Consider the following 56,689-nt stretch of genomic DNA (forward strand, 5'->3'; position numbering starts at 1 on the left):
GTTCGCGAGTCCGAGGAGCCGGGATCCTTTGGCGGGGGATTCCCGCCGGGCCAAAGCCACCTGGGCTGCGACGCCGCGTCCGCGTTCGTCGGCCGGGACACCGGCCGCGGCGTCGGCGCTGCGCTGGACGGCGTCGAACGCGACGGCGATCCTGGCCTGCGCGGCCGCTGCCGCGGACTTCAAGTCCTCCAGGGCACGCAGCTGGTCGATAAGTTCGGCGCGGTCAACTGGTGCCGTGCCGTTCGGGAGGTCTGGCCGGAATGAGGTCACGGCATCGATCAAGTCCCGCACCCAGGCACCCGACACCGGACCCGCGCTGCCCGCTGGCGCGCCGGTTCCGATCAGCTGCGTTCCCCGAATACCGGCCATAAGAAAAGCATTCCAGAGGGGTACGACAGTAATGGGCTCAAAAAGGCCCTCCCGCGCCCAAAAACAGGAAAATTAGTAAAACTTTTTCGCCACCGCTGATGGACCACAGCCTTGCCGGTCTTCAAGGGGCCCGCAGTCCCGCATGGTTACCCTGAAGGGGTGACTCGTACACGTCGGCTGAGCGTCGTCCTGATCTTGAACCTGGTGCTGGTGGCCGGGTTGGTAGTCGTGGGGATCTCGGCGAATTCGTTGGGCGTGCTCGCGGAGGGCGCGGACTACCTGGCAGATGCTGCCGCTATCGGGGTGTCCTTGTTGGCCGTCCGGGTGTCGAAGCTGCCGCCGACCCCCACGCGTCCACACGGGTACCCAATGGCCACCACGTGGGCCGCAGGGGTAAATGCCGGCTGGTTGCTCGTCTTGAGCATCGCGATTCTGGCGGGCGCCGCCGGACGGCTCATCACCGGCACCAGCGAGGTTCACGGACTGCCGGTGCTCATCGTCAGCGGGATTGCCGCCGTCGTGATGTTCGTCGGCGCCCTTATCCTCGACGGTGACGACGGCGACGACGACGGCGGCGACAAAGCCGGCGCCGACCTGAACATGCGTGCCGTCCTTCTTGATACCGCCGGCGACGCCGCGGCTGCGGCCGGGGTGGCACTGGCCGGTGCCGTCATCTACGTGACGCAGGGCCTTTATTGGCTTGATCCTGTTGTCGCGGCGATCATTGCCCTTGTGGTGGGATATCACGCGGTCCGTTTGCTGATCGAAATCTTCGGGGCACTGAGGGCGCATCGACGCAGTGGCTCGCGGCCATGAGCGCCCCGGCGATGCGCGGGACCGAACGGGTGTTGCGGATAGTCCTCGCGATTGCGATCGTCGGCGGACCCTTGGGCTACCTCGTTGGCGGGCTGCTAGCCCCGGCCATCCACACTTCCGGAGCCTCAACTATTGACGCGAATGCGGCGGCTGATCCGGTCACGAACGCCGTGCACGTGGCAGCGTTCGTGATCGCCTCGTTCCTGCTCCCCGTTGGAGCCGCCGGCCTCGCCTACCTCTGTTACCGTCGCATGCCGTGGCTCGCCACGATCGGTGGTCTGCTGGGCGCGGTGGGCTGGCTGCCCTTCTCTGCCTTGGCCGCCTTGGATGATCTCGCGAGCACCATGGCTCAGCGTCGGGACCGCGGTTCTTATGCGGCGTTGCTGGATCAGTTCACCAATGACACGGTCATGAACACGTATCTGGTGGTCTACGTTGTTTGCCACTTGGTTGCCTACGTGCTGTTCGGAATCGGGTTGTACCGGGCCGGGGCCATCCCGCTTTGGGCGGCTTGCGCGATGATCGCCAGCAGCCCCCTGACGGTCGTCGCGTTCGCTTTCCACGACGGCGGCCGCACCGCCGTCGGCGTTGTTGCGCTGGCCTTGTTGCTGATCGGCGGCCTGCCGGCAGCTCAGGCCATGGTCACAGCCCGACGCCGGACCCTCCCGTGACAGGGCCGCGTGCTCAACCTGCGGCCGGTACCTCAGTCCGCCGGCTGAGCCTCGGCCGAGGACTCTTGACTTCGTGCCTTGTGGAGCCGGTATTCGCGGGCGGTGATCCAGACGATGAAAATATCGAAGGCGGTCAGGAGGACAAGGCCCCAGGAGAAGGCCACGGCGATCCGGTAGCCCTGGTAAAGGATAAAGACCAGCAGGAACGCGATCATCCACGGGTAGGCCCAGAGCTTGTCCTTCAGGACGGCCCAGACCAGGACGATTTTTACCAGGCCATGGAGCAGCAGGTAGATCGCGCCGAACACTGATGCCGATACCGAGAGGTTCGAGCTCATGTGCACCAAGCTGTTCGCCACGAAGTCGTGGGGATCCTGGGCGAGTTCATGCTGGGTGAGGAACCTGACCAGATCACCGATTTGTTTGGGCGTCACCAGCAAAAGAAGGACGCCGCCGATCAGTTCCAGAACACCGTCCAGGCCCTTCAGGACGAGGCTCACTCGAAATGTCCGGTCGAGCAGGGTTGTTTGAGCCGATTGCGTTGTCATGACACTTCCCTTCGGTACCTCAAGATACATTCTTTCCTATGTCCCTCTCCTCTGAGCCCGCACGAGGTTTCGCCATTGAAACACAAGGCCTGAGCAAGCGCTTTGGCAGCCAAACCGCCGTCGAGGGCCTCACCATGCGTGTGCCGGCGGGAGCCATTGCGGGTTTCATCGGTCCCAACGGGGCAGGCAAGACGACTACCATCCGCCTGCTCCTCGGGCTGGTGCGGCCGGACGCAGGCAGCGCCACGGTTTTGGGCCACTCACTCGCGGAACCCGAGCGCTACCTGCCGCGCGTCGGAGCGCTGGTCGAAGCGCCGGCGTTCTATCCGGGCCTTTCAGGGCAGACCAACTTGGAGGTGCTTGCCCGCCTTGGAGGCCATCCCGGATCCCTCGTGGCCGAACTGCTGGAGGTGGTGGGACTCTCCGATCGGGCGCGAGACCGGGTCGGGACGTATTCGCTGGGTATGAAGCAGCGCCTTGGAGTGGCGATGGCCCTGCTGCCCGATCCGGAGCTGCTCATTCTCGACGAGCCAGCCAATGGCCTTGATCCCCTCGGCATCATCGAAATGCGCGAGATGCTGCGCCGCTTGGCCGGCCAAGGGAAGACCATCCTGCTCAGCAGTCACTTGCTTGGCGAATTGGAACAGCTCGCTGACTGGCTGATTATGCTCAATCAAGGGAAGGTCCTGTTCTGCGGGCCGGCGCGGGAGCTGTTGGCTCAACGCGTCGAAGTAGTTGTCGAATCCCAGGACGCGATCCAGCTGGATGTGGTGGCCCGGATTGCGGGCGACGCCGGTCATGCGGTCACGAGGGAGGACGGAGTCTTGCGCATCGCTTGTCCTGCCGGTTTTGCCGAGACCTTGAACCGGATGGCCGGGGAAACCGGCGCGCCGGACCTGACCCTCCGGATACGGGAAGCCAGCCTCGAGCAGCTGTTCCTGGCTTTGATAAAGGGAGACCACCCATGATTTCCGTGATCCGTGCGTTCCGCAGCGAAGTGCCCAAGTTCCGCCGTTGGAGTGTTTTGGCGGTCGCGGGAGCCATGCTGGTGGTGAGCACCTTTATCGCTTATCTGACGTTCCACCAGATCGCATCCGGAGCCACGGGGCGCGAGATGGCAGGCCTGATTACCGCGTTCCCCACACCCCAGGGATTGGTCTCGATCATTGGCCAGGCCCGATCCTTGATCATTGCCATCGCGCTGGTGATGGTGACAGCCAATCTCGCCGCGGAATGGTCCCAAGGGACGCTGCGCAACTTGTTGGTCTGTGAGCCGCGGCGGCTGCGGTGGTTGGCGGGCAAGATGCTGGCACTAGTGCTTTTCGTGCTGCTCTCGATGCTGCTCACCCTGCTCATCAGCGGCACATTCATCCTCGTGGTTGCCCAAGGCCAAGGGATTCAGACGGCTGCCTGGACCTCTCCGGAGGGTCTGCGGGTCTTCCTGGCGTTCTTGGGCAATGAGGTGCTGTGCCTCGTCGGGGTGAGTGCCCTGGGCATGCTCATCGCCATACTCACCCGTTCGGTCGCGGCCGGCGTCGGAATCGCCTTGGCCTACATCCTGGTGGTCGAAGGCATCATCGCGGTGGTATTGCCGCAGGTCACCCAGTGGTTCCCGGGCCGGGTGTTCAACACCATTGTGGGGACCGCTGTGCCCCTGGTTGGCCCGGAACCGCCCCAGGGCTACCCGGCGGCCCTGGGCGCAGCACTCTTGTGGATTGCCGTCTTCGTTGTGGTGAGCGCCGTCGTCTTCCCACGCCAGGACGTCAAAGCGTGACGGATCGAGCGCGAGGCGAGGCTTCCGGCGTCGTCGGCAACGAGCGCCTCACCGCACTGACAGGTGCGGTGGTGCTGGTGCTGTCGGTGGCGGAGATCGCTACCGTTCCGACCCTGGGCAGCCTGATGGTGGCCCACTTCTTCGTTGGCGTGCTCCTGGCGGGCCCGGTGGTGGCCAAGACGGCCAGCACCGGCTGGCGGTTCATTCGCTACTACTCGCGGGATCCCGCCTACCGCCGCAAGGGGCCGCCCCGGCCGCTTCTGCGAGTGATCGCTCCGCTGCTCGTCGCGTCGACGACTGGCGCCCCACCCCTCTGCAGAAGCGCGGGAAACCCGAGCGGTTGCGATGCCGGATACGCCTGGCGGCCAACATTACGGCGCTTGCGCTGGCTGGGATCCCTGCCGTGCTGCTTCTGCCGACAGCCCCATCATGGGAAGGGTGGCGCGGTCAGGCCGTGACCGGGCCCGGGGTCCTCGCCGTCGTAGTGGGCATTGTGACCGCGGTTGCGGTGTTGCTCAAGCGCCGCTGAACTCAGATATCGCTGAGCCCGACCCCTGAGTCATCGAGGCAAGGCGAGCGTTTTCCGGCCGGGGCGCCGATGGATCTGCGGCAGACGCAGGGGTGTCCCGGGACTGCCGGCATCGATAGCCAGATGAACCGTTGCATTTTGTTGTAGTTGCCGAAGTGCAAAACCGCACCGTCCAGCTTCGGCGCGAGATTATGGCTCACACTCAGGGCTATTTCGGTTTCGAAACCCGGAGCGGGCCCTTCCGCAAGGAGGCAACGAAGGTATTTTTTGGGCTCAGTACGGGAGAAGTAGAGGCCTTGTTTGCGGCAGCCAGCAGAACCCTGGTAGCAGTGCAGGGTTCCACCGAACACGTCGATCATGTGCACTGCTTCCGCCGTCACCGTGAAGCTGCCGTGGCCCGGGATCTGAACCCCGACGCCGGTGAGGCTCGCCATTGCGGGTGGGCGGCTCACACCTCGTCCAAGACGTCGGCGTGGTGGTGGCGCGGGGTTCCGTCGAGGGAGTGCTCGGCCTGGAAGATCGCGTCGGTGACGAGCTGGCGGACGTGCTCGTTCGCGAGGCGGTAGTACACGCGGGTTCCGGCTTGCCTCGTGGTGACCACGCGGCCGAGGCGTAATTTGGCCAGATGCTGGGATACGGCCGCCTGGGATTTGTGGACCAGCTCGGCCAGCTGGTTGACGGGCATCTCACCGTCGCGCAGCGCAAGAATGATGCGGACCCGGGTGGCGTCGGCGAGCATCGCAAAGACCTCGACGGCTAACTCGACGTACTGGCTGTCCGGCTCCCGGCCGCACACGGCGTTATCTGCATCCATGCTTATATTGTTTCATACGGATAAAATGAGGTATACATATTGAGCAAGGTGCCGTTCGTTAGCTGAGGCTCCTTCGCGGAAACATGCCAGCGACCCCCAACGTCGAGAGACGCCCCGGGTCAGGACAGGCCGCCCCGGCATTAAGGGGTGGCCCCGATTGGCTCCTGGACACAGTCCGGGTTCACGCCGCGAAGTGCCAAAGGTCTTACGAGGAGGGGCATGTGCAGGCTCCAATGCCTGCCCTCCCCGCGGCGCGTCCAACGGCAGCAGGAGGTGACGGTTCCATCATGAACGATGGTCATAAACCCAGTCTCCCGTCCCGTTTTCCGGACTTCGTTTCAGCTTCCTGAAACCCTGCGCTGACTCATTCCCCCACGCCGGAGCCTGACCCAGCCGGAGCCTGATCCACACGGCACGCAACGTGCCCCCTTTACTTAGCAACGCCCACCCACGCCCGCCGCGCCCTTTGGTCCGGTGAGGCTTATCCACGACTTTTTTGTGCCCGGTTCCGGGCAGAAAGCCGGTGCATCATGACCGAAACCAAGACGCTGCCAGCTCCCTCCGCAGCCCTCGACACAGCCCATGTCGGTGACATCAAGGGTGCCTTCGGTACTATCCGCGTCAATGACGAAAGGCCGCGTTCGGGCGTCAAATCGCGCCTGAAGACCCTGCTGGCGATCATCGGGCCCGGGCTGATCGTCATGGTCGGCGACAATGATGCCGGCGCTTTCGGGACCTACACCGAGGCCGGTCAGAACTACGGAACGTCGCTGCTTTGGACTTTGCTCCTTCTGGTCCCGGTGCTGTACGTGAATCAGGAAATGGTGCTGCGCCTGGGGGTGGTCTCCGGTGTGGGGCATGCCCGTTTGATCCTGGAGCGGTTCGGCAAATTCTGGGGCGCGTTCAGCGTCATCGACCTGTTCATCCTCAACGCCCTGACGATCGTCACCGAATTCATCGGCATCAGCCTGGGCCTGGACTACCTGGGCATCCCGAAGATCCCTGGAATCCTCTTGGCCACCGCGGTGATCGTGGGCGCGGCAAGCACCGGCTCCTTCAAGCGCTTCGAGCGTGTGTGCCTGACCCTGGTGGCCGGGTCCCTGCTGCTGGTGCCGATCATCTTCATGGTCCATCCCGACGTCGGACAAGTCGCACACGACTTCGTGGTGCCCGGCATGCCCAAAGGCGCGGACCTGTCCACGGTGACGTTGCTGATCATCGGGATCGTCGGAACCACGGTGGCGCCGTGGCAGTTGTTCTTCCAGCAGTCGTACATCATCGATAAGCGCATCACCCCTCGCTTCCTGAAGTACGAGAAGGCTGATCTCTGGCTGGGAATCGTCATTGTCATCGTGGGGGCAGCCGCGATCATTTCCTTCACGGCGGCGACGTTTGCCGGTACCCCACAGTTCGGCAACTTCACGGACGCCGGCGGGGTCGCCGTCGGCCTGGAACAGCACATCGGAAAGGTCGCAGGTGTCCTGTTCGCGCTGGCACTGATCGATGCCTCGATCATCGGTGCCGCCGCCGTCGGGCTTTCGACGTCGTATGCCCTCGGTGACGTCCTGGGGCTCAAGCACTCCCTGCACCGCAAAGTGTCGGACGCCAAAGGCTTCTACGCAGTGTTCGCGGGAGTCCTGCTCCTCTCGGCCATTGTGGTCCTGATCCCGGGCAGCCCTTTGGGTTTGCTCACGGTCGGGGTCCAGGTGCTGGCGGGGGTCCTGCTTCCCTCGGCCACGGTATTCCTGTTGCTTCTGTGCAATGACAAGCAAGTGCTGGGGCCCTGGGTGAACGGACGGTTCATGAACTTCTTCACCTCGGCCGTGATTGCGGTCCTGGTGATCCTTTCCTTGGTCCTGACCGCCGGGGTGTTGTTTCCGGACATGGGTTCGGACGCCATCCTGGGCATCCTCGTCGGCGGTGCCGCCGTTTCCGCCGTCGCGGGGGCCGTTTTCCTGGTCTACCGCGGCATCCACCCCGCAGCGCCGAGCGCGGACGCGGTCGACCGCTCACAGCGGCAGACGTGGCGCATGCCCCCGATTGCCCTGCTCACTGCCCCCAAACTCTCCACCGGGCACCGGATCGGCCTGACGGTTCTGCGCACGTATCTGCTGATCGCGATGGTCCTGGTGATTGTGCGGGTGGTTCAGCTCGCGCTTGGCGCCTGACGGTTTCCCGCGTCATCGGGGCCATAACCGGGATGGCCGATTACAATCTGCTTACCCGCTGGTCGCGCCGCGGACCGAGCCACCACGCCAAAACGGCGGGGACAGGAGAATTTCATGAGTGATGGACACCAGGCAAGCTCGCCGGGCCCTCGCCACATGCGCCGCAAGTCCCGGCGTAAATCCATCATCCTGATCTCGGCCACGGCGGTTGTCGCCGCCGTGGCCCTGGCAGCCGCCAGCGCTGTCACCTATGTGGGCGCGACGGCGGTTGCGGTCAACAACAACGTCCATCGCTCGGATGTCTTGAAGGACATGAAAACCCAGCCTGCGGCGGTGCCGAAACTGACCCAGGACACGAACATCCTGGTCATGGGCCTCGATACAAGGGTTGACGAGAAGGGCAAGCCCCTTCCTCCGGAGATGTACGACGCCCTGCACGCGGGCGATGAGAATATCGGTGGTTACAACTCCAACGTCCTGATGCTCATCCATATCCCCGCGGACGGTTCCAAAGCCACGGGCATTTCCATTCCCCGGGATGACTACGTCCAGGTGGACGGCATCCCGGGGAGCGGCCCGTTCAAGGCCAAGATCAAAGAGGCGTACGGCTACGGTTTCGCGGCGGAGAAGACTTCGTTGATCAACGCGGGAAAGCCCGACGACGACACCACCTACCAGGCGGCGCGCGACGCCGGGCGCAAGGCTGAAATCGCCACCGTCACCTCGTTCCTGGGCAGCGTTCACATCGACCACTTCCTCGAAGTCACCATGGCGGCGTTCTACCAGACGGCCCAGGCCATCGCGCCCATCACCGTGTGCGTCAACAAGGCCACCCAGGACACGTTCTCCGGGGCCGACTTCAAAGCGGGCATGCAGCAGATCAATGCCAAGCAGGCCATGGCCTTCGTGCGGCAGCGCCGGGACACGTCAGACCCGACGTACTTGTTCTCGGACCTGGACCGTGAGCGCCGCCAGCAGGCCTTCATTGCCTCGGTCTCCCACCAGCTCAAGGACGCCGGGACCTTCACCGATATCGGGAAGATGCAGGGTGTCCTGGATGCCGTGAGCAAGAACATCGTGGTCGATTCCGAGCTGAACCTCATTGAACTCGCCCAGCAGGCCACGTCCCTGACCGGCGGCAACATCTCCTTCTCCACCCTGCCGATCACAGGCTTCGGCACGTCCCCTGATGGCGCCTCCATCAACACCGTGGACATCAACCAGGTGCAGGCCACCGTCAAGGATCTCCTCACCCCGGTCCCGCCGGCTCCCGCACCAACCCCGACGGCGACCCCGACGACGGCGGCTGCCTCGACGGCGGCGACCGCACCGCCCGCGGCACCCGCCCCAGGGGCTGCAGCGCCAGCCGCTCCGCCCGCACCCCCAAGCAACGTCTACGCGGATTCCACCGGGGCGCTCCAAGGCGGTGCCATTCCCTGCGTCAAGTAGCGCAGCAACTAGGTAGCTCTCTCCGATAGGCTCGGCGAATGAGTGAAAATACCCCGAAGCTCGCAGGCTATCTGGACAAGCAGCAGCCCGGACTCTATCAGGCCCTCTCCGACTACGCGGGTCAGGTCTCTGCCGAGGCGGACAGGACCGGGATCCCGCGCCGCACACTCGAGTTGTTGAACTACCGGGCTTCGCAGATCAACGGCTGCGCCTTCTGCCTGGACCTGCATCACCGCCGCGCCATCGGCTACGGCGAGACCGAGCAGCGGCTTTCCCTGGTGTCGGTGCATGGCGAGGTGGGGCTCTTCGACGAGGCCGAACAGGTGGCGCTTGAGCTTGCCGAACAGATCACGCGCATGACCACTGCCCGTCCCACTCCCGAGCTGTTCGCACGCGCGCGGAAGGTCTACACCGAAGAACAGATCAGCGTGCTCTGCATGGCGTGCATCGGCATCAACGCGTTCAACCGCTTGTCTATCCTGAGCGAGCACCCTGTGCGCAAGGCCCGTCCGTCGTCCTGAAGGGCGCGGAGTCGCAGGATTCCTCTCAGCCTGGTGGAGGCTTGGTGCTCGAATTCTTCCGCCTAATGTGCCACCACAGGTACAGACCCCAGCATCCGATCCGCAGGACGTCATTGACTAGCTAAGCGGTGTTTTCCGAAAAGGCCCGCGCTTGGCAACGACCCTGGCTTCCCAACGTGCGAGGTCCTCTGGACCATCGTCGATTAATTCAACCCCGAGGACAATGAACGTGGTTTTAGGATTTTTGCCGCGAAATTCCTCGAGGGAGACAGGGATGAAGCTGCCGTCTGGTAGTTCCATGTCAAATGTATATCCGCCATGATGTTGGAGTGCGAACTCTAGGCTGATTATTCCCTTGTTACTCGGATCAGGAGACTCCCCTGAAGGATAATCCCCTACATATTCAAGAATTAATTTGTTCTTCACGTCAAACTCCCCTAATTTTGAATAGTTTCGGCGATGTCCTGGCGGAGCCAGCAAAGTACACATGTCCCGAGGCAAACGGTGCAATACGCTTTGTACTATTGGTTCCTCGGCTCCAGTACAAGAAGGCTGGGGGCGATCTGCTTCCATTGGCCGCCCTTGCTCGTGGCCGCAACGGCGTCGGCGCTCTTCAGCGTATTTCCGGCCGCGCCGTGGGGAGATATCAACCAAGCCTGTTCGCTACGGTCATCGTTGCCCACTCGAAGCCCATAGCCCTCGAAGCCCTTGACGTTGGTGCAGGCCAAACCGAGCGGCTCGGCAGCTTTCCCGATGGTTGCGATGCAAATCTTGTCCGAACCGCGAGTGACGGCGAAGTATCGAGCGTTCTGGCCGGCCCCTAGAAACCGGGCGTTTGTGAGATCGGCGCCGGTTGGCGCAAAGGTGGCAATGAATGTGTCCGGTAATTTATCAGACTCCGCCTGACGCGATAAGAAAGCCGGGACGACGTCTGAGGCTGATGATATCGACGGAGGAGCGTTGAGCGCTGCGGCAGTAAGTGTGATGCCGGAAACGCAGACTGCACCAAGGAGAATGGCTGTTTTTATTGACGTGCGCATGAATTTCCCCCCGAAATTCCAAACGTCTTTGTGAGTTCCCCGAAGGTAGCAGAAAATAGGAGTTTATTCAATGATAGTGTGGTCAGGCAAATATAATGATGCTTACAATCTCCTCTGCTCGTCTGGCATGGGATCCATGGGACCTCATTCGGTGGTTACCGACCTCCCGAATGCAGTCAGCGCCCGAACATCTGCCACCGAGATCCACACCCATCCATGGGCTGGAGCGAGCCGACAGTGGTCCGGGCTGGACGGCCCGCGGCAAACTTCGGTCGGCTAGCCCAGGTCGCCTGGTGCAGGAGGCGCCGGACAGCAAACCAAGCTCCGGACCACCTGTCGACGGCCACGCTTTGCGCCCGGAGCTAAGGACTTCCCGACCGGACGCGCCGGAATCTTGCCTCCGGGATTCGCACTTTCGATAATCCATTCGTAGGATTTGCCTATGTCTATGGGGAGATCAGTTCGTAAAGCAGTTATTCCGGCCGCCGGTTTGGGCACGCGGTTCTTGCCTGCCACCAAGGCGATGCCAAAGGAGATGTTGCCGGTGGTGGATAGACCGGCCATCCAATATGTGGTCGAGGAGGCCGTGGAGGCGGGCCTCACTGACTTGTTGATGATTACCGGTCGTAACAAGCGCGCACTTGAAGACCATTTTGACCGGGCACCAGATCTTGAGCGCACGTTGGAGCTAAAGGGCGACGAAGCCCGTTTGGACGCCGTGCAGCATGCCTCCGGGCTCGGGCCCATCCACTATGTTCGGCAGGGCGAACCGAAGGGCTTGGGGCATGCCGTGCTGTGCGCCAAGCAGCACGTCGGGGATGAACCATTTGCCGTGCTTTTGGGGGACGACCTGATTGACGAGAACGATCAGCTCTTGTCAACCATGATTGACGTCCACGCGAAGACCGGCGGCTCGGTGATTGCTCTCATCGAAGTGGATCCGTCGCAGATCAGCGCATATGGCTGCGCGGACGTTACACCCATCACGGGGGAGGATTACGTCCGGGTCAACAGCCTTGTGGAGAAGCCTTCCGTTGAGGAGGCGCCATCAAACTTGGCTGTCATAGGACGCTATGTCCTGCACCCGGCTGTGTTCGATGTCCTCGAAGAGACCGGGCCAGGGCGCGGCGGCGAGATCCAGCTGACCGATGCCCTGCAGACCCTCGCAAAGGGCGACGGCGAAGGCGCGGGCGTTTACGGGGTCGTCTTCCGCGGACGCCGCTACGACACCGGAGACAAGCTCAGCTACTTGAAGGCCGTCATCACCATGGCGTCCGAGCGGGCCGAATTCGGCGAAGACCTCAAAACCTGGATGAAGGCGTTCCTCGGCTAGGAATGCTGCATGCTTAGCCGGGCGTAGCGGAGAATCCTGAGGATGGCCGGAGCCAGCTCGTCTTCCATCCGCAGGTACGCCTCGGCGCCCTGCTTGTAGGGGTCGGCGACGTCGTTGTCCGAGGATGTTGCCGCCAGGACGAGGTGGCGCACGGAGGATGCCCGTGCCGGCAGTTCCCGCCATAGTTGGGTGTAGTCAGAGTCCGACGGCGGCGCGTCGCCTCGTTCTTCAAGGGCCGTCACCATCCGTGCGAACTCCCTGATGGTGAACGTCCGTTTGAGCAGGGAGGCGTCCAGCTGCAGCACTTCACCGCGATGGTGGGACGCCATAGTGAGTACCAGGTCCGATTCCCGAAGGATTTTCGAGGTGAGCTGGCGGGCCGCGAAATCCTCGGGAGTGCCGCCGTAGGTTCGGATGATGTCTGCGGACAGCGGTTGGATCGGGCTGCCGACCATGGCGCGGGTACCGGCGCTGCGGACTTCGAAGCCGCCGGGGAGGACCTGGTCCAGGCCTGCCTGAAGCAGTCGTTCGGCCACGGGGGAGCGGCAGATGTTTCCGGTGCAGACGGTCAAGATCCGAATGGGTTGGGGCGATTCCAAAGGTATAGCTCTTTCACTAGCTGGCAGGCGTGCGTGGCACCTGTGTTTTACAAGTTAACACGGGAGTCGTGATCAGGAATGCCGCATCAGTGCGAAAGCAGCGACGCCGATGGAAACCATGGCCAGCAGGATCAGAAAAATGACGGGCCAAGCCTCACCCGGAATGGCCGGAATACGTGGAATCGTAGGCAACTCCACTCTGAAGCTCAGCCTCTTGCGGCGTCGCCAATGTCTCCCCATGTTCATAAGTTACCGTAGGCGCAAACAAGGAGGGGTTGTTTCCGGATCACCGGAAACAACCCCTCCTTTTGTTTAGCGTCTAGGCTGCTGCTACGGGTTCGTTCTTTGCGCGGCGGCGAACCACCACTACGGAGGCCGTGCCGGCGACGAGTGCGCCAGCGCCGACCAAGCCCCAAAGAATCAGGCTGGAGTCGACGCCGGTGTTGGCCAGGCCGACGCCACCGGTGTTTGCCAGTGCTGCTCCACCCGTGTTTGCCAGAGCGGCCGGTGCGGCCGCAACGACGGTCGCCGTGACGGTGTGCCCGGATTGTGCGCCCACTGCGGTCAGCTGGTAGGTACCTGCTTCGGTGAGCGTGACCGGCACAGCGAAAGCGCCGTTGGCGTCGGCAGTCGTATTTACTTCGGTCGGAGCGAGCGAAAGCGAGCTGCCAACTGCCATGACTGCCGCGCCTGCGCCGGGTGCTGCTGCACCTTGCGGCCCGCCGGGTGCTGTGATGACGATGGTGATTCGGATGGTTTCGCCGGGCTTGAAGCCGGTGCCGGAGAAGGTGATGGTTGCGCCGGGCGTAACGATGGAACCTGAGACGGTGCCCGGTGCTGGCGCCGGGTAATCAACGGCCATTGCTGGAGCCGAAGCGGAAAGTGCGATGCTGCCCGCAAGCGCGATCGCTGCAAGTGATTTCTTCAATTTTTGTCCCCCTGAGACCTTGGTACGTGCTTGAGACCTGATGCGCAATTCATTGGTGTTGACGTGATTTCATCCACCACGAACACGTGAACTGAAATCTGAGACCTACCCAAGAGAGAAGCTACCATCCTAAGGGTACTTACCGCAAAGTTAATCCAAAGTCGTTACAAAGGGTTAACGTGCCGTCTATCCTGCGGCGCCGCATGTTTCCGATTTGGTGGGGAGAACCACCTTGTCAACGGATTCGACGGTTGGTGTCACGACCACTTCGGGTTGGTTGTGCTGCACGATCTTTCCGAAGGTGAATTCCACGGTGCTGCTTTGCCCTGGTGCCAGCCGCACTGAAAGGGTTGCAACGGGCCTATTGTCGTGTTGCTGTGCGCCGAAGGGGACTTTGTTCCCATCTTGGGTAGCCATTACCACCTGGGACTGGGCGGGCCCGTACGCGATGACGTTGCTTTGGGCGGTACCGGCCGGCACACCAAAGTTTCCACCTCCAGTTACGTATGCCGGCAACGATGTGGCCGCATCGGCCGGTGCGGTATTGGTGCTGGTGATCCGCAGTTTGACGGTTCCATAGCCGTCGGCGGCAGTGCATTGCTGGACGAGCTGAACAGTGCGTTTCACGTAGTAGTCCATTTTTGCACCAGTGCCGTCATTGAAGTATGCGCCGAATTGGGCCGCCGGCACGCTGGGGCCGGAAATGGAGCCGCTAAGTGGGTACTTCCCGAGAACGGACTGTTCGGCCGCGTCCGCTGACCAGAGCAAGATCCTGTGTTCTTCTACGCCTTTCCCGACTCCGGCGAGGAGGCTCTTCGCCTCGCCCTTACCGGAGGAGAGAGCACCGAAGACGTCCTTGGCCACAGCCCCAAAGTAAGCGTCCTGCACGTTTGGTTCCTTGATCTGGGCGTAGACATCCGACAGCAGGGTCTTCACCACGTTCTTACCCGACAGCTGGCTTGGAAGTTTCCCCCTAGTCAGTGCTAAGAGTTCGGGGTCTTGAAGATTGACCGGACCTGTGGCGTCCAAAATGTAGCCGAGAGCAACCGGATCGATTGAAATGACGCCGTCCAGGCGTGCTCCCTTTTTCTTCTCCCACATTTTGAGAGCTGTAGAAGCTGCAGTGGGAAAGTCAGGGGTGAAATTGACATCCTGCATGAACATGCCCATGCGGGAACTGTAGATGCGCTCCTGCTCGTCGTCTACCGGTATCGGGGGATCGAATGTGCCCAGTGCACCCCCGTTGCTCTCACCGGAGAGGCTGATCTTGCCTTTGTCCGCCGTGACTACCACCAACGCGCCAGAAATCCCTCCGGAAGCGCGGGCTTCGGCGTTGTTTTGCACGAGGAGCAAATAGTGTCGCGGTTTTTCAGCTCCAAGCATCGCGGGAGCGAGGCCTGCGGCATCGGCAGCTGAGTCCAACTCTTCTGCAGCGGACCCGAGCTGTTGCCTTGCCGTCGTCAGTGGTCCGACTATTTGGGGGAGGAGACCCGACGTGTCTATTCCGTCAAGCCGATGGGCGGAGACACGCACGGCATTTGCGGCGGAGGCAACTGTGGGGGCGGCTTTTCGAATAGGCCCAAGGTCGGTTCCGGTTCCGTTCGGGATCAGTTTGTCCCAGTTGACCGAGTCGTAGACCTTCACGAGGGGTGTGACGCCAAGCGATGCGACGTCGTCGGCCGAGCGGGCGATTTCAGCAGTTGCCGAGAAGTTCGAGCCGATCCACGGCATGGCCGACGCAAGAGACCAGAGGGGGTCGCCAGCGGCATCGCGGGCAGCCGCTGTATGCCGTCCTAACTCGACGGCTGCGGAGGAAGCATCCTCGGGACGGTTTTGAAGAATGCTCTCTTTCAGTTTTGGCACCAGCTGGGCGGAGGCCTCAAGTTCTGACATAATTGTTGTCGCCTTCTCGCTAAGCCACAATACGGCGGTTACGCCGATCACGAAAAGGGCACCGATGCAGATTCCAACTGTCCAAAGCCGACGGCGGCGCTGGTTGGGCAGCGATTTCGCTCTTTTCCGGCGGCGTTCGGGTTCGACTTGAACGGTCTCGGATTGTCGAGTGTTGGCCATGCTAGGGCCTTCCAAGTCCACGATATTGCCAGCCTGCTGTGCGCCACTTGGCTGGGTCTAATACGTTTCGACCGTCAAGGATTTTCAATCCGATGACGCCGCTGCCGACCTCGTAAGGATCAAGTTCCTTGTACAGCGACCATTCGGTGAGCAGGAGCAGCACATCGGCTCCCATAATCGCTCTATCTAGATCCGGCTCATACTGGAGCTCGGGGAATCTTTTCGCGGCGTTCTCCAACGCTTTAGGGTCGGTGACGGTAACAACGGCGCCTTGGAGTTGGAGCTGTGCTGCGATGTTAAGGGCCGGAGAGTCGCGGACGTCATCGCTCTCGGGTTTGAATGCGGCACCGAGCACTGTGATGCGCTGCCCCAGAAGGCTTCCTCCGCAGAGATCCCGTGTCAGCTCCACCATTCGAGTGCGTCGGCGCATGTTGATGGAATCCACTTCCCTCAGGAACGTCAGGGCTTGATCGGCTCCGAGTTCACCGGCCCTTGCCATAAAGGCACGGATATCCTTCGGGAGGCATCCTCCTCCAAATCCGATGCCCGCGTTAAGGAATTTGCGTCCGATTCTGTCGTCCAAGCCGATTGCGTCGGCCAGCCTGGTGACGTCTGCGCCCGTCGCTTCGCAGACTTCAGCCATCGCGTTGATAAAGGAGATCTTGGTGGCCAGAAACGAGTTTGCGGCCGCCTTGACGAGTTCGGCCGTCGGGTGATCGGTCACCAATCGAGGGGTTCCCGCGGAGAGCGGAACGGCGTAAACATCGTCCAGAATAGAAACAGCAGCGTGATCTTCCGAGCCGTCAGTGACGCCGTAGATCAAACGGTCAGGTGAGAGGGTGTCTTGGACGGCATGACCTTCGCGCAGGAATTCAGGGTTCCACACGAGATGGGCCCCAGGCTCACTTTCGGAGAGGATGTCAGCTAAACGGGAAGCGGTTCCCACAGGGACTGTGGACTTTCCAACCACGATGGCGTCTGGTCCCACGTGAGGGAGGAGCGCTTCCACGGCGGCATCCACATAGCGCATGTCGGCGCCGTTCTCTCCTTTCTTCTGGGGTGTTCCCACGCAGATGAAGTGGACGGCGCTACCGGCGGCCGCGGACATATCTGTGGTGAACGACAGCCTCCCAGTGTCCTGAACGTCCCGGAGGAGGGCATCCAACCCGGGTTCAAAGAACGGGGCTTTGGCAGTGGAAAGCTTACTGATCTTCTGCTCGTCCACGTCGATGCCAACCACGTCGTGACCGAGTTTGGCCATGCAAGCCGCGTGTACGGCGCCGAGATAGCCGCATCCGATGACTGAAATACGCATTATGTTGCCTTCCACATAACCAGAATGACGGCACTGCGCCGCGGGCCGGATCGGATCCAGATCAGACCGCTCCGGTGCTTCTAAATACTGCTTTAAAAGTCCTAAATAGGATTATCAGGTCACCCATCAGCGACCAGTTTTCCACATAGTAGAGGTCGAGTCTGATGCTCTCTTCCCAACTGAGGTTCGAACGGCCGCTCACCTGCCACAGGCCGCTCATACCGGGACTCACATAGAGCCGGCGGTGTGCGGCGTCATCGTAAAGGGCCACCTCGCCTTCTCGCTGAGGTCTCGGACCTACCAGGCTCATGCTGCCCCCAAGCACGTTAAAAAGTTGTGGCAACTCATCCAGTGAATATTTGCGAAGAATCCGTCCAAGAGGAGTGATCCGGGGATCCTCCTGAACCTTGAAAAGTGGAGTGTGGCCCGAACCCTGGGCTGACAGAAGGGCAGTAAGTTCGAGGTCCGCATCAATCTTCATAGAACGGAATTTCACCATGCGGAATGTCGTACCCCCGAGACCGATTCTTTCCTGACGGTAGAACACTGGACCCCTATCAGCCAGCCAAATCAACAACGCCAAGAGTAAAAAAATCGGGGAAAGTGCGGATATCATCAGCCCCGCAATGGCAAGGTCAAAAGTCCGTTTGGCCACCTTCTTGCCACCAGTAAGCTTTGGTGTCGATACGTGTATCAAGGGAAGACCGGCCACGGGTTGAGTATGAATTCTTGGACCTGCAATGTCGGTGAGTGCAGGAGCCAAAATCATTCCGATGTCTCGCGCAGCCAATTCCCAACCAAGCTTGCGAAGGTCTCGCGGATGCATGTTCACACCGGCCGATAGCGCGACCGAATCGACTTCCGATTCGAGAATGACGGCGAGGATACGCTCAAACTCCGTGTCCACCCCGGTCACGGGCACGGATACGTCGGACAACATGTTTCGGTCGGCTGGGGCCCCAGGCAGGTGGGCGGCGACTGGAACATAACCCGCTTCGGGCACGCTCTGAAGTGAGCGAACGAGGTGAGCGGCCGAGTGACGGTCCCCGATGATAAGGACTCGTGAACTGCTTCTGCCAAGTCTCCGTTCGAGGCTGAGGTGCTGCCGGACGAGCCATCGCGCCGCGAGAAGCCCAACGACACCGGCTGGGAAGGCCAATCCCACAAATCCGCGGGCGATATCAATTCGCAAAGCGTAGGAAACGACGGCCACGAATCCGAAAAGCCACGCCGAACCTGCCAAGACTCGCTTGTACTCTTCCGTTCCGGAGCCGAGGACCTTGGATTCTCTGGATCCCCAAAACTCGAGTACGAGCCACCAAGCAACAGCCAGCGCTATTGCCAAGGAAAAATAGTCTATGTCGTGTGTTTGGCCGGCGCCAAAGTCTGTGAATCCGAACCGTATGCCAAAGGCCCCTGCAACAGCCCAAAGGACCACAAATCCGTCTGCGAGCCTGAGGCGCCTTGCGTACTTCGATCGCCACGTCGCAATTCTCTTCATAACTCGGGCTTCCCCAAGTCGAGTCTGCCGAATCAAGAGTGTCCTCCCTCGGCATCCTTAGGTCGTGTTAGCGATCCTGGACGAATGCATAACGTCATGCGTTCACCTCTGACCTCTCGCGATTATTGGCCTTAACTGTTGGCGCTCTGCCTTGTTTCGCAAAGACGTCAGCCTGCTTGACCGTCGACCCAAGCGCGGATCTCCTCGAGAAACCGCTCCCTAGAGAAAGCCCGAGCGCGCGAACGGACTGCCTCTCGGTCGATCTCGTGGATTTGACCGATGGCCTCGGCGATTGATTCTGGGGTCAATCTCGACAAGAGCAAGCCTGTCACCCCGTGGACGACCGTCTCGGCGGCGCCGCCCTGGCTGTTGGCTATGACTGGAGCGCCCGCCGCCATAGCTTCAACTGGCATAATGCCAAAGTCCTCGATCGGGGGAAATATGAACGCGCAGGACATTTGGTAGAGCGCATACAGAAGGTTAGTGCTCGGGGAAATAACGAACTCGACCTGGACTTGCGCCTTCGCGGCGAGGGCTCTTAGCTCTTCCTCACATGGTCCTAAACCTGCAATGACAGCTGGCACTCCCGCCAGATCGGCTGCCTTTATGACCAGATCCAGTTTCTTATACGGGATAAACCTCGATGCGCCAAGTACAAAATCTTTTGGAAGTCGATCTACCAAAGCTCTCTCATCGTGGGTCAGACTGGTCCTCCAGTCTGGAACTGACTGTATATCCATCACATCAACGGGCGGGTATATCACGGGGGCCTCTCGACCCCAAGCGGCAGCGATTCTCTCTTTTACGAAGTGGCTGTTGGCTGCGAACTCGACTTCGCGGTCATTGGCCCGCCGGCGGTCGATCGCCTTGAGGACGGGTGAAATTATCCGAGCCAAAGGATGATGGCCCCGGGCGTCAAGGTCTGGAACCCAGATATATCTCGCAGGTGTGTGAACATAGACAAACTTACGTGGGCTTCCGACGTTTCGCGGGAAGAACGCATGGTGGGCGAACAGATGAGAACTAACGAGCATCCAGTCCAACTCGGATTGAGACCGAAGCCGTCGCCAGGTGAAGAGCATTAGCGGAAGTGCCAGAGCCTTATGCCTGCGGAGTGGAGTGCGGCTTAACCAGGTTTCATTGACCCTTCTTACAGGGAAACGTTGCGGGGCGTCGTTCCAGAGGCAGTGGATATCGGTGTCTGGAAACGCCTCGGCCATTGCATCCAGGACTTTTTCCGATCCGCCGTTGACATCGATCCACTCGTGGACCAAAACTCCCTGCATTCCGAGCCCCCATCGGTGTGTATTCAGAGTGCCCGTCGCCCCTTGCCTCCCCGAGGCAGCGATCCTAACGACGGCCCTGTGTCTTTCGCCCAAATCTTAGCCTCATATGTGCCGATCTTGGACTCGGATGCATTTTTCGACTCGGACATGACGACACTGTTTTGGTCATGTCCTTTGAAACCAAAATACCCGATAAGATGACGGGCATCTGCATTTGAGCCTGAGCGGTCAGCTGGACTTGACCAGCGCAGGTGAGTCGCAACGGGGGTAACTGGCACATGCATTCCACGGAAGATCGGCGGGCTGCGCCGTGCTCTCTACGCCGTCGGGACAGGCAAGGTGCGCCTCTGGTCGGGCGGATCCCTTCCACGTTCTTAGGACACGTCCGTGAACGTTAAGAAGGCGATTCAGCGCCGGATTAGGTACGCTGCCGAAGTCACTTTCAATTGGGTTGGCACCTACGTTCCATCACATTTCGTGCGGCAGCATTGGATGGAGACAGCAGGATCATCGATAGGGCTCGGCTCGTCCATCTTCATGGGGACCAAGATCTTCGGGGCCGACAAGTTGCGCATTGGAGCTGATACCTCGATTGGGTTTAGGTGTGTTCTTGACTCAAGAGGCGGTCTAACCGTCGGTGATCGGGTGGTTGTTGCGAGTGATGTCCAGATCATCACGGGGTCCCACGACGTCCACTCTGATGGCTTTGACGCAGTGTTCCTGCCGGTTGACATCGGCAACTCTGCGTGGATCGCTTCCCGAGCCACGATTTTGCAGGGAAGCCGGATCGGCGAAGGGGCCGTTGTGGCCGCGGCTTCGTTAGTTCGGCAAGATGTTCGTCCCCGCGAGATTGTAGCGGGGGTACCAGCCAGGAGGGTCGGTGAGCGGTCGTCGAGTCTCAAGTACAACCCGAGGTATCGGCCAGCGTTTTACTAGCGGTCTTGATCGACCGGTTGGCTTCGAGAAGTGGTCGCCGGGTCACGCCCATGAAAGGAAGTCGTCGTGCCTAAGCGCCGGGACGTAACCATGGGTTCACTCGTGCAACTCGTAATTCGTGTTGCGGGAATGTTTAGTGGGGCGCTTGTCGCAGCGTTGCAAGCGAGGTCACTGTCTGTCTCCGACTTCGGCAGTCTATCCATAATCTTTTCAATTAACGCGATGGCAATAATACTCAGCGACCTGGGCATCATGAACACCGCCATTCGGCGGCTCTCCGCCGAGCCAGACAACCGCGCCAAGATAGTTAGCGGCCTTCTGACTTCGAGATTCTTGGTCGGCGTCCTACTCTCACTTCTAGGAATCGCGACTTCAACCTTCCTCATTCGGACTCCGGAAGGGATCTCTACTGCGGTTTTGGTCCTCGCTACACTACCACTGGGGTCTTTGACCGCTATGCAGGCGCTCAGCCAAGCCAACTTGCATTTCGCCGCCGTGAATTCTCTGCTCGTCCTCCAAAACTTCCTTTGGCTCGCAGCGGTTTCCATCCTCTCGCTTGTCGGCGCCGGTCTGGCGCAGTTTGGACTTGCCTTCCTTTTGTGCGCAGTTGTCCAAGGAGCAACAACCTGGGCCCTGTGCGGAAACGGTCTGAGGTTTGATTGGAGAGCTGGAACAAAGGAAGCTTGGCCGTTGGTTAAGCAGGCCCTTCCTTTAGGGCTTGGGTCCTTGGCTGTGACTGCGTATTACCGCTTAACTGGAATCATCTTGTACGCAGACGGAGGCCCAGAGTCAGCAGGGAGCTTCTCGGCAGCATTTCGCTTTCTTGATGTCCTTCAGGCCATCCCGGCGACCCTCAGCGCAACGCTTCTGCCCCTGATGGCCAGAAGTTTCGCAATGCGGACACGAGATCGGGCTGAAACGGTTTGGCGGTTGGCGCTCAAGTTATTGCTGACATCAGCGGTGATGGCCTCGCTGTTTGTAGGTCTGCTTGCTGAACCGATAATCGATCTCCTCTACGGGAAGGAATACTCGGAATCTGCAAGTCTCCTGGGTATCTTGATGCTCGCGTTTCCTCCCGTGTGCATGGGGTGGCTTCTGACCGGCGTGATTACTGCGCATGGGCAGGTCAAGGCTTATTCTCAGCTCGTTTTCTCGGTGGCTCTTCTAAGTGTTGCCGCGTCACTCCTCTTAATTCCAGAGTTCGGCGCCAAGGGCGCGGCTTGGATCTCGGTCGGCACTGAAACACTGGTGATGGTGCTGCTGATTGCACTGGTGTATCGCACCACCCGACTGGCGATTCCTGCTGCGACTGTTTTGCGAGTTCTTGGGGCTGCCGCCGTAACCGCAGTGGTGACTATTTATCTCCGGCAATTCGGTCTGGTCTTGACGATCATTCTGGGTGGCACCGTTGCGGCGGGATTGGTGATGTTATTTAGGGTTGTCACATGGGCTGATATGAAAACGCTGCTACACCGAGCAGATGTGCTCGAACCAGCAAAAGAAGAGGAAGTTCAGCATGCCAAGTAGAGTGCGACTCGCGATCGTGAGCCCTGACCCATCTGATAACTCTCAGGGTGTTGAGAGGTTTTGCCACACGCTTAGAGACAGTATTTCGCCTTACATGATTGATGGAAGCGTAATCGCAGAAGCGAGCTTTCGTCCCTCGGAGTACGATGTAGTCTTGACGAACGCACTAGTGTCGGTAACTACGAGACTTCCCAAAATCCATGTCTATCATGGATGCCACGTTCCTCAAATTATGCGAAGTCACGCGGAGGCCTCTGTTCAGTGGCGCTTGAAATTCATGATCGAGGCCGCTTTTCGAGAGATAAAGAACGGACTGGGCGCCAATCGTGTTTCTGTTTCAAACAGTTGCGCTAGTGAGCTCAAGAGATGGTACCGCCTGAGCAGTCACGTTATTGAGAATGGTATTGATACCAAAGTTTTTAGTGAAAGTGATCGAGAGGATGCGAGAGATCGGCTTGGTATTCCGCAAGACGGCCGAGCGGCCCTCTTTGTTGGGCGCCCCGAATGGAGGAAACGGCCAGATATTGCCATCACCGCGGCCCGAGAAAACGGATACACGCTATACCTAGCGGCTGGGCGGCCGTATGAGGGAATGCATTGGTTGGGGAAGCTCTCACCAGAACAGCTCTCGATTGCCATCGCCGCGGTTAACGTTGTTTTGATGCCGACCCAGTACGAGGCATGTTCACTGGCGTTCCTGGAGGCGTTATCGGTGGGTACTCCCGTGGTCACGACCGATGCGGGATGGGTCCCGGACCTACTAAAGGCCGTTCCAGAATATTCCGCACTGGTTTCGCCAATTAATGATACTGGTCGTTTCACAACTGCCTTGCGCGAAGCTGATAGGAACGATCATGGAATTTCAAAGGCGAGCCGTTTTGTGCGAAATAACAATAGTCTTGAAGCCTTTGGGAAGGCATGGTCAGAATATATTCACGGGGTTCATCGTGCGAAGGATGGAGAGCCGAATGGTTAGTCCAACAGCCGGACCCGCTGAGATGAAGAATTCGGTTACCGTTGTTGGTCGCTACTACAACCAGCAAGGTGGGGTCTCAAATGTAATGGCCCAACTGGCCACTCGAGCTTCTTCTAAGTATCGGGTGTCCGTTGCAGCAAATGAGTATTTGGATTGGAATTCAAATCTCCACAAGGTGCCCGTACCGATGATCACTAAACCGGCTTGGGCTCAGATTCCAAGTTTTGCCGCAGCGGCACGTCCTAGAGTAACGGCTTCATTACCAGACATTATCCACGCGCACGACCCTCAGCTTATTGGCGCTGACATATATACCGCGCATAGCTGCTTTAAGGGCTACATCGGTGGTCAACGACTTGCGGCCGATATCCCAAGAAGATTCTTGAGCCACGTATTCCCCCCGCATGTTGCCGGCATCATGATGTCCAATCTCGCGTATCGCTCAGGCTCAAAGATTGTGGCGGTCTCAGGATCGATTAAGTCGGAGCTCATTCGAGAACACGGCATCGCTCCAGAGAGGATCCATGTTGTATATAACGGCGTCGATTTGGAAAAATTTAAGCCCTCTGGAAGACCTGAGGCTAAGCAGCGCCTGTCGAGGGAAATCGGAGTCGATCTTCAAGAGAAGGTTGTGTTGATTTTTGTAGGCTATGAATTTGAGAGGAAACGACTCGGCGTGGTTTTGAGAGCGTTGTCCAGTGTTGGGTCGGATGCGTGTCATTTACTAGTCGTTGGCGGTGCTGATACCACGAAGTATCGAGCCTTGGCTAACGAATTGGGCGTGCAAGGAATGACTACATTTCTAGGGCATCGAGAGGATGTTCCAAACCTTCTTCGAGCGTCGGACATCTTCGTCTTCCCAACCAAATATGAAGCGGCAAGTTTGGCGATCTTAGAGGCCGCCGCTGCCGGGTTGGCGATGATTACCACGGACGTCGCCATGGCATCTGAGGTTTTCACGGACGGTGCCGACGCATTACTTGTGCCAAACTCGGACTCTCACGCGGCCGTTTCCAAGTCCTTGACTCAGCTCATCGATGACCGTGACCTTAGGCTTCGGCTGGGAGACTCGGCTAATGCTCTAGCGCAAGACTTTGGGTGGGACAGTATCTGGAGTCAGTATGACGATATCTATTCAGAAGCTCTGAGCCGTAAGAAGCGTTGACGCCGTGAAGTTATTCAAAGGAACCGTAGAGGGCTGGCCGGCTCGATCGAACGCGGCCCATAACCCATTCCAAACTTTGCTAAGCGACGCTATGCAGTTCCTTGGCTGGGAGGTTCGTGAGTTTTCGCCCCTGAAGTCGCTGGTGAGACGTGCAAACCTCTGGCATTGGCATTGGCCGGATGGTCAATTCAGCCAGCGTAGCCGATTGAGCGCCTGGGCACGTTTAATTGCCTTGCTCGTGCTGCTGCAGAAAGCCCGATTATCTCGCACGCCAATAGTATGGACAGCTCACAACCTTCGGGGCCATGAAACCGGCAATCGGAAGGTAGAAGAAATCTTTTGGCCCATTTTCTATCGTCAGGTCGCGGGTGTGCATTATATAAGCGAGTCGTCGCGAGCACTGGTCGTTGAGCACTATGCGGATCTGGCGGGGAAACCGTACACCGTCACGAACCATGGACACTACAGAGATGTTTATGGAGAAGCCTTTTCGAAGAGTGTTGCGAGGACGGCTTTGAAACTCGACGCGGACAAGCGAACTGTGGTGTTCTGCGGCAAGGTGCGAGCCTACAAGGGTGTTACGGATCTGATTCAGGCTTTCCGATTGTTATCCTCAGATGGCATTCAGCTCGTAATCGCAGGAATGGCAACTGACGACGAGGAACGCCTCGTCCGCGATGCTGCAGCAGGCGACCCCAGAATCACGCTCTGTCTGAAATTGCTAAGCGATGAAAAGATCAAGGAATTTGTATGCGCAGCTGACTTGGTCGTTCTGCCTTATCGAAAAATAGTGAATAGCGGAAGCGCCCTCCTTGCATTGTCCTTGGACCGTCCTGTATTCGCTGCGAACAAGGGTTCCATTCGCGAGCTCGCGCATGAAATCGGACCTGAGTGGGTAATGACATACGAGGAGCTCACACCCGAGGGACTTGCCTCAGCGCTGGAGGCTGCCGTTGAGACTGACGGATCATCACCGGATCTGAGTGCCTATAGCTGGGCCAAAATCGCGTTGGAAGTCTCAGATCTATATACCAAAGTCAGCTCATCAGTTTCGCGTTGAGTGGGCCTGCACGGCCGAAGAAAAGGAGTGACATCGTCACATGAGGCAAAAGGTCTTGGTAGTTACCGTTGAACCGCTTTGGCCTTCAACGCATGGGGGCAGGGTCAGGACAGGCAAGATAGTCGAAACATTGGCTGGCGACGGGTTCGACGTGCGAGTCGCATACGCCAGGCGACCGGGAGTTCGTTCTGGCCCGGCTCCGTGCGGAGTGGAACAGGTCGACCTGAAGTGGTCACCCGTGAGTCCATTGAGAAGGCTGACTTGGCTACCATGGCTCGGTGTCTTTACGCTTCCGCGGTTCGACGACCTCCAGGTTCTGGTGGCCAGTTTCCAGCCCGACTTCATCTATTGGAGTCACTCTTACCTTGCAGCTGTTGGATCAAGAAAGCTTGAAACCTCTGCGTATCAAATCGTGGAGTTTGCAAACATCGAACGCGACCGCTTCTTGTCAATCTCGAAGCGAGGGACTCTTAAGCATCGCGCATCGGCATTCGTAGAGTTTCTCAAAGCATGCCGATGGGAACGTAGGATTGCACGAGGGATGGATCTGTGCGTTGCCATTTCTTCAACGGACGAGAAAGTCCTCAACAGCTTCGGCGGTAAATCCGTGTTGGTAGAAAATGCCCTACCAGGGAGCCCTTGGCAGCTCTCGCCCGACGATGCCGTCGTGATGTCGATCGCTAATTGGGACTATGGACCGAATCGGGAGGGAATGACTTACTTCTTAGACACAGACTGGCACACCGTATTGGAGGCTCTGCCGGAGGCCAAGCTGGTCTTGGCAGGGAACGGTTCCGTCGAAATCGCGGAGAGATTTAGCCATCTGAACAACGTCGCCGGAGTTGGTTTTGCTGATGATTTGACTGAGCTCTTCAATAATTCGACCTTGTTCCTCGCTCCCGCACGTAGCGGGGCCGGCCGACAGCTGAAAGTGGCTGAAGCTCTAGGGCATGCGAGGGCCGTTGTCGGGCCACCCTTCTTGAATCGGGAACGCAGACCAGGACTGCCGGATGATGCCATCAACGGATCAGACGATGTCGCGGCTGAGATTATTAGAAAGATCCAGAACCTCAATGATCGTCACATCGTGGAGAAAAAAATCGCTCAATACGCTTTGCAGCACGACTGGCAATTCGAGACTGCATCATTGCGTGGATGGATGAAAGGGAAGCAGGCCTAATGCGAATTTTGGTGCTCTCGACAGCCGACTGGGACCATCCTTTCTGGACGAACAAGCAACATGTAACTACGGCGCTCGCTTCACTCGGTCACGAAGTTTTGTATGTTGAAAGCCTCGGCATACGTTCCTTCAGCCGAGAATCTGTTCAGGACGCTACGAGAGTGTTTCGGAGACTTAGACGGTTTTTGAGACGCCCACGGTCGGTGGCGCAGTCCATCCACGTTGCTTCTCCTTTGGTAATCCCGCTTTGGTCTAGAAAACGCGTTGTCGCCCTAAACCGGATCCTAATGCGCCTTCAAATGTGGTTTTGGAAGGTCAGTTGGGGCAAGTGGGACGCAATCTGGACCTACAGTCCCATCACGACCGCGGCGATCTCAGCCGATTCACGCCCGGTTTTATATCACTGCGTCGACAACATCGCCGCCCAGCCCTTGATGCCCGCCGAAGCCATCGATCGTTACGAAACGGAACTGGTTCATACAGCCGATCTCATTTTTTCGACCGCTCCAGATCTTACCGACCGCCTGCGTCGGATGGGCGCCGATAACGTCATTGAACATACAAATGTGGTCGACTTTGAACACTTTGGTAAGGAATACCGGATGCGTGATGATTCGGAGTCTTCGAGGCGTCCAAGTCCAAGAACGATTGGGTTTGTAGGAGCGCTCAGCAGATACAAAGTCGACCTGCAACTACTGAGGCGCGTCGCGGAAAAATATCCGGATGCGGACGTTGTGCTTATTGGCCAGATCGGCGAAGGCCAGCCTGGTGAAACACTCGCAGAGCTGAAGGATCTCACGAACGTAAAGCTCCTTGGCCCGAAACCCTATAGTGAATTGCCGGGGATAATCTCGACTTTCGATGTCGCGCTGCTTCCGGTACCGATCAACCCCTACACCAGGTCAATGTTTCCCATGAAGTTCTTCGAATACCTCGCATGCGGAATACCGGTCGTGTCTACGAGAATTCCCGCGTTAGAGAAGTTCGGAGACTCTGCTTTCATCGCAGACACTGACGAACAGTTCGTCGAGTATGTGAAGGTAGCCTCCACGGTTTCACGGAATTGGCGCGATAACGCTCGGACGTTGGCATCCAAATATACGTACAGAGAACGAACTGCCGAAATGTGCTGTATGCTGGATCGGCTGTTAGCCTCCAAGTCTGGTTCGGTCGATGGGACCTTGTGAGAGAGCAGTTGTTGAGGTGGGTGTCGCGATCACGACTCCGAGTAGGTTCGGAATAACGAACTCTGGATTGGATTATTATTCCAGACATGTGGCTCCCACCTGTTTGAGAAGTCCGGCAGCTATGTGCGATGTGGGGCGTTATGATAACTGAATTGCGTGCCCGTGTTGAAGGGAATGATAGCGGTCGGAATGTCCGTCGGATCTTTTCCGGAGGGATTTCGGATCCGATTATGAGTTTCGTAGCTGTTTTCATAACGATTATTATCGCTGCAATCGGGGCATTTGGGGCAACTACCTCAACCGGATTGATGGTTATTGCCGCTGTTGTAGGTTGTGCTGCACTTTTCTGGCGACCTTTACTTTTTTCGACACTCGCTTTGGTTGTGTGTCAAGAGATAAATCCTAAGTTTGGCCAAGGCGGTCTAACGGTCTTAGGCTACCAATTCTATTTTGTAGAGTTCGGAAGCCTGCCAATTGTTTTCTATTTCTTCGTCGCGGCTGCGGTCGTAGCAGCCATAAAATACGACTGGTCGGACAAGCTTAGCGCTGCATCCGACAAGCGACCGCTCTTGGTTATACTAATATTCTTGGCTTTGTCGATCTCAATCGGACTTTTCGCCGGTTTGAATATCCCCTCAGTGTTTGGCCAAGTCGCTCGCCCGCTCATGCTTTTTCTACTCGCTTGGCTCGTAGGTGCATACTCTCCGCAGGAGGCCGGTGGTAAATCCCTTGCGGTGGTTGTTGGACTGAGCATGGTCGGGCTGGCGATGGTTGGTCTTCCGGTAGCGGCGACGGGTGGCGGATTGAGTCTCGGCGGCCGGCTTGTGTACTATGACACGGCTACGGCGGCGGTTGCTGCAGCCGTTCTCTTGGCAATTCTTCGCCAACGCGCTCGGTCGGCGGTGACGGTGGCTGCCGCGATTTGCTCGGCGGTCGTTTTGCTGGTGTCTTTTAGGAGATCAGTCCTTGTCGCGCTCGTGTTGATATTACTGCTAACTGGCCTGGTCAATAGAGCGTTTCGCAGAGTGATTTTAAGGGTGATCGCGGTTGGCACTGCTTTAGTACTTTTGGGCCTGTTGACCGTTCAAAACCTGATTGTTTCCTTCTGGGATCGTATTGTTTCATCGTACGAGACACTAGGCGGTGCCGCTTCGGATGAATCCACCCAGGGGCACGTTGATGACATTAGAATTGGTTTAGATTATGCGTTTGCCAATCCAGGGGGATACGGTCCAGCATCGCCCCAGCTTCCTGGCTTTCTAACCCAGGGGTCGAGTATATATGTTCATGACGAGGTGCTGCTGAATTGGCTTCGTTTTGGGCTGACAGGCCTCGTACTAAGTGCCGTAATCATCTATATATTTACCAGGACATCGTTCGCGGTTGTTTTGCGTCCTAGATTGGAATTTAGCACAATATTTTATTGTGCAGCATACTTTATTCCGATCTATCTGATTGCATCTTTCACTGCACCGTTCATGATGACAACTTCGCGGTGGCCTGCGTTGCTCGGTATCGCGTTCGGGATACTGTCCCGCGCTTCGACGAATGGTCTTTCGGTTCAAGGTCTCGGACGCCAAAACACTAAGTTCTAAGAGTTTGTCGTATTTGAGTGTTTATCTGGGTCCTGAATCTGCTGGTCTCGAGGAATGATCGGCTGGTATTGCTCGGCGGGTCGTGGAAGCTGAGGTGGGCTCGCGGTGATGTTTGAGGGCTCTTCACGGTTCGTGGGGAAATAGATCCCTGGGATGGGCGTCATGCCGCCGCCCGGGCAGCACTTCTCAAGAGAATAACCGATTTGTAGTTGGCGGGGTTGCGATAGCCACGGGCGGTGCGCTTGATATTTTTTTGTGGCTGTGTTGTTGGCTTCGACCTTGCCCGTCGTGGCGCCGGTAAAGATCAGTACCTCAATCTCTTTCCACCACCTGCAGAAGGTGCGGTAGAGCCTGTTCGTCTCCGGTCGAGCGGCTGCCTTGACCAGTTCTTCGAGTTCTTTCTTCGCCGTCGCGGCGTCTTCCAGGGAGCCGGTGCGCAGCAAGACCCGCAGCTGTTCCTTGACCCTCCACCACCAAAGCGGCTCTCCGTGGTTCGTGGTGAAACGGATTCCGTGTCTTGAGAGCTGAAGGGCTCGTAGCCCTGCTGTGATGGATGTTCTCTACGCATTCATCAAGAGTCAGGAGCTACGAGCTGAGGTCCTCGCTTTCGGGCAGCGGCGGGTCCGCGTCGAAGCCACGGCCGAGGCCGGGTGCCCGTGCTGTGGCGTCATCAGTACCCGCGTGCATTCACGCCGCCCCCAACGCCTGCGTGACATCCCGGTGGCCGGCCCGGTCGAAGTGATCTGGTCCAAGTGGAGATTCTTCTGCGATGAGTATCTGTGCCCGCGGCGGACGTTCGCGGAGGAGACTGCCCAGGTGCCGCGCCGCGCCCGGTCCACCCGCCGGCTTCGCGATGCCCTCGTGTCCGCCGTCATTGGATCCGGAAGGGCCGCTGCGGAAGCGGCCGCATCGTTCGGCGTCTCATGGTGGCTGGTCCAGCGGGCCCTGGATTCCGCGGCGCTGACACTGCCCGATGTCGACGGCCTGGCGCCACGGATGCTCGGCATCGATGAACACCGCTACCGGTCCGTGCGGTTCTTCCGGGATCCCGAAACGAACGCCTGGAAACGGTACTTACCCTGGATGACGACTATTGTCGATCTGGACAGCGGACAAGTGCTCGGGATCGTGGACGGGCGTGACAGTGAGGGCGTCGGGGACTGGCTGTTCGCCCGGCCGCTGCAGTGGCGTCTGGGCGTGCAGGTCGTCGCGATCGACCCGTCAGCGGCATTCCGCAAGGCACTGCGGATGTGGCTCCCGCGCACCGCGGTCTCGGTCGACGCGTTCCATTTGGTCAAGCCCGGCGCTCGACATGCTCACCGAAGTCCGGCAACGACTCACCCAGCAGGTCCACGGCCGGCGGGGACGCTCCATCGACCCGGTCTGGGCCAACCGACGGCTGCTCCTGCGCGGCGCCGACACGCTCTCGGACCGGGCACGGAACAGGCTCAGCACCGTGTTCGCCACCGGGAAGCTGCAGGCTGCGTGGCTGGTCAAAGAACAGCTCCGGACGCTGCTCGCCACCGGGTCTCTTGCCGACGCGGCCGCGGCGAAAGACCACCTGAAGGAACTGGTCGAACGAGCCGCGCAGCCGGAAACGAACCGGCTCTGGCGCACGATCTGCCGGTGGTGGAAAGAAATCGAAGTCCTCATTGTCACCGGTGCGACCACGGCGAAAGTAGAAGCCAACAACACAGCCATCAAACACATCAAACGGACAGGCCGGGGATTCACCAACGCACGCAACTACAAGACGCGTATCCTGTTGCGCAGTGCCGCCAAACCAGCGGCATGAACATCCATCACGGCAGAACAATCACCACGAACCGTGAAGAGCCACCAAAGCCGGCCTCCACAACTAGGTCAATCTCGCCGATGACGGAGTCCGCTACCTGAGCCAGTCCGAGGGGGTGACGGCCGCATTCCTACCGGCAGGCCGGCGCCGAAAACGCCCGAGAGCGAAGACTGCTTCGGCTCGCATTTTTCCGCGCGACTCGCGGCCAAATGCCCCCACAGAGGGGACACCCGTCGTCGCGAGTGTTCTCGTCAGCATGGACCGAACGTGATCGCTCGTTGGCTGGGTTTGTGACATGCCGTCACTTCGTCGCACGGTTAGCAGTCGAACGGTTCGACCGAGCAGACCGGGGGGCACCGTCAAGCATCGACTAACTGCTGCATATGTAGGGCAGTCCCAGAGAGACTGCTGCTTTCTCCCTAGGGCCGTGGCGGATGTTATCCGCGCCTCAACCGGTCTGACGGGAAATGGGAGGCCGGCCTCGACTCCTCAGTGACATCAGGATCACCTGAATCCAAGACCCATTGGTTGAGCGACTCCGGTCGTTCGCGCGATTCGACACGGAAGGATCCTTGCTTCGGTCGCTCAGTGTCGGCGTAGTACCCGTAGGCGTATGAATCCGGCCCCTTCGCCGGGAGGCGGTTCAGCACTACACCTAGGATTTTCGCATCTACCAAGCGAAGCGCGGCAAGTGACTTCTCAAGATCGTGTTGACGAATCTTTTGAACGCTGGCTACCACGACTACTCCGCCAACGTGCTGGGAAAGAACAGCGGCATCAGTCACGGGGAGGAGAGGAGGCGCGTCGATAATCACAGAATCAAACGACTGTTCAAGCCTAGAGATCAAATTCTGCATTTCGCCGGATCCCAGAAGTTCGCTCGGGTTTGGTGGGATCCTTCCTGATGTGAGAACGAAGAGGTTGTCTTCCCCCCAAGGCTGCATGAGGTCGGCGACATCCGCGTCCCCAACCAGAGCGGTCGTAAGGCCAGCGTTTCGATCGAGCCCGAGGTATTCATCGACCATAGGACGACGGAGGTCGGCGTCGACAAGGCATACGGTTTGCCCAGCCTGGGCGAGAGCTATTGCGAGGTTGGTTGCCGTGGTGCTTTTCCCCTCCCCAGGAAGCGAAGAAGTAACCAGAATGGTTTGTGCATGGCCAGCAACGTTGGCGAATTGAAGATTGGTTCTCAACTGGCGGAATGATTCGGCTCGCGGGCTTTGTGCCGGTGCTTGGGTCAGTAGCGGTTTTTTAGTCGCGTCTTGATCGAACGAGATTGCCCCTAGCAAAGAGGCCTCGGTCACTCGGCGGAGGTCGGCCTCGCCCCGGATCCTGTTATCGAGATGTGCACGCAGGATGGCGGAGCCGATACCGGCTGCCAGTCCAATCAAGAGACCGAGAACCAGGTTAAGCCGAGTGTTTGGAGCAGATGGCGCGGTTGGCGCCGTCGCCGGGCTGATGATAGAAAGGCTAACAGGCGACGATCCGCCGGTTTTTGGCCTCTCCAAGGAGTCGACGGCGGAAATAAGGCTCTTAGCCACAGCTTGGGCGATCGCTGCCGCTTGAACTGGAGAACTGTCAGAGACGTCGATGTCGATGAGCACGGTGTTCAGGTCAGTCTTGGCCTGTACCTGGTTGGCCAACTCCTCGGGCGAAATTGTCAACCCCAGAGCGTCGATAGCGGGCTGCAGCACGATCGGAGAGTCGACTGTTTTGACATACGACTGCACTCGCGCCTGACTGAACGTGTTGCCCTGCTGGAGTTCTTGAATTGATCCAGAGCTCTGTATTGCAACGAACAGTTGAGTCTTTGCCGTGTACGTCGGCCGGATGAGCACAGACGCGGCGCCGCCGACCAAGATACCAACAAGCGCTGAGGCGATGATCAAGATCCAGCTTCGGCGTGCGATGCGAAGGTAATCGCGTAGGTCCAAATTGAGGTCCCCCTGAGTCAATTGCTATGGCTGGCGCCCGCAGGCACGACCTAGGAAATGTGATGTGCGTGCTGTCACTCCAATAGTAACTGTCCTCATTGCCGACTCCGTCACGGTACAGCTCACGTTTCGGAAGCTATCCGAGACGGTCACACGGGCACCCGACTGTGAATTGCTGTCAGCGGCGCCAACCCGGGCTCAGACTAGTCTGATCAAGGACCACGTCGGTGGGGCAACGGTCGTTATGATTTGCTCTCGCGCCTCCTCCCCGGGCTGAGTAAGACTTTTTTGACGGTTCATGCGAAATGTTGGCCATAGCTCCTTGCTCGAGTACCCCTAGAATCGAGCCATGCGCATCTGCTGCCTGAATAACTACCCACTCGACAAAATGTGGAGAATGGCCGATCAAGGCCGTATACCGCGGCAACACGCATGGGGAGTGGATACTCTTTCGTCGGCGGGTCATGAGATGATTTTGGCGCCCTTCCAAGAACCGCACGAACGCGGTCTGCTGGCTAAGTTCTCTGGGAAAACCAGGTATGCTCTCGGCCAGCTGGATCAAGAAGCCTTCGCTCTTGGCACGGAAGCTGATATTTACTACTCGGCCGACCAGGGGAGCGCAAGAGCGCTTCCCTTTTTGAGAAGACGTCCAGTCATTTCGGTGATGCACCATTCCCTTCAACCTGGCGCATTGAGCAACATAAGTACCAAACTGCATGCTGGTTTCATCTGTCTCTCGGAGCATGTCCGCTCGTGTCTTCCGATGCGTGTCAGGCGCAGGTCGATCACGCTCCCATGGGGACCGGAACTCAACAGTTCCCTTTATGAGTCCAAAGACGAATCGCTTGGCATCGTAAGCGCGGGTAAGTCGAATCGGGACCTTGCGACGCTTGTTCAGGGATTAGCCCGATCCGGCGACGCGGCGGTCGTTTACGATCCTGCGGAACTTATCTCGGACCCACCTTCCAACGTTCATCTGGTGCGGCCGGGCCTTTCTGAAGAAGATCCTGCCTCGCCCGGAGTGTACTTAGCGAGAAAGGTCATCGGTGACATCGCCAGGGCAAGCGTTGTGGCCGTTCCGGCCCTGTTGCCGAATCGATTGACCGGTTTGACGGAAATAAATGATGCGCTGGCGTTAGGGAAACCTATGATCGTGACACGTTCCCGTTTCCTCCCCCTCGCTATAGAAAGGTCTGGCGCCGCCATTTTTGTGGATCCCGGTGACATCGATGGCTGGGTTTCAGCCTTGAATCTCCTAAGGGACGAAGGACTACGGAGGGAAATGGGACAGCGCGGACGCGAATTTGCCGAGAAGAGCTGGAACTACTCTCTTTGGGGGGAAGGGCTGAGAACCTTCATAGAAGAGATTTAGGGAGACGCGATTTTGGTCTGTAACATTCGACATAAAGGGTGCGGGATATCATGACTGACTTCGATCATTTCTTGTTGACCCGTTTCAATGCCCGACAGGGCCCTGCGCGGGCCGGTGACGGATGGCTGCGTCATCGACTAGAACTTTTTGAAGACCTCTGTCTGCCCTCTGTGAGGGCGCAGTCAAGCGATTCCTTCAGGTGGCTAGTGTTTTTCGACTCTGAACGCGATCAATGGTTCCAGCGTGAAGTCGACAGGCTTTCCGAAGGTGCGTTTGAGCCGATTTGGGTGGATGGCGCGCTCACCACGGACCTAATTTCTGATGAGGTTCAGGGAAGATCATCCTCCCCGTGGCTAATCACCACCCGTGTGGACAACGATGATGCTGTTGCCAAGGATTTTATTGAACGTATTCAGCATGAGTTTGCTCGTCAGGATTTTGAATTCATCAACTTCAACTCCGGCCTTCAGCTCGCAGAGGACGGAGCCGTGTTCAGGTGGACGGACCTATCGGGTCCGTTCATATCGCTTATCGAGAAAAGATCGGTAGACGGCGCGCCCAGAACAGTCCATATTGACGGGCATGACAAGCTGACAAACTATGGGAACATTCGAGGCCTCGATCCGCATCCCATGTGGCTCCAAATGATTCACGGAAAGAACCTTGCAAACGAGGTTCGTGGAATCCGGACATCGCCGAGGCAACTCTTGGAGCACTTTGTTGTACACCGGACTGCGACTCCGATTTCAATGGTCTCACTTCGAACTGCGCAGCTAAGAAACATTGTCAAACTAGTCGCTCGTGTTCTAAGACACCCTCGCTTCATGCGTCGAGCGGTGTCTATTTTACGGAGCCGAATCCTTGGACAGTGGAGGGAGTGATTATTTTGCCATGTCAGCCAACGTACCGACATGGACGGCCGCCCTTTCGCGGAAGGCGTTGGGCCGATGAATGTTTTGGTGGTATCGATCTAGTCGGCAACGGAGAGAAGTGGCTCAATTTCTAATGTCTGAAAAGGCTCTGATCACGACTGCTGCGATTGTCACGGGTACGTTTGTGACGGTAATGCTCGTCTTCGTATACGTTGCATTTCCGGCTCTGCAAGAAACTGCCCCAGCATGGGGCAGTTTGGGGATTCTGCTCGGCCTGTTATCGATGGCAATCATCACGCAACGGTCCGGCACTGCTCGGCGTTCGTTGTGATTGCCTGAAAGGGGAAGTCCTAGGTCGTGTGTTGAGGCTGGATACAGTCCTACCTCGTATCCAAGTCCTCGAACACCAAAAACGTCTGCGTGTCCTGCACCCCTGGCATTGACTGCAGTCTGTCGAAAATGACCCTGCGTAGGTGAATATTGTCGGTGGCGCGGACCAGCAGGATGACGTCGAAATCTCCACCCACCAGTGCGATGTGCTGTACCTCCGGAATGAGCCGAAGCTCTTCACGAAGCTCGCGCCAGGAGTGCTGTTGCACTTTGAGCGTGACGTAGGCCGATGACTTCAAGCCGGCCTTGATGGGGTCCACCAGCGCGGTGAACTTTGTGAGCACGCCTTCGCCCGTCAGCCGGGAAATTCTTGAGTACGCGTGCGCCCGGCTGATGTGGACGTTTTCCGCCACCTGGGTAACCGACATGCGGCCGTCCCGCGTCAGCTCGGCAATGATGTCCCTGTCCACTTGGTCGAGAGGAACCTCTGCCTGATCCGCTTCGACCTCGGCCATTGCATCTCCAATTCGTCCACAGCGTGGGCCCGTTACCCAGCTCACATTTGCAATCCGTCTTCCAGACTAAGGGTTTCAGGCAAGCTTTTCCACGATTCTGCCCAGAGCTGGATACGAAACTTCTCCAGGGAACATACTGGTGACAAATAGTGGATACAGAAGGACGGACCAATGACGATCTCCGCGGACCATGAGGCCCAGGGTCTGGCTGACGCTCGGCCGGACGATACCGAAGCCAACGACCAGGCTTCCGAAGTGCGGCGCAAGTTCGGAATCAGCGTGGAAGACTACATGCTGCCTGCACGCCATCAGATCCAGATGGTCAATCCTTCTGGTGTGCTCAAGCCCGAAGCTGAGCAGGGTACGGAGCCCGGTCACGAATATCCCATCCCTGGCGACGCTGAACTCATGGCTGCTTACGAACAACTCGTCGTCGGGCGCCGCGTGAATGGCCAGAACTCCGCCCTCGTCCGGCAGGGCCGCATGGCCGTTTACCCCTCCAGCCACGGCCAGGAGGCGTGCCAGGTAGCCGCCGCCCTGTGCCTCCGCGAAGGCGACTGGCTCTTCCCTACCTACCGTGATGCCGTAGCAGTCATGTCCAAGGGCGTCGACCCTGTGGAGACCATGACCATCTTCCGCGGCGACTGGCACGGCGGCTACGACCCCACCAAGCACAAGGTGGGCATCCAGTGCACGCCTTTGACCACCCAGCTGCTCCACGCTGTCGGCGTTGCGCATGCCGCCAAACTGCGCGGTGAGGACACCGTGGTGTTGGCGATGTGCGGCGACGGTGCCACGAGCGAAGGCGACTTCCACGAGGCCCTCAACTTCGCTGCCGTCTTCCACCTGCCTGTCATCTTCTTCGTACAGAACAACAAGTACGCTATCTCGGTACCCCTGAGCCAGCAGTCCGTGGCGCCGTCGCTGGCGCACAAGGCCGTCGGTTATGGCATGGCCGGTGAGCGCGTTGACGGCAACGACCTCGTCGCTTTGCTCGCCGTGCTGGACCGGGCAGTGAAACTCGCTCGCGATGGCTCCGGTCCCCTCCTCATCGAGGCCCACACCTACCGCATGCAGGCCCACACCAACGCCGACGACGCCACCCGCTACCGAGAGGACAGCGAAGTTGCCGAATGGACCGCCAAGGACCCCATTACCCGCATGACGGCGTACCTCACCGACCGCGGACTCCTCGACGACGACGGTTCCACCCGGATCGCGGCAAAGGCCGAAGCCGTTGCATCCCAGCTCCGCGAAGGCCTGGGGGAGGACGTCCCGGTAGACCCACAGAATCTCTTCCGCTACGTCTTCTCCACACCCACCCCGCAACTCAAAGAGCAGTCCGCCCTGCTCGCCGATGAACTCGCCCGTGAGGCATCCAGCCAGAAGGAGGCAGGCAAATGAGCCCCGCCGTTACCACATCCTCTGAGGCAACCGAGCGCGCAGCAACAGGCGATGTCAGCTCCGCCACCGCCAGTGCGGCCGCAAGTGCAGCAGCCGTAGCCGAAGCCTCCGGTCCCCAGACCATCACCATGGCCAAAGCGCTCAACACCGCGATGGCGGACGCCATGGAAGCCGACTCTTCCGTCCTTGTATTCGGTGAAGACGTTGGCCGCCTGGGCGGCGTCTTCCGGATCACGGACGGCCTCATGGCCACCTTCGGAGAACAGCGCTGCTTCGACACCCCTCTGGCCGAGTCAGGCATTGTGGGCATGGCCGTAGGTATGGCCATGAACGGAATGCGTCCCGTGATCGAGATGCAGTTCGACGCCTTCGCTTACCCGGCCTTCGAACAGATCGTCAGCCACGTCGCCAAGATGCATAACCGGACCAAGGGCGCCGTCAAGCTGCCCATGGTCATCCGTGTCCCTTACGCGGGAGGGATCGGCGGCGTGGAGCACCACTGCGACTCCTCCGAGTCCTACTACGCCCACACCGCAGGCCTGAAGGTCTACACGCCGGCGACCGTCGCGGACGGCTACCGTATGCTCCGCGAGGCCATCGATTCCGACGATCCGGTCATGTTCATGGAACCCAAGAAGCTTTACTGGTCCAAAGACCAAGTGGACCTGGGCGCACTCCGGGCCGAACATGCCGCGAACGCTGAGACAGGTTCCAGCAGTGAGGGGCGCGCCGCCGTCGCGCGTCCCGGCACTGATGCAACGCTCATTGCCTACGGCCCCTCGGTCCCGACGGCGCTCGCCGCCGCGGCTGCAGCCGCTGAGGAAGGCCGCTCCCTCGAGGTGATCGATGTCCGCTCGATCGTGCCTTTCGACGACGAAACCGTCTGCGCGTCGGTGCGCAAGACCGGGCGCGCTGTGGTGATCGCCGAGGCCCACGGATTCGCCTCCGTGTCCTCCGAAATCGTGGCCCGCGTGCAGGAACGCTGCTTCCACTACCTGGCCGCGCCGATCCGCCGGGTGACCGGCTTCGACGTCCCGTACCCGGCTCCGAAGCTGGAACACTACTACTTGCCAAGCGTCGACCGCATCCTCGACGCCGTTGACGACCTTCAATGGGAGAACTGACCATGAGCGCAGAAATGCAGGTGTTCCTGCTTCCGGACCTCGGGGAGGGCCTTACCGAGGCTGAACTCGTCAACTGGCTTGTGGCCGTGGGCGACGAGATCCGCGTCGACCAGCCGATCGCCGAGGTGGAGACCGCCAAGTCCATGGTGGAGGTGCCCTCGCCGTACGCGGGCATCGTCGCCGTGCTGCACGGCGAAGCCGGCCAGACACTCGACGTCGGCAAGCCGCTGATCTCAGTCGCTCCTGTTGGTGCTTCGATTGCGGCTGCACCAGAGGCTGAGCCCGAGCCTGTGGAAGAAAAGGTCTCCGAGCCATCCGCGGTCGCCGCAGCTGCCGAAACCTACCGCACCGAAGAGAAGGCCGGATCCGGGAACGTCCTCATTGGCTACGGAACATCCGGAGGTGGCGAGGCCCGCCGCACCAGGCCGCGGAAGGTTTCTGCCGGTTCTGCCATTCCGGTGAGCCCGGAGCCAGACTTTGCCGAACTCTCTTTGTCCCGTACGCGGATTCCGGGGAAGCTCTCTGCAGTGATTTCCCCCTTGGTGCGGAAGATGGCCAGAGACCATGGTGTCTCGTTGGACGCCGTGCCTGGCTCGGGGGAGAGCGGGCTCATCCTGCGTCGCGACATTGAGGCTGCCATCGGAGGGGCCACGCGCGAGACCATGCCGGTAGAGGTGCCCGCCGTTGTCCAGTCCTCTACCGGAGACCAGGATTCGCGTACCGGCCTGACGGTGGCTTCGCGCACTCCGGTCCGCGGGATACGGAAGGCCGTAGCCGCGAACATGACCCGCAGCCGCGCCGAGATCCCCGAAGCAACTGTCTGGGTCGACGTGGACGCCACTGCGCTCCTGGAGATGCGTGCCGAACTCAAGAAGCGTGATCCGCACGGCGCTCCTGGGCTGCTCGCGTTCATCGCTCGTTTTGTCACAGCTGGGCTAAAAAAATTCCCGGAGCTGAACACCCGGTTTGTCACAGCAGAGGATACGGCCGGCGGCGAAATGCAGGAGATCATCGCGTTCGACGGCATCAACCTTGGCTTCGCGGCGCAGACGGACCGGGGCCTCGTGGTTCCGGCGGTCCGCAATGCCCACTTGTTGAACGCCCGGGAACTCGATGCTGAGATCCGCCGTCTCACCGCCGTCGCCCGTGAGGGAAAGGCAACGCCGACGGAGTTGGCTAGCGGCACCTTCACTTTGAACAATTACGGCGTGTTCGGCGTGGACGGTTCTGCAGCGATCATCAACTACCCCGAAGTAGCGATGCTTGGCGTAGGCCGCATCATCGACAAGCCTTGGGTAGTGGAGGGGCAACTTGCCGTCCGGAAGGTCACCGAGCTGACGCTTGCGTTCGATCACCGGGTTTGCGATGGGGAAACGGCTGCTGGGTTCCTGAGGTATGTTGCGGACGCGATCGAGAACCCGGGGACAGTGCTGGCGGATTTGTAGTCCGATACCTTCAATAATCTCAAGCTCGAATTCAAAAGCGACTGGAAGAACAGGTACTCATCACTCTTAATTCGACTCTTTGGACGCCTCTAGCCTGACACCATGAACAATGGGGGATACCGTTCGGGATGGCGACGCAAGCGGGCGCGGAGGACTCGCCAGGAGCTGTTTGTCTATCTAGGGCTGGTGACGTTCTTCGTTATCGCCGCCGTGGTGTCGGCTATCGCGCTCACTCATTGACCTTCAGCAACTCGGGTGGATCGCAACTTTCACGAATGCCGCTGTTTGGTAGAGGTACTGGTAGGCCCACGAATCGGTGGGGTTGATCAAAGAAATTACCGGCAAACTCCGTCGGTCAGCGACCATCTGCAGGTCACCTGTGTAGCAGCGGGAGACGATCACGCGGGCCCTAGTTACGTGGAACTGGGCCGTCAGGACGTTGGCGCTTTTCCAGCCATACTGGACAGACAGATTTTTAAGCGCCCGCGCTTCGCCTTGGGTAGTGAATGGATCGGGGTTGAAACAGATAATTCGGTACGAGCGGTGATCACCACATATGCCGGCCTCGAATCGGCCGTGTTGATCCACCGGGCTTGAGACCGCAAGCGTGGGTGCATAGCCTTGCTGCATCAACTGTTCGGCATAAACCATGCGTTGATCTGGCGGCCCGAGCACGAACAGCACATCCGCGTGTTGCGGCTCATCAGACGGCGGAGCCACATAAAGAAAGATTCCGGCAACGGCCCAGACGATCGCCAAGGTTGCAACGACAGCAATCGACCGAAAGAACAAACGCTTCTTTCGGGTAGGCGGTGTGGCCTGTGTTTCGGGATCGCGGAGAAGGGTCATACCGTCCTCTTACCAAAGCGGGATGTGGGCGGCAGTGCTGCACTTGGGTCCAAGACTACTATCTGCCGGCACGGAGACCCATCGTTGACTCATGGAAGGCTGACACGGAGAACCACGTCGCCGCCATCCTGGCTCAGCGTTACCTCCTTGCACAGGGCCTGAAGCGTCGTCATTCCGAGGTTGGGGCGGATCCGGCCCCTGAGACGGCCAGGCGAACTGATGCTTATGTGAAGGGCCCCGTTGTCCGTTGACATTGTGACGCGGACATTGTTTCGTTCACCGTGGCGGATGGCGTTGGTGAAGCCTTCTGAGAGCACTTCGATGACTGCCTCAGCCCTGGCAGCGTCCTCGTCACATAAGGCCCACACACCAGGGTCGATGTCGCAGCACAGCTTCAGAACGCGCCCCCAGGTACTCAGCAGGTCCTGGATACTCGCTGCTCCGCGCACCGACTGCCCGGGCGACTCCTCCAGGATCTCACTTTCCGCAGCAGCTATGGCACACCGCAGGATGTCCCTCACCCGCGGCGGGGCAAGATCCTTTTCGTGATCGTTCCCTCCGGAAGCAGTCAATGCGAGGGCACTCGAAACCAGGTTTCCCTGAAGGTTGGTGTGCAGAATCCGGGCGACCCGCCGGCGGGTGTGGAGCAGCTTGTGGTGCGCGCGGTCGGCTAGCTTGAGTTGCTCGTTGAGCGAGCGTGCCAGCCTGACCTCATGCCGCCGTCGTTGGCTCTCGGCAGCTCGAAGAACCGCCACCGTGAGCGCAGTCAGCGGATAGGCCCAGATGGCGGACCAGTAGAAGTACGGGGCATAGCCGAATGCGTCCTGCAGCAGGCAGGTCACCGACGCTCCAATTGCGGCCGTGCCCGCGTAGCAGAGGGTCATGGCGGAGATTCGCCGCAGGGGACTGGTGATCCCCCGCACCGTCCGGGCCGTCGCGGCGTTTCCGGCGAGCAGAATGGCCCCGCCCACAACCCACTGAACCAGCAGGAAGAGAACGTCGTATTCGGTCAGCAGACGCACTGAGATGAGTGATTCGAAGAGCAGCACAGGCAATGCGAGCGGTGAAGCCTGGATCAAATCCGTGAGTCGCTCGGTGCGTTCTGCCCGGGAGGGCCGCTGCGGAGGGGCCGTGTCATGGGGCCAAGGTGAGTGGTCGTGGAAGAGCTGGTGGCTCATCGGGCGGACGACGTCATCGGAGATCGTCCGCAGCAGGCGTGAGGCCTCGGCTCTGTCGAGGCTTGTCATCATCCCGGCAGGGAGGGCCGCGTCAAGGCGTGAGGAGAGTTCGGTGACATAGTCGGATCGGATCGAGCGCAGACGGTTCTCATCGAATCCGAGCTGCGTCTCGATCGCTGCCCGCGCGGCGCGGAGCCGGCGTTCAAGCACGGCGTGCCCGCGGATGCAGTCCGTCAGAATAGCAATCGCCGAAAGGAAAACCAGGGCCATCCCGACGTTGATGAGGATGCGGGCCCAGAGATTTTCGCTGAGGTCCGCAATGTTCAGAACCTGCGCGGACCAGGCGACGAGGACCGGGCGGCAGGCGCCCAACAACGCGAAGGTGCCGAACGCCGTCGTGATCCTGCCCTTAAGGCTCGGGCGTGCCGTGATCAAAGGGCGGAGGAGTATCCCCAAAAGACCAAGCATGACGTGCGCAAGAAGCAGGATCGCGATGCCGGCACTTTCCCCCACCATCGTGGCCGATCCGGTCCCGGACAGCGTGTTCGATCCGGCGAACACGTTCATGACAGTCAGCGACAAGGGCAGGGTCAGAAGCCACGACCAGAGACTCAGGGCATTGTCACCGCCGATGCCCCGGGCCCAGAGTGCAGGGGAGCGGCCGCTCATTTGTCGCTATCGGCAGGGTCCGGCCACCCGAACGTGCGCGCATACAGCGTCGCTGCGGCAACACGCGGGTTCACGCCCGGAATTCGGTTCAAGCCGAGCGCCTCGAACGTGCGCGAAACGGCCTTCTCCACGGATCGCATGCTGCTTCCCCGTTGTTTCGCGATTTCAGCGTTGGACCAGCCCTCCGCAATCATGCGCAGGATATCCAGCTGTACACGCGTCAACGCGCCGATCCGCGCTGCGTCCGCCGACAAAGTGGGAGTCACGGTGACCGGAAGCTCCACCAAGGTTGAATTCACGGCATTGATGAGGCCGTCCACGGAGTCAAGGGACGACTTGTTGACGAAAGTCGATCCCGCCGGCAACTCGGAAAAGGCAGCCTCCGACGGATAGTTGGTGAGGAAAACGATCGCGCACCCCGGCGAGAGCGACCTCACCACATGCGCCAGTTCGACGCCGTTGGGCCGGGTTCCCAGATCGATGTCCGTCACAAGAACATCGGGATCGACGGCGGCAAACATGGAGATCGCCTCGGACGCGGACGCGCAGTCATGGACGTCGAATTCCGCGCCCCTCAAGGCCTCGGCGACCAGCCCGCGCATGAATGGTTGATCTTCGACAACCAGCACCCGCCGAACCCACCCCACAGCCCCCATGGTTGAAGGCTATCCGAGCACGCCCTTCGATTCACCGGCAGCAGCCAGTTGTTACAACTCAGGATGGATTACGACGGCGGCGCGCTCGCGGTCCGCTTCGCGACGCCGCCTGCCGGAGTGCTTGCCCCAGGCGACGGTCTCAGTGGCGGAGGGCGATCGTGACAACGACGCCCGTGGCGACAGCCAGAATCGCCAATCCAACGTAGGACAGTCTCCGCTGAAACCTTCTCCGACGCTCACGCCGTTCATCCCTGGCCAGATATCCCGTTCTGTAGTTCCCCATGCCGCGAGGATATCGCCGCTGAATCTGCGCTCGCCTGCCGGGGTTCGGGTATTGCGACCGGGTTGGCTGCCGCCTACCCGTCCTTCCCATCGTTGTTGAGAAGGTCCGGGATATGGTTTCGAAGTATGTGTGCTGCGATGCCCAGAGCTACGAGTGATGCGCTCAGTAGGGCAAGCCAGACGCGCACGACTGAACCGATGAAGCCTGTCAGCCATAGCCCGACGCCCGCGCCGGCCCCGCCTTGGAGGGGAAAAGAAGCGAACGTAAGTTTGTGGCCAACGTTTCGAAGAGCATTCCGCCCGTGCAGACAATGACGCCAACAATGAGCAGCCGGTTTCTTACCTGGGTAAAAAATATGTGGTGTTTGCGATTGAAGTTCCGATTCATTTTTAGTCCCCGCCTGACCTAAGGAGCGCCCCACCCTGCGGTGGGACGCTCCCCTCCGCGCCATGATTGGGCATCGTCGATCGAGGGACTAGGAAGGCGGCTCCCGGTAGGCGTGCACCATCGGGTCGGTGCGCTCGAGCTCGGCTGCGAGTGCACGTGCGGCCTTCTTCCTCCTGTGAAGAACTGCTTCATTGACCACGTACAACACCAGAACCACCGATGGTAAGAGGATTCGAAGCCACAGGTCCCAATTGGTCATAAAAAGGATCGCCAGGGAAACCATAAAGATCGGCGGATGCGCGTAGCTGTACCATTTCACGATTGCCTTCTCTCAGAAGCCGCAGTCTCGCCCAGGCATATCCCGTAGCGGAGAGGACGGGTTGGAAAGATTAATGCCATAGCACTTTGTGGCAACAAGGTTGGCACCCCTAAACGTGCCATTGATGATAGCGATCACAGACGCAACACCACCCACGCCGATCACGGTACAAATCTGGCTCACGACTTTTGCGATCCACCCGGTCAGCTTGCTGAATGTGCAGCCTGCCCACGTTCCGCCGACGAAAACCGTGGCCGTGAGGCCCGCTAGTACCTGCAACTCGGCGCCGCTGATCGCGAGGACTGGCCACGGTACCCACTGAATGCTCGGATCGGCCGTTATGGGAAATGCGTTCGAGGAATTGAAGTCAATGCGCTGAACTAAGGTACCGTCCTCAATCCTGAATGTCGTTGGCACCGGTTTGCCGTCGGCGTCGAATGCCCACGGGGAGACGAATGTGCCTGTAACTCTTCCCGCGGCGTCTCGAATGAGTACCGAACCGTCAGCTTCCACCTTCGCGGTGGATCCGGCCGAGAGAGCTAATGGGAATCGGTAATAGCGAGGTGCCTTGTCCGATTCGACTGTGATCAATGTTTGCGAGCCGTGTGGAATGCTGTAGGTGGTCGTTGTCGCGCCGGTCAGGGCGGTGGTCAAAAGTGGTGCGCCTTCGCCAATGAAGTGCCCGATCGGGACGCCCTTAAGCTGGGCAGGTTTCGTCTCTGACTTTTTGCCGGGAACGGTAATCCGTACCGAACCCGAGGGGGATTGCGTTTGGACAGTAGCACTTCCGGGGGCGTTCCCGTCCATCACATACACGCCGTCGTGCTTCTTGGCGTTTTCATGCAGTGGACTGGCGCTTCGCCCGGGCGACAGCCCCTGATCCCACGCGACAGACTGGACTCCAAGGCTGGTATCGGCCCGTATCGGCTGATCTACCCGTTCCTGTAGTGTCGTGCTTCTTTGAGCAGTACCTGCCTGTGCCGGTGCGGCAATAAGGATGGTCGCAATCAAAGACAGGCATGCGGTAGCTGAGGCAATAATATGTAGACGCTGCAAGGTAAACTCCTATTCATATAGGTGCCCCCCTGAGACTCACAGCTTGCAAGTAATCATACGGCGTTTTTGTCTTTGTTGAAAGAGAATTTCGTGCGAAATCCTACTACCTGAGTAATTAATTTGGCATTTGAAAAGGAGGATTAGCGTCGTCGACTGCGGGTGCGTTTTCTCGCCCTACGCCTGGCTGGTCATTCGCTGTTCCCAGGAAGGACACGGCAAGGACGCCTTCCGACGATCAGCGCGGGGGACTAGGATGCCGGAATGAGAGTTACGTTGCTCCGCGGGGAGGGCGATGGCGGCCCCGATTGCCCACATCAATTCGTTGGTCGCTGCGATGATTGCCTCGACGCCGAACGAAATTCACGTGGTGAATCGGGTGGCCACGAGCCGGTGTGCCCCAGCGAATAGTCGGCGGTGCTGCCTCCGGAAGGCGCCCGTCGTCGGTGCTTGCCGCGAAATGAATAGGTGGAATCCATGCGGATTACCGTGATTGGGCGGGGTCACGTCGGCGGCGCCCTCGCTCGACGCTGGACAGCCGCAGGCCACGACGCGGCTGCGCTCAGCCGTGACGGCGGTGATGCCACCGGCGCCGACGTCGTGGTGGTCGCCATCCCGGGAGACTCGATCGCCGTCGGGCTCGCCAACATTGCCGGCCTCGACGGCAACGTGACCATCGATGCCAGCAATGCCTTCGGCGATCGGCTGCCGGGCTACGACTCGATCGCCCATCAGGTCAAAGCGATGATCGGCGGCCCAACCGCAAAGGCCTTCAACACCAATTTCGCGTCGATCTATGAGGCGGTCGACGCCGAGCCAATGCCACCAGGAACCCTCTACGCGTCCGACGCCGATGCTCGCCAGGTGGCCGAGCAGCTCATCAGGGACGCAGGATTCGAGCCGATCCACCTCGGCGACTTGACGAAGGCTCCACTGCTGGAAAGCCTCATCGCCCTGACCTCAACGCTGGACAGGGGAGAACTCGGTCCATTCTTCTACCGCTTCAACCGCCCCGGCGAGCTGGCGGCACGATTGGGCCTCAACCCGCGCTGAGTTCCAGCCCGCCAACCCCTACTGCAGCTTGAACAAATTGTGCGTGGCCGGCCCCTCCAGCGGTTTGCCCGCGGCCGTGAAGCGCGAGTCGTGCAGATAGCCGTGGGTTTCACATGGAAGAGCCAGGTCACGACCGTGCCCTCGGCAGGGCTGGTTTGCTCCGTGATGGACGGCTTCTCCTTCAGGACTGCCTTGTCACCGTAGTTTTTGCCGGGTTGCAGGTTCCTCGTATCGCACCAGCCTTTCGACTTGACTGCGCGGCGCCACGGAACCAGCGCGACCTAGGTGCTCCGTGGAGCTTGACATCTTGCTGGTTGGACATGAATATGGTGCTAAATGGTTTTAGCCAAGGAATTAAACCGCCTCTTCGGGCAACTCTTCGGATAAAGACAAGGACTCCTTCATGCTTTCGATTGCTCCCCGGCGCCGAGATTTCGATGCGACGCGCCAGCAGGTGTTCGCTCGATGACATTCGCAAAGAACGACCACTGGGTGTGGGATTTCTGGATCGCCGACGATGGCGAGGCTTACCATCTCTACTACCTGCAGGCCCCGAAATCGCTCGGCCACCCCGAGCTTCGACACCGCAACGCATCCATCGGCCATGCCACCTCCGCGGATCTGCATACTTGGCGGGACCACGGCACGGTTCTCGTCCACGGAGGACCGTCGGAACCGGATGCCTCGGCAACCTGGACGGGAAGTGTCGTACGTGGCGATGATGGGCTCTGGCGGATGTTCTACACCGGTTCGAGATTCCTACGTCCGGACGCCATCACTAATATCGAGACCATTTGCGTAGCGGTTTCTCGCGACCTGCACACCTGGCACAAGTCCGCTGACTTCGCCCTGAATGCTGATCCGCGAGGCTATGAAACCTTGGACGACAGCGTCTGGCACGAAGAAGCTTGGCGCGACCCCTGGGTATTTCAGAGCGCGTCGGGATCCTGGCATATGGTCATCACTGCCCGCGGCCGGAGTGGACCCGACGAGCGAAACCGGGGCGTTATCGGATACGCGCGTTCCGACGACCTTGAAAACTGGAGTGTGGGCACCGCGCTGACAGGAAGTGCCGGGTTCGCTCACCTCGAAGTTCCCCAGATTGTCGGGCTGTCCGGGAGCGACTGGCTGCTTTTTTCATGCGACGGGAGTCATCTCGCCGGGCCCCGGGCCGGGCTACCAGGCGGGATATGGCTCGCCCCTGCAGCCTCACCGCTCGGTCCCTTCGACCTCGACCAGGCCAGCCTTCTGGCAGACGAGCACCTCTACAGTGGTCGGATCGTGCATAACCGTTCAGGGCGTCCGGTTCTTCTTGCCTTCGAGAACCTTTCCGGTACGGGTGACTTCGTCGGGCGCATTTCCGATCCGCGCGATGTGGAATGGAATGGTCACGGTTTTGTGCTCGCCCCAGAGCTTCAAGAGCGGCAGGCCGTCAAGTGACGCATACGCAGACACAAGGAACCGTCGCACCTGGGTACGAGCCGGTGGCTGAAGCTTTCATCCGAGCATTCGACGGCCGTCCTACCATGGGTGCGGCCCTGGCTATCCTCGTCGGTGGAGAAACGGTGGTGGACCTCTGGGGTGGAGTTGCCGATGAAAGAACGGGATCTCTGTGGGAGCAAGACACCGCTACCGTGGTGTTTTCCTGCACCAAAGGACTCGTCTCGATTCTTGCCGCGCGGCTGGTCCAGGAAGGCCGGCTGCGCTACGACGCCCCCGTTCACCTCTACTGGCCCGAGTTCGCCACGGCGGGCAAGGGGAATGTCACGGTCGGAGAGCTCCTCGCCCACAGGGCCGGCCTGTCGGCTCCCCGTATTCCATTCACTACCGAGCAGATCCTCGACTGGGACTATGTGACCTCCCGGCTGGCCCTGCAGGACCCGCTCTGGGAACCGGGCACCGGCTATGCCTACCACGCGATCACGCACGGGTGGCTCGCCGGAGAGGTCATCCGCCGTGTCACATCCGAGTCAATCGGCGACCACTTCGGACGCGCAACCGCTCAGTGGACCGGGGACGCCTGGATCGGGCTACCCACCTCGGAAGCGCATCGAGTCGCGCACGTCCAAGTGAGTGAGAGCCAAGCGCAGGCCGGGCGCGCGCTTGCGGAGATGCCGGATGGATGGAATCTGCAGGCGATGACTCTCGGGGGTGCGCTGCCACCTGAGCTCGTCGGGGACGCCAGCGGTTTCAACGACTCGCGAGTGCGGGCAGCCCAGATTCCCGGAGCCGGAGGTGTGGCCACCGCACGTGCCCTCGCGTCTATTTGGTCTGCAACCGTCATTGAAACTGAAGGTGCCCGCATCCTTGACGATGCGACGCTTGAGCGTGCTCTCATGCCCATGAGCGAAGGCGCGCCGGTCTACCATGCGACCGGTCCGTGGCCGCGCTGGGGCGCGGGATTCCAGCTCGACTCCGCGGTCCGCAGCTACCTCAGCCCTCGAGGCTTCGGCCACGATGGCGCGGGCGGACAGGTAGCGTTCGCGGACCCTGATTCGGGCACCGGGTTTGCCTTCCTCACCAACTGGATGGAAGCCGGCGACGATCGCGCGACGCAGATTATTGACGCGCTCCGCACCGTCCAGCGGGACTGAGTTGGCCCCGCGAGATTCTTGCCAAGTCACACCCTGAAACAAAAAAGACCACTCTTGACAACCTGGGAGAGGTCCGAAACCATGGCTAAAACCATTTAGCAAATTTTTCAACCTTAGATCTCACACGACGAAGGAGTCACCAGCTATGACACTAAGTACCCTCCGCTCAACCCCGCATCCGCGGCGGCGAAGCATCGCAGCGGGCGGCCTGGCCGCCCTCGTCTCGGTCGCCTTGGCGGCTTGCGGCGCACCATCGGCCTCCGACTCGCCGTCGGCGGCATCGAACATTTCGGCAGGGTCCGGCACGGGCACCCTGAAGGTCTGGGCGCTGGATGGCCAGTCCGCGGAGAACACGGCGATCCAGAAGATCGTCTCCGACTTCGAATCCACCCACCCGGACATCAAAGTCAAGATGCAGTTCCTGCCAGCTGACTCTTTCGCAAAGGCCCTGCAGACCTCCAGCCCCGCTGACCTTCCCGATGTCCTGGAAGTCGACGGGCCGCAGATCGCCAACCTGGCCTACGGGCAGAAGATCGCTCCACTGTCGGACTACGTCTCAGCGGCCACCGTTCAGAACCAGACCGACGCCGTCAAAGGCCAGAACACCGTGGACGGAAAACTCTACGCCGTGAGCATGATGAACTCCGGTCTGGCAATGTGGGGCAACAAGAAGCTGCTCGACAAAGCCGGGGTGACGATGCCGAAGAGCGCGTCAGAGGCCTGGACTGCGGACGAATTCACCGAGGTCCTCAAGAAGCTCTCCGCCGTCGTGCCCAACGGCAAGCCTCTCGGTATCGCGGAGAACAACGGACTGAGCTCCGAATACGGCATTTACGGCTTCTCTCCGGTCCTGTGGTCTGCCGGCACACCGATGATAGCCAACGGCAAAGCTTCCGGTGCGCTTGATTCGGACACTGCGGTGAACGCCCTGAAGAAGTTCGCCTCGTGGAAACAGTTCACCAACCCCGACGGTGACGGCACGGCCTTTCAGTCCGGTCAGGTGGCGCTGAACTGGATGGGCAACTGGATGTACCCGGCCTATGCCAAGGCACTCGGGAACGACCTCGTCGTGGGCCCGCTGCCCAACTTCGGCAAGGGAGCAAAGACCGGTTCCGGAACGATCGCCTGGAGCCTCGGAGGGCACACGAAGAACGGCGCGGCAGCAGGCAAATTGCTTGACTTCCTCATGAGCGACCCCGTCGTTTCCACTTACACCGCTGCTAACGGGGCCCCGCCGGCGACGAAAACCACCGCAGCCTCCTCTCCGCTTTACGGAGCGGGCAAGCCCTTGGCTTTCTTGCGGGACCAACTCGACGCAGCTTGCCCCACAGAGGATCGGCTGTCCCAGCAGTGCGTTGCCGTATCGCGGCCCGTGACAGCGGGTTATCCGGTGGTGACGTCATCGTTCGGCAAGGCTCTTACCGCCATCTGGGGCGGGGCCGACGTGGCTGCAAGTCTCCAGGCAGCCGCACGGGCGATCGACCGCGATTTCGCGGACAACAACAACTACAAGTGATCGCTACCGTACGGGGTGGGCTTGCCTACCCCGTACGGTAACCGTCGAAGGCTAGGTTATGACTCTTCTTATTCGATCCCAGGCCAGGCGGACGGCGCCGCCCACCCAGCGGCGAAAGCGGCTCTCGTCCCATGCGATCATGGGCCCGGTGATGGCCGCCCCCGCGCTCATCCTTCTCGCCGTTTTCCTCGCCATCCCGTTCCTTGGCGCCATCGCGATGTCGTTCTACCGGCTTCAGCTCAATAGCACCCGGGCCCCACGATTCATTGGGCTGGAGCAATATTCAAGGCTCTTCACCGACCCTGATATCAGCGCGGCCTTCCTGCATTCGCTGGGTAACAACTTCACCTTCGCGGCCGTGGTGGTGCCTGTCCAGACGGCGCTCGCCCTGGGACTAGCGCTTCTGGTGAACGGCAAGCTCCGTGGCATGGCCGTGTTCCGCACAATGTTCTTCATGCCACTCGTTTTCCCGCTGGCCCTGGTTGCCGTCGTGTGGCGGCTCATTTTCGCACGGGATGACCACGGCCTGCTGAATTCCGCAATTTCGCTGTTCACGGGCGGTTCCGTCGGTCCGCACGATTGGCTTGGAAGCAGCGCAACTGCCATGGGGGCGATCATCGTGATGTCGATTTGGCAGAGCGTGAGCTTCCAGATGATCATCCTCCTCGGGGGACTGCAGGCTGTTCCCCATGACCTGTATGAGGCTGCCTCCCTGGACCGCGCTGGACGATGGAGTCAATTCCTGCACGTTACCGTGCCCGGAATTCGAAACACCCTCATCTTCGTGGCACTGCTGACCACGGTCTTCTCTTTCCGCCTCTTTGACCAGGTGTACCTTCTCGGCCAAAGCGGATCCGTTGATATCGAATCGACCCAGACAATGATGTACCAGGTCATCACTACCGGCTATGACCAGAACAACATCGGCCAAGGCGCAGCCATGGCCGTGGTCTTCCTCGTCATTGTCACCATCGTCGCCGTCATCCAACGCCGGCTCGTCCGTCAGGAAGGAAGCATCCGATGACCCGCGTCCGAAGCATCAAACGGTCCCGGCTGCTCTCGAGGACCGGACGCTATGCACTGCTCGTCTTCTTCGGCCTGATCTTCTTCGTTCCCGTGTACTACTTGTTGGTCGGAAGCCTCAGGCCTGGTGACAAAGTCCTGGGCGGCCTGAGCGCCTTGGTTCCATCGGACCTGTCGCTCGACAACTATGCCGGCGTGTTTAACCGGTTCTCCAACGACACCACGGGATATGTGTGGCAGTTCGCCGGGGTCTCCCTGGCGGTTACCGCCATTGTTGTACTCGGAGGTCTGCTAGTGAACTCACTCGCCGGCTACGCGCTGGCGCGCATGAAGTGGCGGGGACGCAACATCGTGCTCCTCCTGGTGACCATCATGACAATCATCCCGTTCGAGGCGGTGGCACTGCCTCTTTACTACATGCTCTCCGGCCAACGGAACACACTATACGTCCAGGCCCTGCCCTTCCTGGCCAATGCGTTCTCGATTTTCCTCTTCTACACGTACTTCCTCAGCATCCCCGTGGAGGTGGAAGAAGCGGCAACGATCGATGGGGCCGGACCGGTGCGGACCCTCTTCCAAGTGGTGGCCCCCATGAGCCTGCCAGCTTACGCGACGGTAGCCATTCTGACCTTCCTGGGCCAGTGGGGCCAATATCTTTGGCCAGTACTCATGATTACCGACACCAAACTCCGGCCCCTTCCGCTGGAGCTGAGCGTTTTCCAAAACGCACAGCCGCCGGAATGGGGACCGGTGCTAGCGTTCGGAGTCCTCTTTGTCTTGCCGGTGCTTGTTGTCTTCCTGATCTTCCAGAGATCCTTTGTCGCCAGCGTGGCAAGTTCCGGCGTGAAAGGTTGAGCGTCGCACCCCGATTCCACCGATTCCCCAGGAGAAGATGCACATGAATGAAGTAAATGGATTCGCGGCTGATGGCTTCGGCCCGGTCGCCGATGCCTACCGCACAAGCGTCGGCGACGGCGAAGGCGGGTCTGCGCTGAACATCAGGGTCGGCGGTAAGACGGTCGTCGACCTGTGGGCAGGCCTCGCCGACCGGCACGGGCGAAGTGCTTGGGCACGTAATACGCCGACGGTGATCTTCTCTTGCACGAAAGGCCTCGTCGCAATCCTTGCTGCCATGCTGGTTGGCCAAGGCCGGCTCGGGCTGGACAGGCCGGTTGCCGATTACTGGCCGGAGTTCGGGGCTGCCGGCAAGGAGGCGATCACAGTCCGGCAGCTCCTGAGCCACCGTGCCGGGCTTGCGGCGCCCCGGGAAGACATCAGCCTTGAGACCGCGCTCGACTGGCCGTCGATTGTGTCCGTCCTGGCCTCGCAGGAACCGCTGTGGAAGCCTGGAACGGCGTATGGCTACCACGCATTGACTTACGGCTGGTACGTAGGCGAGGTCATCCGCCGCATTACCGGTACCAGCGTGGGCTCGTTCCTGCAAAAGTCCGTCAGTGGTCCGTTGGGCGCCGACGCGTGGATCGGGATCCCGCCGTCGGTGGAGCCGCTGGTGGCCAGACTCAATGCGGGGGACAGCATCCGGAATGCGCCTGCGAGCGGCACCCGGCAACCGGATGAGGACGATCTCTACTGGGCCGGCCGGGCGATGACGCTGGGAACGGCTTTCCCGCCCGAGCTGGTGGTCGCAGGCGCAGGATTCGACTCGCCCGAGGTGCATCAGGCCGAGGTTCCGGGCGCAGGCGGAATCGCCACGGCCGCGGCACTCGCCACGATCTGGTCAGCTACAGTGGCTCCGACGGAGGGCGTGACCCTTGTGGAGAGCGATGTCGTCAACGACATGACCCAGGTCCAGAGCGAGGGAGAGCCTGTTTGGTGGCTTCCTGGCCCGTACCCCCGGTGGGGAACTGGGTTCATGCTCTCGTCTCCACGACGGGAGTTCCTCACGTCCTCTTCGTTTGGACACGACGGCGCGGGCGGTCAAGTCGCTTTCGCGGATCCCGTGCATAACGTCGGCTTCGGCTATGTCACGAACACCCTCGAAAACCAGGACGATCCCCGGGCGACATCCATCGTGCGCGCCTTGAGAAGAATCATGGAACCCTAATCAATGACGGATGAACGCTCAATCAATGGCATGGGCACCAGTCGCTCGCCTGGAGCCGCATCGTCGGATAGCAGCAAGCTGACCGCATGCCTGCCCATCTGTTCGTGGGGGAGGGCAACCGTAGTGAGGCCCGGACGCAGATATGAGGCCAGTTCGTCGTTATCGAACGACACAATCGAAATATCGTCCGGAATTCGAAGGCCCTTCTCCTGAATCGCCTGATAAGCGCCGAAGGCGAGCCGGTCGTTCATGCACAGCAGAGCGCGGATGCCCGGATGCCGACGCAGGATCTTCTTCGCCGCCACGTATCCGGTATCCGCGTCCCAGAGCCAGACTGATTCCCAGACGGCGACGTCGATTCCGTGTTCGGCGAGGGCATCCTTGACGCCGTCCACCCGCCGACTGACGGCGACCGAACGGAACAGGCCGTGCTCGGCCTCTTCGGAGTACCCGAGCACGGCCACCCCGTCGGTGAAGCCGTGACGGGCGAACACTTCAACAGCGGTTCTCCCCCCGGTGTACTCGTCGGACAATACGCTGACAGCGTGCCCCTGACTCGTGGCGTTCAAGAGAACTGAACGCGTCCCGGCCGGTAGTTCCGGAATGTACAGCTCGCGGGCCCGCATGGAGGCAAAGACGATTCCATCCACCTGCCTATCGAGTACGGCTTCGAGGGCCGAGGCTTCCAGTTTGGCTTCGCCTCCGGTCTCAAGGACGAGCATGACATGGTCGGCCGCTCCCGCCGCCGCGAGAGCACCTTCAATCAGGCCGCTTGCGAATCTGGTGGTGGCAACACGGTCCGAGATGAAACCAATGGTCCGTGTCTTCTGCGTCCTCAACCCTCTTGCCGCAACGTTGGGACGATAGTTCAGTTCGGCCGCGGCCGCGAGCACACGCTCGTGCGCATCCTGGGACAGCCGGGTATCCGGACGTCCGTTGAGGATCATCGAGGCGGCCGTGGTCGAAAGTCCGGCGAGCTTTGCAACATCTGCCAAAGTAACGCGTTTGGGCGCCATACACACTCCTTCAGGACCGCACGCGCCCCCGGGCAGGACTAGGTGCCCACTCAGTATATTTGCTAAATCCATTCATCTCGGGGTGCGGCTCCGAAGGCATCGCTTTTCCCGCCAATCCCTACTGCAGCTTGAACAAATTGTGCGTCGCCGGACCCTCCAGCAGCTTGCCCGCGGCCGAGAAGCGCGAGCCGTGGAGCGGGCAGTCCCAGGACTTCTCGGCGTCATTCCAGTGCAGGATCCCGCCCAAGTGCGCGCATTCTGCCGACACCCTGCACACCACGCCATCCACCGTGCAGATAGCGGCGGGTTTCCCATGGAAAAGTCCTGTGACGCCCGTGCCCTCGGCGGGGCTGGTCTCCTCCGTGATGGCCGGCTTCTTCTTCAAGGCCGCCTTGTCCCGGAAATTCTGCTGCTGTGTCTCTACGTTGAGCGAAATCGTCGACGCCGCCCCGCGGGCACCGGTGATCCGGTGGTGGATCGTGCGGGCCCACTCCGGCTTTTCGCCACGGATATCCGCAGTGATATCCAGCGCCGCCGCAACACCGTTTGTCATGCCCCACTTGTTGTAGCCGGTGCCGAAGAAGATCTTCCCGTGGCCCCGGGGAAGCCTGCCGAAGAACGGCATGAGATTGCCGGCCTGGTAGTCCTGGGCAGCCCACGTGTGCGTGACCTCGGCCCCCGGATAGTGCTGTTGGGCCCAACCGAGGAGCTCATTCACATGGACCTGCGTGGACGGCGCCCGGCCACCCGCATGACCGAACCCGCCCACCAAAAGCAACGACCCGCCGTCGGGCAGTGGATAGTCCCTCAGCGAGCGGGTGGGCGGCTCCGCGGAAAGGTACATTCCGGGAGGCGGGCTGATGCCGTCCGGCAGCCGCAACGCGGCGGCGTACGAACGATTGGGCCGCAGCTTCGCGAAGTACAGTCCGCGGTTCAGGATGGGTGTCCCGGTGGCGAGCACCACGTTGCGGGCGCGGACCTCGCCCTTCCTTGTGACCACCGTCAGGGGATCGCCGTTGCGGACGTTCATGACGCGGATACCCTCCACAATGCTGCCGCCGGCGGCCCGGACATCCGCAGCCAGCGCATCCAGGACGTCCATGGGGTTGAACTGGGCCTGCTTCGCAAGCCGCAAGGCGGCGTCGACGTCGAACGGCAGCCCGGTCTCGCGGGTGGACTTGACGTTGAGCCCGCACGCCCGGGAAGCGTTGGCTTCGGCGACGAGGTGTTCCGCGCCAGTGGGTGTAGTGGCGAAGGTGTAGGCATCCCGGTACTGGAAAGGCACACCCCGGCCCTCAAGGTAATCGAGCAGCCACTTCTGGCCCGCCCTGTTCGCGTCAACGTACGCGCGGACCACGTTCACCGAATACTGGTTCCGGAGCCTGGACAGCGTAGTGCCCTGCAAAAGGCTCAACTTGGCCGTGGTGTTGCCGGTGTTGACCGCCCCGATGTGCCGGGCCTCGAGGACCAGCACGCTGCTGCCGGTCCGTGCCAGCATGAGGGCCGTGGCCAGGCCCGTGATCCCGGCGCCGACCACGACGGCGTCGTAACTGTTCCCTGGCATGAATTCATCGGGGCCCGCAACTGCGGAAGCCTCGCGGGCGTCTAGCCACAGAGAAGTCATAGCGTCCCATGTCCCTTCAGCCGGCCGCGGCCCACACCGGAATTAGCGCGGCGGCGGCCCGGTAGTGCCAGAGAAGCAGAAGGCCGCAAGAGAAGCAAGAGGGGAGCCCCGACGTCGCGGGTTGCCTGTGCCGAGTCAACGAAAAATGGGGTCTGACAGACCGGTCTGTCTGGTTGCTCTGCGAGTACGATTGCTTTCACCATGAGTACGCCAGATGCCTCGGAAGCACCCGGTTCGTCTTCATTGCCAGCCG

At 60.0% G+C, this 56,689-nt stretch carries 51 protein-coding genes, 2 pseudogenes and 1 riboswitch (1 of these 54 cut by a window edge); of the genes and pseudogenes, 31 read left to right on the plus strand and 22 right to left on the minus strand.

The annotated features are described in order from the left end of the window. Window positions 1-369 (minus strand): annotated as a pseudogene (locus tag KNN17_RS00005) (HNH endonuclease); the annotation flags it as partial. Window positions 370-528: 159 nt separating this feature from the next. On the opposite strand from KNN17_RS00005, the gene KNN17_RS00010 reads away from it, so the two are divergent. Both KNN17_RS00010 and KNN17_RS00015 read left to right on the plus strand, forming a co-directional pair. Beyond that, a complete protein-coding gene (locus KNN17_RS00010; protein ID WP_241706723.1) occupies window positions 529-1,185 on the plus strand; it encodes a cation diffusion facilitator family transporter in 657 nt (218 codons plus the stop codon). After that, window positions 1,182-1,856, plus strand: a complete 675-nt coding sequence (locus KNN17_RS00015; protein ID WP_241706725.1) for a hypothetical protein — start codon at window positions 1,182-1,184, stop codon at window positions 1,854-1,856. The genes KNN17_RS00010 and KNN17_RS00015 overlap by 4 nt, the downstream gene beginning before the upstream one ends. A 32-nt stretch (window positions 1,857-1,888) precedes the next feature. Here KNN17_RS00015 and KNN17_RS00020 read toward each other — a convergent pair whose 3' ends face one another. Further along, a complete protein-coding gene (locus KNN17_RS00020; protein ID WP_241706727.1) occupies window positions 1,889-2,404 on the minus strand; it encodes a DUF2127 domain-containing protein in 516 nt (171 codons plus the stop codon). 38 nt (window positions 2,405-2,442) lie between these two features. Between KNN17_RS00020 and KNN17_RS00025 the strand changes: the two genes are divergently transcribed. From KNN17_RS00025 to KNN17_RS00035, 3 genes are read left to right on the plus strand one after another with little or no spacing between them, the layout of a single operon-like run. After that, on the plus strand, window positions 2,443-3,372 hold the full coding sequence (locus tag KNN17_RS00025; RefSeq protein ID WP_241706729.1) for an ABC transporter ATP-binding protein: 930 nt from the start codon (window positions 2,443-2,445) through the stop codon (window positions 3,370-3,372). Then, the gene (locus KNN17_RS00030; RefSeq protein ID WP_241706746.1) at window positions 3,369-4,178 is read left to right on the plus strand and encodes an ABC transporter permease; all 810 of its coding nucleotides are present in this window, start codon (window positions 3,369-3,371) and stop codon (window positions 4,176-4,178) included. The genes KNN17_RS00025 and KNN17_RS00030 overlap by 4 nt, the downstream gene beginning before the upstream one ends. Beyond that, window positions 4,175-4,636, plus strand: coding sequence for a hypothetical protein (locus tag KNN17_RS00035; protein ID WP_241706748.1), 462 nt, complete (start codon window positions 4,175-4,177; stop codon window positions 4,634-4,636). The genes KNN17_RS00030 and KNN17_RS00035 overlap by 4 nt, the downstream gene beginning before the upstream one ends. A gap of 73 nt (window positions 4,637-4,709) precedes the next feature. Here KNN17_RS00035 and KNN17_RS00040 read toward each other — a convergent pair whose 3' ends face one another. Both KNN17_RS00040 and KNN17_RS00045 read right to left on the minus strand, forming a co-directional pair. Next, a complete protein-coding gene (locus tag KNN17_RS00040; RefSeq protein WP_241706758.1) occupies window positions 4,710-5,159 on the minus strand; it encodes a peptidase in 450 nt (149 codons plus the stop codon). Continuing rightward, window positions 5,156-5,521, minus strand: a complete 366-nt coding sequence (locus KNN17_RS00045) for an ArsR/SmtB family transcription factor (protein ID WP_241706769.1) — start codon at window positions 5,519-5,521, stop codon at window positions 5,156-5,158. The genes KNN17_RS00040 and KNN17_RS00045 overlap by 4 nt, the downstream gene beginning before the upstream one ends. A 47-nt stretch (window positions 5,522-5,568) precedes the next feature. Then, window positions 5,569-5,743, plus strand: a riboswitch (M-box (ykoK) riboswitch). Window positions 5,744-6,051: 308 nt separating this feature from the next. Here KNN17_RS00045 and KNN17_RS00050 point away from each other — a divergent pair. From KNN17_RS00050 to KNN17_RS00060, 3 genes are all read left to right on the plus strand, one after another. Continuing rightward, entirely contained in the window at window positions 6,052-7,689 is a 1,638-nt protein-coding gene (locus tag KNN17_RS00050; protein ID WP_241706771.1) for an NRAMP family divalent metal transporter, read from the plus strand. Window positions 7,690-7,803: 114 nt separating this feature from the next. Next, window positions 7,804-9,138, plus strand: coding sequence for an LCP family protein (locus tag KNN17_RS00055; RefSeq protein ID WP_241706774.1), 1,335 nt, complete (start codon window positions 7,804-7,806; stop codon window positions 9,136-9,138). Between the two features lie 38 nt (window positions 9,139-9,176). Then, on the plus strand, window positions 9,177-9,659 hold the full coding sequence (locus KNN17_RS00060; protein WP_241706776.1) for a carboxymuconolactone decarboxylase family protein: 483 nt from the start codon (window positions 9,177-9,179) through the stop codon (window positions 9,657-9,659). 117 nt (window positions 9,660-9,776) lie between these two features. On the opposite strand, the gene KNN17_RS00065 is transcribed toward KNN17_RS00060, so the two are convergent. After that, entirely contained in the window at window positions 9,777-10,085 is a 309-nt protein-coding gene (locus tag KNN17_RS00065; protein ID WP_241706792.1) for a hypothetical protein, read from the minus strand. Between the two features lie 95 nt (window positions 10,086-10,180). Next, a complete protein-coding gene (locus KNN17_RS00070; RefSeq protein ID WP_241706794.1) occupies window positions 10,181-10,699 on the minus strand; it encodes a hypothetical protein in 519 nt (172 codons plus the stop codon). Between the two features lie 442 nt (window positions 10,700-11,141). On the opposite strand from KNN17_RS00070, the gene galU reads away from it, so the two are divergent. Beyond that, window positions 11,142-12,032 carry a UTP--glucose-1-phosphate uridylyltransferase GalU gene (gene galU / locus KNN17_RS00075; protein WP_241706803.1) on the plus strand — a complete coding sequence of 297 codons (891 nt, stop codon included), beginning with the start codon at window positions 11,142-11,144 and terminating at the stop codon, window positions 12,030-12,032. Here the strand turns inward: galU and KNN17_RS00080 are convergent. The 6 genes from KNN17_RS00080 to KNN17_RS00105 form a co-directional block, all read right to left on the minus strand. Beyond that, window positions 12,029-12,631 carry an arsenate reductase/protein-tyrosine-phosphatase family protein gene (locus KNN17_RS00080; RefSeq protein WP_241706805.1) on the minus strand — a complete coding sequence of 201 codons (603 nt, stop codon included), beginning with the start codon at window positions 12,629-12,631 and terminating at the stop codon, window positions 12,029-12,031. The genes galU and KNN17_RS00080 overlap by 4 nt on opposite strands. A 319-nt stretch (window positions 12,632-12,950) precedes the next feature. Continuing rightward, on the minus strand, window positions 12,951-13,559 hold the full coding sequence (locus KNN17_RS00085) for an LPXTG cell wall anchor domain-containing protein (RefSeq protein WP_241706807.1): 609 nt from the start codon (window positions 13,557-13,559) through the stop codon (window positions 12,951-12,953). Between the two features lie 186 nt (window positions 13,560-13,745). Continuing rightward, window positions 13,746-15,452: a DUF4012 domain-containing protein gene (locus KNN17_RS00090; protein WP_241706810.1), complete on the minus strand. Its 1,707-nt coding sequence runs from the start codon at window positions 15,450-15,452 to the stop codon at window positions 13,746-13,748. A 181-nt stretch (window positions 15,453-15,633) separates the two neighbouring features. Continuing rightward, window positions 15,634-16,947, minus strand: a complete 1,314-nt coding sequence (locus KNN17_RS00095) for a UDP-glucose dehydrogenase family protein (protein WP_241706811.1) — start codon at window positions 16,945-16,947, stop codon at window positions 15,634-15,636. Between the two features lie 61 nt (window positions 16,948-17,008). Beyond that, window positions 17,009-18,448, minus strand: a complete 1,440-nt coding sequence (locus KNN17_RS00100; RefSeq protein ID WP_241706814.1) for a sugar transferase — start codon at window positions 18,446-18,448, stop codon at window positions 17,009-17,011. Window positions 18,449-18,615: 167 nt separating this feature from the next. Further along, window positions 18,616-19,734, minus strand: coding sequence for a glycosyltransferase (locus KNN17_RS00105; protein ID WP_241706816.1), 1,119 nt, complete (start codon window positions 19,732-19,734; stop codon window positions 18,616-18,618). Window positions 19,735-20,760: 1,026 nt separating this feature from the next. Here KNN17_RS00105 and KNN17_RS00110 point away from each other — a divergent pair. The 7 genes from KNN17_RS00110 (at window position 20,761) to KNN17_RS00140 (ending at window position 29,360) form a co-directional block, all read left to right on the plus strand. Next, window positions 20,761-22,197, plus strand: a complete 1,437-nt coding sequence (locus KNN17_RS00110) for an oligosaccharide flippase family protein (protein ID WP_274619630.1) — start codon at window positions 20,761-20,763, stop codon at window positions 22,195-22,197. Window positions 22,198-22,474: 277 nt separating this feature from the next. Then, a complete protein-coding gene (locus KNN17_RS00115; RefSeq protein WP_241707147.1) occupies window positions 22,475-23,173 on the plus strand; it encodes a glycosyltransferase family 4 protein in 699 nt (232 codons plus the stop codon). Then, complete coding sequence (locus tag KNN17_RS00120) at window positions 23,166-24,338, plus strand: glycosyltransferase family 4 protein (protein ID WP_241706818.1); 1,173 nt, start codon at window positions 23,166-23,168, stop codon at window positions 24,336-24,338. The genes KNN17_RS00115 and KNN17_RS00120 overlap by 8 nt, the downstream gene beginning before the upstream one ends. 4 nt (window positions 24,339-24,342) lie before the next feature. Further along, complete coding sequence (locus KNN17_RS00125) at window positions 24,343-25,398, plus strand: glycosyltransferase family 4 protein (RefSeq protein ID WP_241706819.1); 1,056 nt, start codon at window positions 24,343-24,345, stop codon at window positions 25,396-25,398. A gap of 319 nt (window positions 25,399-25,717) precedes the next feature. Beyond that, a complete protein-coding gene (locus KNN17_RS00130; RefSeq protein WP_350309753.1) occupies window positions 25,718-26,578 on the plus strand; it encodes a glycosyltransferase family 4 protein in 861 nt (286 codons plus the stop codon). 299 nt (window positions 26,579-26,877) lie between these two features. Next, window positions 26,878-27,765 (plus strand): glycosyltransferase, encoded by an 888-nt coding sequence (locus KNN17_RS00135; protein WP_241706822.1) that lies wholly within the window; start codon window positions 26,878-26,880, stop codon window positions 27,763-27,765. 230 nt (window positions 27,766-27,995) lie between these two features. Continuing rightward, window positions 27,996-29,360 (plus strand): O-antigen ligase family protein, encoded by a 1,365-nt coding sequence (locus KNN17_RS00140; RefSeq protein WP_241706824.1) that lies wholly within the window; start codon window positions 27,996-27,998, stop codon window positions 29,358-29,360. On the opposite strand, the gene KNN17_RS00145 is transcribed toward KNN17_RS00140, so the two are convergent. Next, window positions 29,357-29,803, minus strand: a complete 447-nt coding sequence (locus KNN17_RS00145; protein ID WP_241706833.1) for a transposase — start codon at window positions 29,801-29,803, stop codon at window positions 29,357-29,359. The two genes, KNN17_RS00140 and KNN17_RS00145, sit on opposite strands and share 4 nt — an antisense overlap. A 151-nt stretch (window positions 29,804-29,954) precedes the next feature. Between KNN17_RS00145 and KNN17_RS22750 the strand changes: the two are divergent. Beyond that, a pseudogene (locus KNN17_RS22750) lies at window positions 29,955-31,155 on the plus strand (ISL3 family transposase); the annotation flags it as partial. 437 nt (window positions 31,156-31,592) lie between these two features. Here the strand turns inward: KNN17_RS22750 and KNN17_RS00155 are convergent. After that, a complete protein-coding gene (locus KNN17_RS00155) occupies window positions 31,593-33,110 on the minus strand; it encodes a polysaccharide biosynthesis tyrosine autokinase (protein WP_443627208.1) in 1,518 nt (505 codons plus the stop codon). 328 nt (window positions 33,111-33,438) lie between these two features. Here KNN17_RS00155 and KNN17_RS00160 point away from each other — a divergent pair, with 328 nt between their 5' ends. Continuing rightward, window positions 33,439-34,461: a glycosyltransferase gene (locus KNN17_RS00160; RefSeq protein WP_241706835.1), complete on the plus strand. Its 1,023-nt coding sequence runs from the start codon at window positions 33,439-33,441 to the stop codon at window positions 34,459-34,461. Window positions 34,462-34,511: 50 nt separating this feature from the next. Further along, window positions 34,512-35,342 (plus strand): glycosyltransferase, encoded by an 831-nt coding sequence (locus KNN17_RS00165; RefSeq protein ID WP_241706837.1) that lies wholly within the window; start codon window positions 34,512-34,514, stop codon window positions 35,340-35,342. 371 nt (window positions 35,343-35,713) lie between these two features. Here KNN17_RS00165 and KNN17_RS00170 read toward each other — a convergent pair whose 3' ends face one another. Then, entirely contained in the window at window positions 35,714-36,178 is a 465-nt protein-coding gene (locus KNN17_RS00170; protein WP_078107783.1) for an Lrp/AsnC family transcriptional regulator, read from the minus strand. A 171-nt stretch (window positions 36,179-36,349) separates the two neighbouring features. On the opposite strand from KNN17_RS00170, the gene pdhA reads away from it, so the two are divergent. From pdhA to KNN17_RS00190, 4 genes are all read left to right on the plus strand, one after another. Beyond that, window positions 36,350-37,582, plus strand: coding sequence for a pyruvate dehydrogenase (acetyl-transferring) E1 component subunit alpha (gene pdhA, locus KNN17_RS00175; protein ID WP_241706839.1), 1,233 nt, complete (start codon window positions 36,350-36,352; stop codon window positions 37,580-37,582). Next, window positions 37,579-38,706 carry an alpha-ketoacid dehydrogenase subunit beta gene (locus KNN17_RS00180; RefSeq protein ID WP_241706841.1) on the plus strand — a complete coding sequence of 376 codons (1,128 nt, stop codon included), beginning with the start codon at window positions 37,579-37,581 and terminating at the stop codon, window positions 38,704-38,706. The genes pdhA and KNN17_RS00180 overlap by 4 nt, the downstream gene beginning before the upstream one ends. A 2-nt stretch (window positions 38,707-38,708) precedes the next feature. Then, the gene (locus tag KNN17_RS00185; protein WP_241706843.1) at window positions 38,709-40,151 is read left to right on the plus strand and encodes a dihydrolipoamide acetyltransferase family protein; all 1,443 of its coding nucleotides are present in this window, start codon (window positions 38,709-38,711) and stop codon (window positions 40,149-40,151) included. 102 nt (window positions 40,152-40,253) lie between these two features. Further along, on the plus strand, window positions 40,254-40,391 hold the full coding sequence (locus KNN17_RS00190; RefSeq protein WP_241706845.1) for a hypothetical protein: 138 nt from the start codon (window positions 40,254-40,256) through the stop codon (window positions 40,389-40,391). A gap of 3 nt (window positions 40,392-40,394) precedes the next feature. Here the strand turns inward: KNN17_RS00190 and KNN17_RS00195 are convergent, their stop codons facing one another. From KNN17_RS00195 to KNN17_RS00215, 5 genes are all read right to left on the minus strand, one after another. After that, window positions 40,395-41,000, minus strand: a complete 606-nt coding sequence (locus KNN17_RS00195; RefSeq protein ID WP_241706863.1) for a YdcF family protein — start codon at window positions 40,998-41,000, stop codon at window positions 40,395-40,397. Window positions 41,001-41,089: 89 nt separating this feature from the next. Continuing rightward, complete coding sequence (locus KNN17_RS00200; RefSeq protein WP_241706873.1) at window positions 41,090-42,847, minus strand: hypothetical protein; 1,758 nt, start codon at window positions 42,845-42,847, stop codon at window positions 41,090-41,092. After that, window positions 42,844-43,503 carry a response regulator transcription factor gene (locus KNN17_RS00205; RefSeq protein ID WP_241706876.1) on the minus strand — a complete coding sequence of 220 codons (660 nt, stop codon included), beginning with the start codon at window positions 43,501-43,503 and terminating at the stop codon, window positions 42,844-42,846. Before KNN17_RS00205 ends, KNN17_RS00200 begins: the two co-directional genes overlap by 4 nt. A 758-nt stretch (window positions 43,504-44,261) precedes the next feature. Beyond that, window positions 44,262-44,492, minus strand: a complete 231-nt coding sequence (locus KNN17_RS00210) for a hypothetical protein (RefSeq protein WP_241706878.1) — start codon at window positions 44,490-44,492, stop codon at window positions 44,262-44,264. Window positions 44,493-44,504: 12 nt separating this feature from the next. Further along, a complete protein-coding gene (locus KNN17_RS00215) occupies window positions 44,505-45,548 on the minus strand; it encodes a hypothetical protein (protein ID WP_241706879.1) in 1,044 nt (347 codons plus the stop codon). Window positions 45,549-46,022: 474 nt separating this feature from the next. Between KNN17_RS00215 and KNN17_RS00220 the strand changes: the two genes are divergently transcribed. From KNN17_RS00220 to KNN17_RS00250, 7 genes are all read left to right on the plus strand, one after another. After that, window positions 46,023-46,598 carry an NADPH-dependent F420 reductase gene (locus tag KNN17_RS00220; protein ID WP_241706881.1) on the plus strand — a complete coding sequence of 192 codons (576 nt, stop codon included), beginning with the start codon at window positions 46,023-46,025 and terminating at the stop codon, window positions 46,596-46,598. 465 nt (window positions 46,599-47,063) lie between these two features. After that, window positions 47,064-48,038, plus strand: coding sequence for a glycosyl hydrolase family 32 (locus KNN17_RS00225; RefSeq protein ID WP_241706889.1), 975 nt, complete (start codon window positions 47,064-47,066; stop codon window positions 48,036-48,038). Window positions 48,039-48,082: 44 nt separating this feature from the next. Beyond that, the gene (locus KNN17_RS00230) at window positions 48,083-49,192 is read left to right on the plus strand and encodes a serine hydrolase domain-containing protein (protein ID WP_241706906.1); all 1,110 of its coding nucleotides are present in this window, start codon (window positions 48,083-48,085) and stop codon (window positions 49,190-49,192) included. A gap of 145 nt (window positions 49,193-49,337) precedes the next feature. Then, window positions 49,338-50,708 (plus strand): ABC transporter substrate-binding protein, encoded by a 1,371-nt coding sequence (locus KNN17_RS00235; protein ID WP_241706907.1) that lies wholly within the window; start codon window positions 49,338-49,340, stop codon window positions 50,706-50,708. A gap of 58 nt (window positions 50,709-50,766) precedes the next feature. Continuing rightward, the gene (locus KNN17_RS00240) at window positions 50,767-51,732 is read left to right on the plus strand and encodes a carbohydrate ABC transporter permease (protein WP_241706948.1); all 966 of its coding nucleotides are present in this window, start codon (window positions 50,767-50,769) and stop codon (window positions 51,730-51,732) included. Further along, the gene (locus KNN17_RS00245; protein ID WP_241706953.1) at window positions 51,729-52,586 is read left to right on the plus strand and encodes a carbohydrate ABC transporter permease; all 858 of its coding nucleotides are present in this window, start codon (window positions 51,729-51,731) and stop codon (window positions 52,584-52,586) included. Before KNN17_RS00240 ends, KNN17_RS00245 begins: the two co-directional genes overlap by 4 nt. Window positions 52,587-52,629: 43 nt before the next feature. Continuing rightward, a complete protein-coding gene (locus tag KNN17_RS00250) occupies window positions 52,630-53,796 on the plus strand; it encodes a serine hydrolase domain-containing protein (protein WP_241706971.1) in 1,167 nt (388 codons plus the stop codon). On the opposite strand, the gene KNN17_RS00255 is transcribed toward KNN17_RS00250, so the two are convergent. Continuing rightward, window positions 53,793-54,812 (minus strand): LacI family DNA-binding transcriptional regulator, encoded by a 1,020-nt coding sequence (locus KNN17_RS00255; protein ID WP_241706972.1) that lies wholly within the window; start codon window positions 54,810-54,812, stop codon window positions 53,793-53,795. The genes KNN17_RS00250 and KNN17_RS00255 overlap by 4 nt on opposite strands. A gap of 118 nt (window positions 54,813-54,930) precedes the next feature. Beyond that, window positions 54,931-56,436, minus strand: a complete 1,506-nt coding sequence (locus KNN17_RS00260) for an FAD-dependent oxidoreductase (RefSeq protein ID WP_241706973.1) — start codon at window positions 56,434-56,436, stop codon at window positions 54,931-54,933. 201 nt (window positions 56,437-56,637) lie between these two features. Here KNN17_RS00260 and KNN17_RS00265 point away from each other — a divergent pair, with 201 nt between their 5' ends. Then, window positions 56,638-56,689, plus strand: the 5' portion of a protein-coding gene (locus KNN17_RS00265; RefSeq protein WP_241706974.1) for a TetR/AcrR family transcriptional regulator. 593 nt of this gene lie beyond the right edge of the window; only the first 52 of its 645 coding nucleotides appear in the window; the start codon lies at window positions 56,638-56,640; its stop codon lies off the right edge, out of view.

Source organism: Arthrobacter bambusae (assembly GCF_022606295.1).
GTDB lineage: Bacteria > Actinomycetota > Actinomycetes > Actinomycetales > Micrococcaceae > Arthrobacter > Arthrobacter bambusae_A.

What these genes read in the sequence shown, in the direction of transcription:
- KNN17_RS00090 (WP_241706810.1), bottom strand. Translation starts at nt 15,452, where the DNA reads ATGTCAGAACTTGAGGCCTCCGCCCAGCTGGTGCCAAAACTGAAAGAG.
- KNN17_RS00110 (WP_274619630.1), top strand. Translation starts at nt 20,761, where the DNA reads ATGGGTTCACTCGTGCAACTCGTAATTCGTGTTGCGGGAATGTTTAGT.
- KNN17_RS00235 (WP_241706907.1), top strand. Translation starts at nt 49,338, where the DNA reads ATGACACTAAGTACCCTCCGCTCAACCCCGCATCCGCGGCGGCGAAGC.
- KNN17_RS00060 (WP_241706776.1), top strand. Translation starts at nt 9,177, where the DNA reads ATGAGTGAAAATACCCCGAAGCTCGCAGGCTATCTGGACAAGCAGCAG.
- KNN17_RS00095 (WP_241706811.1), bottom strand. Translation starts at nt 16,947, where the DNA reads ATGCGTATTTCAGTCATCGGATGCGGCTATCTCGGCGCCGTACACGCG.
- KNN17_RS00180 (WP_241706841.1), top strand. Translation starts at nt 37,579, where the DNA reads ATGAGCCCCGCCGTTACCACATCCTCTGAGGCAACCGAGCGCGCAGCA.
- KNN17_RS00160 (WP_241706835.1), top strand. Translation starts at nt 33,439, where the DNA reads ATGCGCATCTGCTGCCTGAATAACTACCCACTCGACAAAATGTGGAGA.
- KNN17_RS00020 (WP_241706727.1), bottom strand. Translation starts at nt 2,404, where the DNA reads ATGACAACGCAATCGGCTCAAACAACCCTGCTCGACCGGACATTTCGA.
- KNN17_RS00240 (WP_241706948.1), top strand. Translation starts at nt 50,767, where the DNA reads ATGACTCTTCTTATTCGATCCCAGGCCAGGCGGACGGCGCCGCCCACC.
- galU (WP_241706803.1), top strand. Translation starts at nt 11,142, where the DNA reads ATGTCTATGGGGAGATCAGTTCGTAAAGCAGTTATTCCGGCCGCCGGT.
- KNN17_RS00225 (WP_241706889.1), top strand. Translation starts at nt 47,064, where the DNA reads ATGACATTCGCAAAGAACGACCACTGGGTGTGGGATTTCTGGATCGCC.
- KNN17_RS00120 (WP_241706818.1), top strand. Translation starts at nt 23,166, where the DNA reads ATGGTTAGTCCAACAGCCGGACCCGCTGAGATGAAGAATTCGGTTACC.
- KNN17_RS00250 (WP_241706971.1), top strand. Translation starts at nt 52,630, where the DNA reads ATGAATGAAGTAAATGGATTCGCGGCTGATGGCTTCGGCCCGGTCGCC.
- KNN17_RS00045 (WP_241706769.1), bottom strand. Translation starts at nt 5,521, where the DNA reads ATGGATGCAGATAACGCCGTGTGCGGCCGGGAGCCGGACAGCCAGTAC.
- KNN17_RS00135 (WP_241706822.1), top strand. Translation starts at nt 26,878, where the DNA reads ATGTGGTTTTGGAAGGTCAGTTGGGGCAAGTGGGACGCAATCTGGACC.
- KNN17_RS00015 (WP_241706725.1), top strand. Translation starts at nt 1,182, where the DNA reads ATGAGCGCCCCGGCGATGCGCGGGACCGAACGGGTGTTGCGGATAGTC.
- KNN17_RS00190 (WP_241706845.1), top strand. Translation starts at nt 40,254, where the DNA reads ATGAACAATGGGGGATACCGTTCGGGATGGCGACGCAAGCGGGCGCGG.
- KNN17_RS00100 (WP_241706814.1), bottom strand. Translation starts at nt 18,448, where the DNA reads ATGAAGAGAATTGCGACGTGGCGATCGAAGTACGCAAGGCGCCTCAGG.
- KNN17_RS00070 (WP_241706794.1), bottom strand. Translation starts at nt 10,699, where the DNA reads ATGCGCACGTCAATAAAAACAGCCATTCTCCTTGGTGCAGTCTGCGTT.
- KNN17_RS00050 (WP_241706771.1), top strand. Translation starts at nt 6,052, where the DNA reads ATGACCGAAACCAAGACGCTGCCAGCTCCCTCCGCAGCCCTCGACACA.
- KNN17_RS00245 (WP_241706953.1), top strand. Translation starts at nt 51,729, where the DNA reads ATGACCCGCGTCCGAAGCATCAAACGGTCCCGGCTGCTCTCGAGGACC.
- pdhA (WP_241706839.1), top strand. Translation starts at nt 36,350, where the DNA reads ATGACGATCTCCGCGGACCATGAGGCCCAGGGTCTGGCTGACGCTCGG.
- KNN17_RS00025 (WP_241706729.1), top strand. Translation starts at nt 2,443, where the DNA reads ATGTCCCTCTCCTCTGAGCCCGCACGAGGTTTCGCCATTGAAACACAA.
- KNN17_RS00185 (WP_241706843.1), top strand. Translation starts at nt 38,709, where the DNA reads ATGAGCGCAGAAATGCAGGTGTTCCTGCTTCCGGACCTCGGGGAGGGC.
- KNN17_RS00165 (WP_241706837.1), top strand. Translation starts at nt 34,512, where the DNA reads ATGACTGACTTCGATCATTTCTTGTTGACCCGTTTCAATGCCCGACAG.
- KNN17_RS00115 (WP_241707147.1), top strand. Translation starts at nt 22,475, where the DNA reads ATGATCGAGGCCGCTTTTCGAGAGATAAAGAACGGACTGGGCGCCAAT.
- KNN17_RS00255 (WP_241706972.1), bottom strand. Translation starts at nt 54,812, where the DNA reads ATGGCGCCCAAACGCGTTACTTTGGCAGATGTTGCAAAGCTCGCCGGA.
- KNN17_RS00170 (WP_078107783.1), bottom strand. Translation starts at nt 36,178, where the DNA reads ATGGCCGAGGTCGAAGCGGATCAGGCAGAGGTTCCTCTCGACCAAGTG.
- KNN17_RS00260 (WP_241706973.1), bottom strand. Translation starts at nt 56,436, where the DNA reads ATGACTTCTCTGTGGCTAGACGCCCGCGAGGCTTCCGCAGTTGCGGGC.
- KNN17_RS00140 (WP_241706824.1), top strand. Translation starts at nt 27,996, where the DNA reads ATGAGTTTCGTAGCTGTTTTCATAACGATTATTATCGCTGCAATCGGG.
- KNN17_RS00205 (WP_241706876.1), bottom strand. Translation starts at nt 43,503, where the DNA reads ATGGGGGCTGTGGGGTGGGTTCGGCGGGTGCTGGTTGTCGAAGATCAA.
- KNN17_RS00220 (WP_241706881.1), top strand. Translation starts at nt 46,023, where the DNA reads ATGCGGATTACCGTGATTGGGCGGGGTCACGTCGGCGGCGCCCTCGCT.
- KNN17_RS00195 (WP_241706863.1), bottom strand. Translation starts at nt 41,000, where the DNA reads ATGACCCTTCTCCGCGATCCCGAAACACAGGCCACACCGCCTACCCGA.
- KNN17_RS00200 (WP_241706873.1), bottom strand. Translation starts at nt 42,847, where the DNA reads ATGAGCGGCCGCTCCCCTGCACTCTGGGCCCGGGGCATCGGCGGTGAC.
- KNN17_RS00105 (WP_241706816.1), bottom strand. Translation starts at nt 19,734, where the DNA reads ATGCAGGGAGTTTTGGTCCACGAGTGGATCGATGTCAACGGCGGATCG.
- KNN17_RS00055 (WP_241706774.1), top strand. Translation starts at nt 7,804, where the DNA reads ATGAGTGATGGACACCAGGCAAGCTCGCCGGGCCCTCGCCACATGCGC.
- KNN17_RS00030 (WP_241706746.1), top strand. Translation starts at nt 3,369, where the DNA reads ATGATTTCCGTGATCCGTGCGTTCCGCAGCGAAGTGCCCAAGTTCCGC.